Raw genomic sequence first — 54,742 nt, 5'->3', positions numbered from 1 at the left:
TCCCGATCGTCGGAGGCCACGTGGCAGAGCGATCCGGAAGCACCGTGGACATCCGGATCGGCCCGGTCACCCCAGCCAATCGCGCTTTGGTTATCGCATTGCAGCTGGCGCCGGAGCAGATGGACTTCGTCGCCAGCAACGCAGCCTCCCTGCGTGAGGCCAAATCCGATCGCGGCGCGCGGCCACGCGCGGTCATGGCAGGCGACCAGATCGTGGGGTTCCTGATGTACGAGGCGCCGCGGGACGATGACGAGGCGCGCATCTACCGCTTGATGATCGACCGCGCCTGGCAGGGCCGGGGCTACGGCAAGGCCGCATTGCGTGAAGTGCTGAAGGAAATCGGTGGGCTCGGCCACATCAGGCACGTGTCGATCTGCTACGAACCGGAGAATGAAGCGGCACGGCGGCTCTATCGCAGCGCCGGTTTCGTCGAACAGGGGCTCGACGAGGACGGCGAAATGATCGCGGATCTCATTCTGCCCACCGGCCACCGATGACGCCGCCCGCCGAGCCGTCCGAGGAAATCGCCCTGGCGCGCGCCATGGCCGCCATGGCTCCGGCCGGGGTCCGCACCGGTTGCCGGATCATCCGCGAAGGCGACGAGACCCATCTGTTGCCGGCGGAAGCACGCTCCATCCCCGCCCGCCAGCCGTCCATGCGGCGGGCCAGCGGCGCGGCGCGATTGATCGCGCACCGGCTGCTGACGGATGCCGGCTTCGACGGTTTCGCCCTCTTGCGCGGGCCGTCCGGTGCACCCGCCTGGCCGGAGGGGATAACGGGCTCGCTCGCGCATGACGACGACATGGCCGTGGCGGCGGTCGCGGCTGTTGCCGGCATCGGCTCGCTCGGCATCGACGTCGAGCCGGCGCTGGCCCTGCCCGATGAGATTTTCTCGCTCGTGGCAATTCCCGAGGACCGGATCGACGCCGCCGACCGGCAGCTCGCCGGCCGCATCCTTTTCGCCGCCAAGGAAGCGGTCTACAAGGCTGCCTATCCGCTGGATCGCGAGGTGCTGGGCTATGAGGATATCGGCGTGGACCTCAAGGCCGGCCGCGCGACGACAACGACAGGCCGCAGCGTCAGCCTGGTCTATTGTACTGCCCCGCGTGTCGTGGTGTTGGCGTTTGTCGAGGGTGATAGGGTTTAGCGAGGGCGGACGCGGTTATCCCGCTGCGCAGCGATCTCCGGCGTTGGCGCTGCCCCTCACTGTCCTGCCGGACATCTCTCCCCGTATAGTGACGGGGAGAGAGGACCAGCTGCAACGCCGTTGGTCTTCCCGCAACGCACGAGATTGGCGAAATCGGCGACGGCAGCGCCCCTCTCCCCGTCACTATACGGGGAGAGGGTGCCGGCAGGCAGGTGAGGGGCAGCGCAAACACTGGCCACTATGAATAGTCGCTATGACGCATGGCGTTATTTATCCAGTGGAAAGCATCATGGCGTCACGAACCGGCATTCGGTTTGCACGAAGACCCTTCGCCCACAATCTCGGTGTACTCTTTCACCTGCCCATCCAGCCCACGTATGCGCCAGCTCTGCCCGTCCTGTTCCTCGACATGGCAAGGTCCGAGCGGCACCTTGCCGCCCCCGTCGGGCAGGTCGAGCACATAGACAGGGTTGCAGATCCCCGACAGGCGCGCGCGCAGCGCTTCCACCAACGCCTGGCCCTGTGCGATCGTGGTGCGCCTGTGCGCCATGCCGCGTGCGAGATCGCCATGATGGAGGTAGTAGGGTTTTATCCCCAGCCGGTACATCAGCTCGCGGCAGAGCTCTTCCAGCGCGTCGACCGTATCGTTGACGCCCTTCAGCAGAACGCTCTGGTTGAGCATCACGAAGCCGGCCTGTCGCAAGGCGCGGCAGGCCACTTCAGTGGCGTCGGTGATCTCGCGCGCGTGGTTGAAGTGGGTGACCACCGTCACCATCAGCCGGCCCTGCAGCGCCGCGACAAGCCCTGGCGTGATGCGCGACGGCAGCGCCACCGGCACGCGCGTGTGGAGGCGCAGCAACCTCACATGGGCGATGTCCTCGATGCGCGCCCGGATTTCGGCCAGTGCCTTGTCGGGCAGCGACAGCGGATCGCCGCCGGTCAGGATCACTTCGCGGATTTCGGGATGGCCCGATATATAGGCCAGCGCCGGCTCCAGCGCCTCGCGCGTATAGCCACGGCCGATCGACGTCAGCGATTCCTTGCGGAAGCAGAACCGGCAATAGACCGCGCACTGATAGGTCGGGAACAACAGCACCCTATCGGCATGGCGATGCGTCAGGCGCGGCACCGGGCTGAATTCGTGATCGGCGATCGGGTCGCCAAGCTCGCCCTCCGCCTCGTCCAATTCCTCAGGCGACGGGATCACCTGCGCCCGGATCGGGTCGGCGGGATCGTTCCAGTCGATCAAGTCGAGATAGGCCTTTGGCGCGCGCACCTTGTGAAGCGCCGCGGCGGCTTGCGCGGCTTCGCGCTCGGCCGGCGAGAGCGGCAGGGAAGCGAGGTCGTGCACATGGCGCACGCCGGCGCGGACATCGTCTTGCCAGGCGATGTCGGCGGCGCGGGTCGCTTTGAGGTCGGTCATCGGTGTCTCGGCTGTTTGCGCGGACCTATCGACCGGATGGACAGCGCGGTCAACCGCTGTCGCAACGCCAACCATGTCCCCCGCCTTCACAACCTAGGCCCACCCGCGCCAGCCATCGCCACAAAAGCGCTTTCGATCGTCTCCAACCTCAGCTCCGGATAAAGCGTCCCGGCTTCCGGGGTGGCCGTCTCAAGCGCGGTTTCGCCGCGGATCCAGAATGCGCGCAGCAATCCAAGGCCGGGAACCGCCGCGATCAGCGCCTCCAGCTCCTCGGCGCTCATCTGCTTGACACGCGGCGAGCGGCCGCTCACTTGCCGCCACAGCTCGATCATCGCGCTCTGCGTAGTCTTGTTCTGCGCGATCCGTATCTCGCTGCGAACAGCATTGGGATCCTCCAGCGCGCGCATGGTGACCGCGGCGATATCCTTCTCGCTGACGAAGGTCGCCGGCACGTTGCCCTCGCCATAGAGCGTCACCTCGTCGGGCGGCAGCGGCGACGATCCGAAGCGCGTCAGGTCGCCCAGCGTCGCCACCCAGGTCGAGAAGAAGCCGTTGGTGTAGATCACCGTATAGGGCAGGTCTGCCTCCCGGACCGCGTCGAAGACGGCCCGCTTGATGTCGAGCGGTTCGATCGAGCCGGGCGCGGCGGCGGCAAAGTCGAGGCCGAAGCCGGCGGAGGGCACATAGCGGGAGACGCCGGCATCCCTGATCGCGCGCACCAGTGTCATCTCGCTGGCCGAGCCGACATGCACCGAACTGATGACGCGGTCGACCTTGCCGACGGCGCGCACAAGACTGTCATAGTCGTCGAGATCGCCGACATGCACGGTGGCGCCGAGCTCCTTCAGGGAGCGCATCCGCGCTTCATTGGCCGAAGTTGCCTGCCGGGCCAGGACATGGAGGCTGTCGCCATTGCGCGCGCTGGCCTTGGCCATCTCGCTGCCGAGCAGTCCGGTGGCGCCGATAATCAGGGTGCTGGTCATATCGCCCTCCCATTGGCCAGAATTTCGTTAGCAAGGATGGAACCATCCCAGTCGCGTTCAAGGCCGATGTCATGCAAACGGCGATCGGGAAGCCGGGAGATCCGGCGCAATGTGCGGCGGCGCTCGAACGCTGCCGCGCTTCGCATGGCAAGGCCGCTCATCGCGGCGCCGATGGGTCGAAGGGTCAAGGTCATGTTCGTCTCCTGTGTTTCACTGGGCGCAAGCCCGCCGATGTCGCCCGGGTGGGGCGAGCATGACGATTGCTCACACTTGTCTGGTCAATTCAGCGCATCGATGAACCGGAAGGCCGGTGTGGATGCTTGGTACGCCTGAATATTGGGCCGTTGAGGGCTGGACGACAAACGACTCTTTGTGCAGGATTTGTGAGCAACACTCACAGGTCGATCCGATGCCGCGCAGACTGCCACCCCTCACCGCTTTGCCCGCCTTCGACGCGGCCGCCAGGCATTTGAGTTTCTCCAAGGCCGCCGGAGAGCTCAACCTCACCCATGGCGCGGTCAGCCGCGCCATCCGCAACATCGAGGACAGGCTGGGCATCCAGCTCTTCGATCGCGGCACACGCTCCGTGCGTCTGACCGCTGTCGGCGCGGCCTATGCGGCGGAAGTCGGCAAGGCGCTCGACCAAATCGCCGCCGCCACCATCGCCGCCACGCCCGACCGCTCGACGCGCATCCTCAATGTCAGCACGTCCGACGGTTTCGCCGGCCGCTGGTTGGTGCCGAGGCTGCATCGTTTCCATCGCGCCAATCCCGACATCGACGTGCGGCTGGCGACTTCGGGCGTGCTGGCCGATTTCGTCAGCGACGGCATCGACATATCCATCCGCTACGGCCGCGGCGGCTATAGCGGGGTGACCGCGGAATTCCTCGCCGACGAGGAGGTCTTCCCCGTCTGCAGTCCGGAATTGCTGCAAGGCGAGCATCCGCTGCGGCAGCCGGACGATTTGAGGCACCACAAACTGATCCACGACGCCTTTCGGATCGACTGGGCGACATGGCTTGAGCAGGCCGGTGTCGAAGGCATCGACCCCACACGCGGCGTACGCTTCGATTCCGCCACCTTCGCCGTGGAGGCCGCCGTGCACGGCGAAGGCGTGCTGCTCGGCCGCAGCGCGCTGGTCTCGGCCGACCTCGCGGCAGGCCGGCTGGTCCGGCCCTTCGATCTCGCGCTGAAATCGGCGGCCAGCTACTACGTCGTCTATCCTGAAGGCGCGCTGCGCCAGAAAAAGATCAGGGCGTTCCGCGACTGGCTGTTCGCGGAAGTGGCCGCCGACTGGATTGATGCGAACAAGAGCGGCTGATCCGACGAACGCCCACCTGAATTCCCTCTCTTGCCGGCCAGATATCGCCGTTCGCTCCGGAGTTGCGCATCCAGTCAGTCCGACGGGCCGTCAGGCAGCTTGGGCATGACGATCCGTATGGGACGGCTGCCGATCGGCGCTCCGGTCCCGCGATCGATGCTGACTGGGTCGATCTCGGTTCCTGTCTCGGCGTCGAAGAACCGGGTGAAATTGCCACCGCCCCGGTGCTTGCTGCCCCAAGCGGCGAGCGAGAACAGCACCGGAAGCAAATCCCGACCGGCCTCGGTCAACAGATATTCATCCCGTGGCGGCCGCTCCGAATATCGCCGTTTCTCCAGCAGCCCTTCCTGCGTCAAGGTCGCCAACCGGCTCGTCAGCATCGTCGGAGCGATGCCGAGATTCTTGCGAAATTCGTCGAAACGGCTGAGCCCCGCATGGGCATCGCGCATGATCAACATGCTCCACGCGTCGCCCACCGTGCCGAGGCTGCGGGCGATCAAACAGGGCTGGCTGGAAAGATCCTTCACATCGATACCATTTTGATAGTGACTTACTACTAATTTGATAGTATCTTATCCCGCGAGGCCGTTCCACCGAAAAATGATGGTGACGGCCGCACATGGCGCCGCTGGAGTCCCAAATGAAGTTCTATCTGTGCAAGTACATCCCGCCCCGTGCCGACTTTCGTGCATCCATGACCGGCGACGAGCGGGAATGGATGAGGCAGCATGGCGCCTTCTTGGACGAGTTGCTCGACCGCGGACTGATCGTCGCCCATGGTCCGGTGATGGATCCAAGTGGCGGCTATGGCTTGTCGCTATTCCGGATCGGCGACGACCAGGACATCAAGGCGATAACCTCCCAAGACCCCATCGTGAGAAATGGCGCCGGCCATTACGAACATCACCCCATGCTTCATTTGAGCGTACACGGCTGACAAGTCCGACAGCACAAAGCGTCATGATCATGCATCTCGAAGGATATTGAAATGAGCAACAAAAATCGCGGCGTCGCCGTCGTCACCGGTGCAGCGGGCGGTATCGGCCTTGCGACAGCCAAAGCCCTTCTGTCGGCCGGCTACCGCGTCTTCGGCACGAGCCGGAAAGCCGCAACCGGGTCACCGCCGGGGATCACGATGCTGAGCTGCGACGTGACCGACGCGGACTCCGTCGCAAGCATGGTGTCGGAGGTCATAAGCCAGGCCGGGCGCATCGACCTGCTTATCAACAATGCCGGCAATGCCCTGATCGCGGGTGCGGAAGAATCGTCCATCGAACAGGCAAAGACCCTTTTCGACGTCAACGTCTTCGGTCTCATCCGCGTCACAAACGAGGTGCTGCCGATCATGCGACGTCAGGGCGGCGGCCGGATCATCAACATCAGCTCGGTTGTCGGCTTTGTCCCCAGCCCGTTCAGCGCGCTCTACACATCCACGAAACATGCCGTCGAGGGCTACTCCGAGTCGCTGGACCATGAGGTCCGCCCCTTCGGCATTCGCGTCCTGCTGGTCGAACCGGCCTTCACCCGTACGGCTCTCGATCACAATGCGACGAAGCCGGACAGGATGATGAGTGTCTATGACCAGGCGCGGGCAACGGCGACGGCGGTCTGGAACGGCGCGATCGAAAACGGCGATGCTCCCGAGGTCGTCGGACAGGCGGTCCTCACCGCGGCCACCGCGACATCGCCGAAGTTGCGCTATCCCGCCAGCAAGCAGGCGCGGCGCCTGTACCTGCTGCGACGGTTCGTTCCCGCGCATGCTTTCGACAAAAGCCTCCGAAAACAGATGAACCTGCCGTCGTGACAAAGGCGCGTAGCCGCTGTTCGGCGGGCCAGTTTTGAGACGCCAGACATCCGCTGCCGCGGCCGGACGATTTGAGGCACCACAACCCGATCCACGACGGTTCCGAGAGGGGGTCGGCGGAGTGGCGCCAAACCGCCTTGGGCATCCCTGCCCGCGTTCAGGTGGCGCTCGACACTTTCGCGATCGCCGCCAGCACCAGCAAAGCCAGACAGCCAACAAGCGCCATCAGGCCCAGCGACCAGGAAATGCCGATATGGGCCATGGCCAATGCCAGGGCGAACGGCGCGACCGCCGAGACGATCAGGCGGGCGGACATGGCGCGTCCCTGCAGCCGGCCATAGCCTTCGCTGCCGAACAGCGTCAGCGGCAGTGCCCCGGTGACGATGCTGAACAGCCCGTTGCCCATTCCGAAGATGACTGCGAACGCCATTGCGCCGGCGACCGAAGGCGCGGTGCCAAGCAGGATGACCACGCCCGCCGTCATCAGCACGGCTGAGATGATGGCGAGCCGCAGCGGCGGCAGGTTGATCCCGAAGACCATATTGACGAAACGGCTGAGCACCTGTGACGGCCCGAACAGCGTCCCAACGATGGCGGCGGCGGTACCCAGACCGAGCCCGGACAGCAGCGGCACCATGTGGACCAGCACTGCGCCGCTGACCAGGTTCTGGAGCGAAAAAGCGACAACCATCAAGGCAAAGCCGAGCGGCCGCGCCGGGGCCGGCAGCGATCCCGCGACGTGCCGGGGCGGCTCGATCGCCGCGCGCCTGCTCCTGGCCAGCCCCTGCGATAGCCAGGCGTGCAGCGGCAGGCAGACCAGCAGGTTCAGCCCGGCGAAGACGAGGTAGACTTCTCGCCAAGGCAAATGCGCATGCATGGCCGATGTGATCGGCCAGAAGACGGTCGATGCGAAACCGGCGATGAGGGTGAGATAGCTTATGCTGAGCTGCGCGGCACGCGGCCGGATCTGGACCAGCAGCGCGAAGGCCGCGCCGTATTGGACAAGGTTCGATGCGGCCTGCAGCGCAACCAGCGCGGCGACGAAGGCTGGACCGTTGGGCGCATAGGCACAGGCGGCAAGCGAAGCGGCAGCAAGTGCCGAGCCGGCGGTCATGATCCGTCCCCCGCCAAAGCGGTCGATCCAGCCGCCGAGCCAGGGTGCGGTCAGCCCGCCGGCCAGCAGCGCGGCCGACAGTGCGCCGAATATCCATTCGGTTGGCCAGCCCATATCCTTCGCCATGTCGCCGGAAAGGATGCTGAAACTGTAATAAAGCGTGCCGTAGCCGATAATCTGGGTGACCCCGAGCGCGGCGACAGCCGCTATCGGCGCACGCTCCGCGGTTTCGGCTTTTGCAAGGCTTCCGTCATTGCCCACCGCGGTCATGGCTCACCACCTCGCCGTCTTCCTTGGTGAACTGGCTCACCGGGTGGTCGAGCAGATCCAGCACAAGCTCGGACGGACGGCACAGCCGTGTCCCTCTCGGCGTTTCGACGATCGGCCGGTTGATCAGGATCGGATGTTCGAGCATGGCATCGAGCAGTTGGCCGTCCGACCATTTTGGATCGGCCAGGCCCAGTTCGGCATAGGGGGTGCCCTTTTCACGCAGCAAGGCGCGCACGGGAATTTCCAGCGTCGCTATCAATTGCTCCAGCCGCGCACGTGGCGGCGGATGTTTCAGATATTCGACGATGGTCGGCTCCTCGCCGCTGGCCCTGATCATGGCAAGCGTGTTGCGCGAGGTCCCGCAGTCCGGATTGTGGTAGATGGAGGTCGTCATGGCCTGACCTCGATGGGGAGCGGTTGAACGTGCGGCTGCAGCAGCCATGTCGTCAGCGCCAGGGCAATGCCCGCGCCGGCCAGTTCGGCGGCGATGAAGCCCGGCAGGCTTGCCGGACTGATTCCGGAAAAACTGTCCGTCAGTGACCGTGCGGCAGCGACCGCCGGGTTGGCGAACGATGTCGATGCGGTAAACCAGTAGGCGGCAGTGATATAGAGGCCGACCAGCCAGGGGATGGCCGAGCGCTCGAAGCGCAGGCCGGCGAGAATGACCGCCAGCAACCCAAAGGTCGCGATCCCTTCCGAAAGCCAGAGCGCGGGTCCCGTTCGGTCATGCGTCGACAAGGCCAGCGGCGCAAGCCCGAACATCAGGTGCGCGCCGACCGTGCCGGCGACGCCGCCGGAGAATTGGGCGAGCGCGTACCAGGCGCAGTCGCTCGCCGGCAGCCGGCGCGACAGCGCCATGGCCATCGAAACGGCCGGATTGAAATGGGCGCCCGAGACCGGCCCCAGTATCGTGATGAGAACCACGAGGATCGCGCCCGTCGGCAAGGTGTTGCCAAGCAGCGCCAGCGCACGATCGGGCGTCAGCGACTGCGCCATGATGCCGGAGCCGACCACCGTGGCCACCAGCAGGCTCGTGCCGAGAGCTTCCGCCGCGAGCCGGCGCGGCAAATCAAAGCCGGCCATGTCCCGGATGGAGGACGCGCCAGGCACAGGGTGGTCGCAAGTCATCGGGCAGGCTCCCGCGGGTCGGCCGCACAGCAGCCCGGCAACACCGCCGGCGCGCAGATTTCCGGCCGGCCGGAGCAACAATCCTCCATCAGGAAGCGGATAAGACCGCTCAGCATGTGGTACTCGGCGCTGTAGACCATGGAGCGGGAATCGCGGCGCACGCTCACCAGCCCCGCGCGTTCAAGCTCCTTGAGGTGGAAGCTGACATTGGACGCCGAAACCTCGACCTTTTCGGCTATCGCACCGGCGGCGATGCCGTCGGGGCCGGCAATCACCAGATGCCGCAACACGCGCAGCCGCGTTTCCTGCGACAGCGCCGCGAAGGCCGACAGGGCTTGACGTTCATTCATATTTCAACAATCCTATGAATATTGAAGCAAGGACTATCGCACATGCTCGCCTCTGACAATCGGGAATTTGGCCCCGTGATCATAGCCGACCCGCAAGACATCACCATGGCCGCCTTGCTGGGCTTTCTGACGGATCACAAGGACAGGCCGCTGGTGTTTTTCTACGAGGGCAGGCCGGTGCTGCCGGGCTACCATGTCACCGAGGTCAAGGCCGGCCGCTTCGACGCGCTCGACTGCGGCGGGAATCCGGAATCCTGGTCGGAGATCTTCGTGCAGCTATGGGACGTCAACGAGGACCGCACCCATATGCCGGCTGGAAGATACGCGGCGATCATCCGGAAAGTGACCGAGCATGTCGGTCTCAACGAGCCGGCCAAGCTGACCTTCGAGGTCAGCGACGGCGTGCGCCCGATGCAGCTCTACCGGGCCGCCCTGCCCCGGCTGACCGACGGCGCCGTGCATGTCGAGCTTGCGCCACGGCCAGCGAGTTGCAAGCCGCGCGACCGCTGGCTGGAGGAGGAAAAGAGTGCCAAGGCCTGCTGCGGGCCCTCCGCCGGACGACAACCATGCTGCGGCTAGCGAAGGGTCCTTTTGAGTATGCGAGCACCGGGGGCGCAGGCGCGAGCCCTTTCCAGGTCGGCCGAATACCGCCGATCTTAGTCCTTGGCGCGAAAAGCGTCCGGCACCACGAACACCTCGTCGGCGCGGCCATAGCCGCCATCGGCGACTTCCTCCACCAGCACCATCGTGTAGGGCCGCACGCCCTCGCCGAAAAAGTCGACGAACATGGCTGTCGTGCGATGGATGAGGTCTTCTTTCTGCGCCTTGGAGAGCGCCGCCCGCGGCATCTTGATGTTGGCGAATGGCATGATCTTTTCCTTGTCTTCTCAATTGTTGGGGTGAGTTTCAAAATGGGACAGGAGACAGGCCGCCACAGCAGCAGCGGCCAGCCTCCTTCAGATCACGCCGCCATTGGCGCGGATGATTTGCCCGTTGACCCAGGCACTGTCCGGCCCGGCTAGGAACGAGACCACGCCGGCAATGTCGTCGGGCTGGCCGAGCCTGCCGAGCGGGATCATTTTGGCCGTGGCCTCGATCTGCGCCGCGCTCTTGCCATCGGTGAACAGCGCCGTCTCGACTGGTCCGGGCGCCACCGCGTTGACGGTGATGCCGCGCGCGCCAAGCTCCTTGGCCAGGATGTGCGTCATCGCCTCGACCGCCGCCTTGGTGGCGGCATAGACGCCGTAACCCGGCTGATAGAGGCCGACCACGCTGCTCGAAAAATTGACGATGCGGCCACCATCGCGAAGGCGTTTTGCGCCTTCGCGCATGCCACGGAACACGCCGCCGAGATTGATCGCGACCTGGGTGTCGAAGAAGGCGTCATCGGCCTGCGCGATCGGCGAAAGCTTCATGATGCCGGCATTGTTGACTAGGATGTCGATGCCGCCGAACGCCTTCTCGCCCGCATCGAAAAGCTTGGCGATGCCGGCCGGATCCGAGATATCGGCCTGCATGGCGACCGCCTTGCCGCCATCGGCTTCGATGGCGCGCACCAGCGCCTCGGCCTCGGCCTGCCCCCGAGCATAATTGACAACGACGGCGATACCGTCACGGGCGAGGCGCCGCGCGATCGCCGCGCCGATGCCTTTGGAGGCGCCGGTCACGATCGCCGCTTTGGTTTGGTCCGTGCTCGTTTGGCCTGAAGTCATGGAAGTCTCTCCTTCTTGTTGGTGAGGTTGATATAGGTGGAGCCATCTTCCGGGATAATCAGCCCTGTCTTGACATCACTATTCGGAAACTGCGAACAAAGAGCATGGATCGTCTGGACACGATGCGGCTCTTCGTTCGCGTGCTGGAACGCCGTAGCTTCACCGCTGCCGCCGCCGATCTCGGCCTGCCGCGCTCGACCGCAACGGAAGCGATCCGGCGGCTGGAAGAACATCTCGGCGCAAGGCTGCTGGAGCGCACCACACGCCAGGTAAACGCCACGCAGGACGGCGAGGCCTATTACCGGCGCTGCCTGTCCATCCTGGCCGAGATCGAGGATGCAGAGGCCGCCTTCCACAATGCGGAACCCTTCGGCCTGCTGCGCATCGACGCCAGCACGCTGCTCACGCGCACCTTCCTGTTGCCGCGCCTGCCGGAATTCCTGGCCCGCTTTCCGCGCGTCGACCTGCAGATCGGCCAGAGCGACCGGCTGGTCGACCTCGTGCGCGAGGGTGTCGATTGCGTCATCCGCGTCGGCGAACCGCCCGACAGCGGCATGATCATGCGCCGGCTGGCCATGATCCGCGAAATGACCTGCGCCAGCCCCGCCTATCTCTCTCGGCATGGCACGCCCGCCTCCCCCGACGCGCTCGACGGCCACCAGGCTGTCGGCTTCGTCTCCTCCCGCAGCGGCGAAGTGCTGCCCTTCGAATTCACCGTCGGCGGCAAGACGCGCGAGGTGAGGCTGCCCGGCCGCGTCGCCGCCAACAATTCCGACACCGCCGCCGACCTCGCCCGGCTTGGCCTCGGCCTCATCCAGGCACCGCGCTACCGCTTCGAGAAGGATTTGGCGGAGGGAACACTGGTCGAGGTGCTGGCCGAGTATCCGCCCTCGCCGACACCGCTGTCGGCGCTCTATCCGCAAAACCGGCAGCTTTCGCCGCGCCTGCGCGTCTTCCTCGACTGGGCGGCACGCATTTTCGCCGAGGCGAACTTGTAAGAGCAATTCCAGTATTTGGCGGTTTTCTGTCCGGTATTGCGTCAACACAAAGGAACAGGCACTCGCCGTTGCCCATCGGCGCCATCTGATGTCAATGTCGCCGCGACAGCGCGCCATGGGGAGATGGCGCGCCGCCAGGGAGGATTTTCATGACCAAGACGCAAGCCGGCTTGCCGCGCTATGACGATGCCGTTGCAAGCTTTCGTATCGAGGACGAGATCACCAGACTGCAGGGCGACCCCGCGACCGGCATCAACGCATATGTCGAATGCTGCGGCCGGCATACCGGGCGAAACCGCCTGGCGCTACGCGCCATCTCGGCCGACGGCGAACTCAGCGAATTCAGCTTCGAGGATCTCGCCGACATGTCGGGCCGGGTCGGCACTCTGCTGAAGGAGTTGGGCGTCGGCCCGGGCGATGTCGTGGCCGGAATGCTGCCGCGCATCCCCGGACTGCTGGCGCTTATCCTCGGCACCTGGCGCATCGGCGCGGTCTACCAGCCGCTGTTCACCGCCTTCGGCCCGAAGGCGATCGAACACCGGCTCGGCTACAGCGGCGCAAAGCTGGTGGCGACCAATCCGGCCAATCGCGGCAAGCTCGACGAGGTCGCGAACCCTCCGCGAATAGCCATCATCCTCGGGGCGGGCGACGCCCTGCCCCCGGGCGACATCGATTTCCGCGTCGCCCTTGCCGCCGCTTCACCCAACTGCGCCCCGGTGATGTGCAAGGGCGAAGACCTGTTCATGATGATGTCGACCTCGGGCACCACCGGCCTGCCCAAGGGCGTGCCGGTACCGCTCAACGCGCTGCTCGCCTTCGGCGCCTATATGCGCGACGCGATCGGCCTGCGCCCAACCGACATCTTCTGGAACATAGCCGATCCCGGCTGGGCCTATGGCCTCTACTACGCCATCACGGGCCCCCTGCTGCTCGGCATCGCCACGACCTTCAACGAGGGCGCCTTCACCGCCAAAAACACCTATGATGTCATCGAGCGGCTCGGCGTCACCAGTCTCGCCGGCTCCCCCACGGCCTTCCGTCTGCTGCTCGCCGAAGGTCCCGACGCCGCCGCGCGTGCAAAAGGCCGGCTGCGCGTGGTGAGCAGCGCCGGCGAGCCGCTCAACCCGGAAGTGATCCGCTGGTTCGACACCCACCTCGCCGCCCCCATCCACGACCATTACGGCCAGACCGAGAACGGCATGATGGTCAACAATCACCATGGCCTGGCGCACCCTGTTCGCGCCGGCTCGGCTGGCTTTGCCATGCCGGGCTACCGCATGGTGGTGCTGGACGAGGCCGGCAACGAGCTCGGCCCCAACCAGCCCGGCATCCTTGCCGTCGACATCGCCAACTCGCCGCTGCGCTGGTTCGACGGCTACCACCAGGCCGAAACGCCGGCCATGTCGGGCGGCTACTACCGAACGGGCGACACGGTGGAATACGAGCCGGACGGCTCGGTCTCCTTCATCGGCCGCGCCGACGACGTCATCACCTCGTCCGGCTACCGCATCGGCCCCTTCGACGTCGAAAGCGCGCTGATCGAACATCCCGCCGTCAACGAGGCGGCGGTGGTCGGCGTGCCCGACCCCCAGCGCACCGAGATCGTCAAGGCCTTCGTCATCCTGGCGCCCGCCTACGAAGGCAGCCCGGAACTCGCCGAAGAACTGGCGCGACATGTCCGCAAACGCCTCTCGGCCCATGCCTATCCGCGCAAGATCGACTTCGTCGGGGAATTGCCGAAGACCCCGAGCGGCAAGATCCAACGGTTTTTGTTGCGCATGGCTGAGGTGGAGAAGAGGAAGGGTTGAAGGGCGGCGGGAAGATTGGAGTCGGTCCTGCGCCAATTGCTGAGACTTGCCGAGGAGGGGGTGGAAAAGCGACCTTTAAGAAAGGCATGACCTGCGCTGACACGCATAAATTTCCGCGGCAATCAATTTTTGAATTTGCCACGGGTTGCGATCGCGAATGCCATGTTATTCCAACTTGCTGATGGTGTTGGACGCATGCTGCGCAGCTGATCCCCAATGGCCTGCCGCTCGGGAGAGTACGCTGGCAACTTTGGAGAGAGGTCTCTTGCCAGGGTGCGCGCCACCACCGCGCAAAGCCGTAAAAAGCGAAGGCCTTCAGACGCCCGTCTGCCGTTCAACTGCGATCGTCGATACGGATCATCCCTATTGATGAAGGTGATAGAGCTTGCCGACGATCTTCCACTCTCCGGAGATCTTGAGCAGGGAAAGATAATCGGTGAACTTCATGCTCCCGAACTCGTTCTCGATCTTGACGATGGCTGCGTCGTTGGTGACGTCGATTAAGCTGATCGTCCAGCTTGGGCCGTGATTCGGCGGCAGGCCCGCACCCAGTACCTCGCCCACATAGGCATCCACGGATAGCCATTCGACCGCGTTTTGATAATTGCCGATCACCGATGCAGAGGGATGGAAGATAGATCGCAGCCCTTCCTCGTCAGCAACTGACATGGCTAGGGTATAACGTTCAACGGCAGCGCTTATCAGCCCTTCATCGGTCTGTGACATCAAGGCAGCTCCAATCCTTACCCAACGGCATACTGCAATTAAAAGCCATAAGCCACCTCATGGCGTCGCTTCGCGTCCCCCTGTCGAAGTTATAACCGCCGCCCAGGCGTAAGCGGGCGTGGTTCAAATGAGGAGTTTGGATTGGCTGAGCATTGATGAGTTTCAATGAGATGCGTCCCGAAAATCAAGTGTGAACCTGGCTTCGTTTGCGCCATCATCGATGCCCCGCATGGCAGACTTTGGAGCCGGAAGCTGCCGAACTTCTTTTGGTGCAAAAGTTGCCATGTCCGCGCGCTCCCTGTGGCTCCATATTGCTAGTGGCTGGCTGGACAGGCGCATTAAAGGCAAAGCTGGGTGCGGGCGATAGGCGCCACCGGTAAGGGCACGTCATGACGGAGCATCGAATCTATTCCACAAGCTTTGCTAGCGTCTATCCGCACTATGTCGCCAAGGCGCAAAGGAAAGGACGCACAGAGCCGAGGTCGATGAGATCATCCGCTGGCTGACGGGCTACACCGAGAAGGAACTCGACGCCGAACTGGAGAAGAAAACCAGCTTCGAGGATTTCTTCGGTCAGGCCCCTCGACTGAATCCTTTGCGGAATTTGATTACAGGGGTGGTCTGCGGCGTCCGCGTGGAAGATATTGAGGATCCACTGATGAAGGAAATTCGCTACCTCGACAAGCTGATCGACGAGCTTGCGAAGGGGAAAGCGATGGAGAAGATACTCCGAAAATGAGGCGAGAGGCTCGAGCGCGGGATATCATCGACCGAGCGCATGGGCGCAAGCGCTAATCACGTCTCCTCACACCGCGATCTGCAGCGTCCCGTGGCGCCTCACCTCAGCCTCTATCTCCCGCACCAGCGTCTCCAGCGCGGGATTGCGGACGTTGCGGGCGCGGCGAATGACGTAGGCGAGGTCCGGAGGCTTGGGGAACGACTTGTCGACGATCTCCATGCCGGGCCGCAGGTGGCGCTGGCTGAGCAGCGCGACGCCGAGGCCGGAGGTCACGCCGGCGATAATGCCGGCGGCGCTCGAACATTCGAACACGATCTCGAACACCGTTCCCTCGTCCTGGCCGAGATCGAGGCCCCAACGGCGATAGAAACAGTTCTCGTCGAAGGACAGGAACGGCACCGGGTCGCCTTTCGCCAGGGTCAGTTCGGGCGACTTCACCCAATGCAGGGTCTCGCGGAACAGCAGGACATCGGTGGGGCGGACGTCGTGCTGGAACACCTGGATGATGGCGGCGTCGAGCGCGCCCTCGCCCAACAGCTTCTGCAGGGCAAGGCTCATGCGCACTTGCGTGCGGACGCTCACCTCGGGGTACAGCCGGCGAAACCGGCCAAGGATGCGCGAAAGGTCCGTGCAGGTCGTGTCCTCGGTCATCCCCAATGCGATCTTGCCTTGCAGCGTGCTTTTCGACAGGCTCAGGATCGCCTCGTCGTGGATGCCCAGGATACGCCTGGCATAGCCCAGCAGATCCTGCCCTGAACTGGTGAACATCGGCGCATTCGCCTTGCGGCTGAGGATTTCGCAGTCGAGGCTCGCTTCAAGCCGCCTGATCTTGTGGCTGACGGCCGATTGCGACAGGCCCAGCATCTCGGCCGCCCGGGTAACGCCGCCATGTTTCTCGATCGCCACCAACGCGCGCAAGGCATCGACATCCAGGCGGCGGCTCATCACTCCAGCCATGACAATCCTCGTTTGAAACGCAAGCTGTGCTCCAAGGTCTCGGCGGAGAACGGGCTTTGCGGTCAATTGCGGTCAATCAGATATGCCGCATCTCGCTCCAATTTCATGGTTACATCGAAATTTGTCATGTGCAAAGGCGCTTGCGCGTCGCCATAAATCCCGCATCCGAGATCGGCCCTGATCCGCTGGCAAACCCGCTTCGACGAAGAGACCGCATGACGCTCCCGAAACCTCGGTCCCGTCGCCTGGCCTGGCCGCTTCTGGCGGCAGCGCTGGTCGTAAGCTGGAGTTCGGGCTTTGTCGGCATCCGTTACGCCAGCGAGAGCGCCGACGTCATGCTGGTGCTGTTCTGGCGAACCTTGATGTCAGGGCTGGTCCTTCTGCCCTTCGCGCTCTTGGTCGGGCCGCGCATCGGCGTCCGGGCGCTGATCCAGCAGATGGCGTTCGGCGTGGCGATGATGTTCCTCTATCTCGGCGGCTTTGCGCTTGCCATCGGCCAGCGCGTTCCGACCGGCCTTGTCGCGCTGATCTCGGACCTCGTTCCCCTCGCCATCGCGGCGCTGTCGCAGCCCGTTCTCGGCCACCGGCTGACATCGAGGCAATGGACCGGAACGGCGCTCGGCGTGTTTGGCGTGCTGATCGTCTCGCTGAACAGCCTCAGTCTCGGCACCGCGCCGGCCTGGGCGTACATGGTGACGATCGCTTCCATGATGGTCTTCGCGCTGGCGACCGTGCTGCAGAAGCGGATAGGGACGATCAACATGCCCATCCACCAGAGCCTGTGCATCCAATGCCTGACGGCGGCGCTGCTTTTTGCCGCTTGCGCCGAATGGAAGAGCGGGCTGATGCCGCCCCTTGATGGCCGGTTCGAGTTCGGTATCGCCTGGCTGGTGCTGTTTTCGACCTTCTTCTGCTACGGCGTCTATTATGCGAGCCTGCGCCTCCATAGCGCCGCGCAGGTCAGCAGCGTGATCTATCTCAGCCCGCCGGTGACGATGCTCTGGGCCTGGCTGCTCTTCGGCGAGCCGCTTTCGGCGGCGATGGTGCTCGGCCTCGCGGTGACGCTGTTCGGCGTCTGGCTGACATCCTCGCGCGGCACCGCATCGAAGGGCGAGGCAGGTCTGCGCCCGCCGGGCAGCCGGCCGATTGCTCGCCGATCCACGCAAACCCCAGCCAATTATCCACCTCAAGGGAGTGAACCATGAAGCTGACTGATTTCAAGGCCCTGACCTTCGACTGCTACGGCACGCTGATCGACTGGGAATCCGGCATGATCGACGCCCTGAAGCCGCTGACCGGGCGAGTTGGCAGCGGCCTTAGCCGCGACGAGATCCTGCAGGCGCATGCCAGGCACGAGTCCAGCCAGCAGAACTGGACGCCGCAAAAACGCTACAGCGACCTTCTGGCTGTCGTCTACAAGCGGCTCGCCGAGGAATGGAGCGTCGTGACCACGCCGGAGGAATGCATCGCCTATGGCCAAAGCGTCAAGGACTGGCCGGCCTTTGCCGATACCGCCGCCGCCCTGCAATACCTCAAGCAGCACTACAAGCTCGTCATCCTCTCCAACGTCGACAATACGAGCTTCTCCTTCAGCAACAGGAAACTTGGCGTCGATTTCGATGCGATCTACACGGCGGAGGACATCGGCTCCTACAAGCCGTCGCCTCGGAATTTCGACTATATGCTGGAAAAACTGGCGACGCTCGGGATTGGCGACAGGCAAGTCCTTCACACTGCCGAAAGCCTGTTCCATGATCATGCCGTGACCAACCGCCTGGGCCTTAAATCGTGCTGGATCCACCGCCGGCACGCCGATCAGGGTTTCGGCGCCACGATGCATCCCGGCGAGATGCCGAAGGTGGACTTCCGCTTCGACAGCATGGCCGACCTCGCCAAGGCGCATCGAGAGGAATTGCACGGCTGATGGAAGACCATCCCTCGAGCTGAAATCAGAACTCGCCTGAGCGCCATCAACTCTTTTTACGGGTGGTGCCGCGCTTTTCGGCGGAAGTGCCGGAACCCCACAAGGCGCGGCCGAGCAAGCCCCTGCGTTTGCGCGGGGCGAGGTCGATATCGCTGACCAGCTTGGCGCCGCCCTTGCGCCGCTCGAGCGTGATCTTGCGGCTGTGGAAGGCCTCCAGCTCGGCGCGGTGCGCCACGCTCAAGATGGTCACATTAGGCAATTCGTGGATGATGGTCTCCATCATCCTGTCCTGGCTCTTCTCGTCGAGTGCCGCCGTCGCCTCGTCCAGCACGATGATATCGGGCGCGTGCAGGAGCAGCCGCGCAAAGGCCAGCCGCTGCTTCTCGCCGCCCGACAGGGTCTGGTCCCACGGCGCGTCTTCGTCGATCCGGTCGCCGAGATGACCGAGCCCCACCTTGTCGAGGGCAGCCCTGATCTGCGGGATCGCCCAATCCTCGGCGGCGCCTGGATAGGCAGCGGCCCGGCGCAGCGTGCCCGAGGGGATGTAGGGGCGCTGCGGCAGCATGAACATGCGCTTGCCCGGGTGGAAATCGACGCTGCCGCCGCCCCACGGCCACAGGCCCGCTATCGCCCGCACCAGCGTACTCTTGCCCGAACCGGATTCGCCGGCCACCAGCAGCCGCTCGCCCGGCTGGATCACCACTTCGGTTTCCTTGACCACGGCGGTGCCGTCATCGAGCGACACCGACAGATTGTTGAGGCTGAGCATCGTGTCGTCCTTGGTCTCGCCGCGATTGATGCGTCCGAGCGCGTCGCTCTCTTCCGCGCGCTCGAGCCCGTCCAGCGACATCATCAGCGAGGCGATGCGCCGTGCCGAGGCGTTCCAGTCGGCCAGGCGCGGGTAGTTGTCGACCAGCCATCCGAACGCGCCCTGCACGATGGCAAAGGCGGATGCCGCCTGCATGACCTGCCCAAGCGACATCGAGCCGTCGAGGAATTTTGGCGCGCATAAAAGCACCGGCACCACGGGCGCGAACAGGCTTGATCCCTGCGATACCAGCGCCGTGCGCATGTGCTGGCCCGCAAGCATCGCCCACTTCCCCAGCACGCCGGCGAAGGTCCTGTCGATGCCGCTGCGCTCCTCCTCCTCGCCGCCGAGCAGGGCGATGCTCTCGCCGTTTTCGCGCACGCGCGTAAGCGTGTAGCGAAATTCCGCTTCCGCCTGGTTCTTCTGCTCGGAGAGTTCGACGAAATGCCGGCCGATGACCACCATCGAGGTGGAGGTGATGCCGGCATAGATGACCGCGGTGATGACGAGGAAGCCTGGAATGGTCACTGTCGAACCGGCGATCGGCAGTGTGAGCGCGCCGCCGATGGTCCACAAGACGACGATGAAGGTCGAGGCCGCCAGGAAGGCGTTGAGAACGCCGGAGACGAAATCGACAGGTGATTCGGTAGCGATCCGCAAATCGTCGGCGATGCGGGCTTCCGGGTTCTGGTGATCGCCGCTGACGAGATTGAGCTGGTAGTAGCGGCCGTTGGTGAGCCAGCGGCCGATGACGGATGTGGTGAGCCAGGAGCGCCAGCGGCGCTGGATCGTCATGCGCAGATAGACCTGCGCAACGACGAGGCTGGCGCTTCCAAGCACCAGCGGCACGAACACGGCGCTCAGGAAATAGACGGACGGCGCATTGCGCTGTTCGATGGCGTCGAAGATCGAGCGGTTCCAGACATTGATGCCGTACTGGAAGCCGACATTGACGCAGATCAGGATCAGGAGCGCGATCGTGCACGGCCAGGCGAGCTTGTCGCCGCGCCGGCTCCAATAGCCGCGCGCGCTGATCCAGAAGCGCTTCAGCAGGTATTTCTTGCGCGCCTGTTCGGCCTGTTCGGGGCTCAGCTGCGGATCGGGTTCCACCGCCGCAGGCGGCGGCGCCGCCTCGCCGACGACCTCGGATGCGGCCTCGACATCGGGTACCTTCTCCCGGCGGGGCTTCCTGGCATCGTTTGGCTTGGCGCCGCCGGCCGGCCTCTGTTTGGGTTTGATGTCTGCCACAACGGCCATAACGGCCTGGGTATCGGAAGGTTTCATGCCTGGGTATCGGAAGGTTTCATTATCAGGGGTTGCGACCGTGCCAGGGCTGTCCTGGTGCCCCGATATCCGCGACGCCTCGCCATGACTTCACCGCCGCACAATCGCCACCAAGCCACGCGAAGAGCTTGTAAAACGGAGGTTTTCACGATGCGTCTGGTCTGGACTTTGGTGTTCGCGCTGGCGAGCGGTGCGGTGTATGCGGCTTCGCCGGAGGACGACTACATCGCCGCGCGCGACAAGGCGATCGCGGCCATCGCCGCGATGGAAAGCGCGAACGCTCCCGTGGAAACGCTCGATGCGGCCAATGAGAAGGCCCGCGCCGATCTCGAACAGCGCCTTTCGACGCTTCTTGGACCTTTCACGGTCAAGGGTTTTCCGGCGGCCGGCAGGATCAATATCGAAAGCCTCAGTTCCTCCGATGTCGGCTTCGGCATGCTGGACGGGCTGCGTCACGGCACCGAGGATGGTCCCAGCATCGTGGCGTCGACACGCGGGCTGGTCGAGCGCTGGCTGCAATCGCGCGCGGCCGAGACGGACGCCGATCTCAAATTGCCCACCAGCTTCGACGCGGCGCTGAAGCTCGATGCGTTCTACACCCAGGCCATCGGCAGCGACGCCGCTTTCACCGGCACGCTCGACTTCACGCTGAAGACGCCCGATGGCGCCGACATGGCGATCGCCCGCCTCGGCGGCTGGGCACAGGATGTGGGACCCAACTACGACCAGGAAATCGTCGTCACGCTGGTCAAGGGCAACAGTGTCATGATCGCCGAGGCGCCCGCGACACCGCCCGTCCCAAGGATCGCGGCCTGCGACGCGGTCTGGACCGCAGCCGACGCCGCCGCGCAGAAACTGGTCAAGCAGGCAACCGACGACAGCGACGAAAGTACATCCGATGCCGCCGACGCCGCCTGGGCAAAAGGCGACAGCGACTTCCGCGCCTGCATGGGGGCACAATTGGCTAAAGACGCCGCCTACCCGGCGCTGCTTGCCCAGGCGCAAGCGCTGGCGGACAAGATGGCGGGGAAGTAAGAAATCAAGATGGAACGTCGGCGCCGCCCCTCACCTGCCTGCCGGCATCCTCTCCCCGCATAGTGACGGGGAGAGGGGCGCGCTTCGCCACTTTCGCCAATCGCCAATGTTGCCTAGAAGGCGTCGGCCATGCGGCCAGCCCCTTCTCCCCGTTACTATACGTCGAGAAGTGCCCGGCAGGGCGATGAGGGGCGGCGCCGAGATCCGTGATTGGCCCCCTCTTGTCGCCTTCGCACCCGCCACCATATCGTCATCACGCTGGCCTTGCTGAACACAGTTGCCAGCGCCATTAAAAATTGTTGAAAGGATAATCCCCGCACGCACCCCGGCGCGGCGGGCGGATGAACAGTGGGAACTTGAGATGACGACGGATACGAAAGCAACGGAAACCAAGGCATTCGAGGCGGATGTTTCGCGGCTGCTGCACATGATGGTGCATTCGGTCTATTCCGATAAGGACGTCTTCCTGCGCGAACTGATTTCCAACGCCGCCGACGCCTGTGAGAAGCTGCGCTTCGAGGCCGTCAGCCACCCCGAATTGCTGGCCGAGGACCCGAAGCCCCGCATCTTGATTTCAGCCGATGCCGACGGCAAGCTGATCACCGTCGAGGACAACGGCATCGGCATGAGCCGCGACGACATGACGGAGGCGCTGGGCACGATCGCGCGCTCGGGCACGCGCGCTTTCATCGAGCGCGTCGGCGCTGGCAATTCGAGCGAGGACACGCAGCTCATCGGCCAGTTCGGCGTCGGCTTCTACTCCGCCTTCATGGTCGCGACCCACGTCGACGTCATCAGCCGCCTGGCGGGAAGCGAAGAAGCCTGGCGCTGGTCGTCCGACGGCAAGGGTTCCTACGAGATCGCGCCCGCCCCGCTCGAAGCAGCACCCAAACGCGGTACCCGCGTCGTGCTGCATCTGATGGACGACGCCGCGTCCTACACCGGATCCTATCGGCTTGAGCAACTGGCCAAGTCGCGGTCGGGCCATGTGCCGGTGCCAATCACGCTCATCGAGAAGCCCGGTGCCGAGGCGCGCGACATTGCCGATGGCACGGCTCTTTGGGTTAGGCCGAAAAGCGAGATCAAGCCCGAGGAATACACCGATTTTTACCGCGGCGTCTCCGGTCAGTATGACGAGCCGGCCGCCACCATCCATTTCCGAGCCGAAGGCCGGCAGGAATATAGCGTGCTGGCCTTCGTGCCCGGCTCGCGTCCGTTCGATCTGTTCGACCAGGACCGCAAGGGCCGCATGAAGCTCTATGTGCGCCGCGTCTTCATCACCGACGATGCCGATTTGTTGCCGCGCTACCTGCGCTTCATGCGCGGGCTGGTCGATTCCGCCGACCTGCCGCTCAACGTCTCGCGCGAGATGATCCAGGAAAGCCCGCTGCTTGCCGCGATCCGCAAGGGCCTGACCAACCGCGTGCTTGGCGATCTCGCCAAGCTGGCGGAGAACGAGACCGAGTCCTATGCGAAAATCTGGGAAAACTTCGGCGTCGTCCTCAAGGAAGGGCTCTACGAGGACCATGAGCGGCGCGAGCAGCTCTTGAAGCTCGCCCGCTTCCGCTCAACCGCCTCCGGCGAAGGCTGGCGCGGCCTTGCCGACTACGTCTCGGCGATGAAGGAAGGCCAGAAGGCGATCTTCTTCATGGCCGGCGACGACCGTGCACGGCTCGAAGCCTCGCCGCAGCTCGAAGGTTTCAAGGCACGCGGCATCGAGGTCTTGCTGCTCACCGACCCGGTGGACAGTTTCTGGACGTCGATGGCGCCCGAATTCGACGGCAAGCCGTTCAAGTCGGTGACGCAGGGCGTGGCCGAACTTTCCGAAATCCCGCTGCTCGACGAGGCGAACAAGCCGGATGCGGCGGCGACGCCCGAAGTGGATGGCTTCCTGGCCTTCGTCAAGGCGGCGCTTGGCGATGCCGTGTCGGATGTGAAGCCTTCCGACCGCCTGACCGAAAGCGCGGTCTGCCTGGTGGCGCCCGAACACGGTCCCGACCGCCAGTTCGAGCGGCTGCTCAACGCCGCCGGACGCCTCGACAAGACGGCCAAACCTATCCTCGAGATCAACCCCCGCCACGAGCGCGTCCTGGCGCTCGCCAGCCTCGGCGACGATGAACAGGCCTTCAAGGACGATGCCGCCCATCTCCTCTATGATGAGGCGCGCGTCCTCGACGGGGACAAGCCGGCCGACGCCAGGGCGTTTTCCGAGCGCCTGGCCCGGCTGATCGCGCGCGGTATTTCGAAAGGCTGAGTCTACGCCGGCCAGCCGTCCTCGACGTGTGGTCGAGCGGGGTTGCGTGGCGATCCCGTCCGCCGACGAATTCGGCATCTCTCGCAGCCGGCGAGGCGCTGAACTCCGCTGGCTCAATCGCCGACTGTGGACATCGCGCCTTCGATCCCTCAATCTTGGCCCGGGAACAAAACAGACGCTTCAAAGAAGGCGTGGACGTCCGGGTGCTCATGAAACGACGATGGACATTGTATGATCCACGGCTGGCCTGGACGCTCGTCGCGCCGGTGCTCTTGCTGCTGATCTTTTTCCTGGTGCTGCCGATCGCGGTGATGGCCGGTTATACCTTCTTCACCTTTGTCACCGCCGGCGTGGAAACGAGCGCGTTGACGACCGCGAACTGGCACGAATTCTTCACCGACAACTACTATCACGGCTTCCTTCTGAAGACCTTGAGGGTCGGAGCCATGACGGCGCTGCTGTGCGGCGTCCTCGGATACTTCCCCGCCTATTTCATCTGGGCGACGACCTTCAAGCACAAATGGCTGCTGCTGCTTTTGCTGATCGTGCCGTTCTGGATCAGCTTCACCATCCGCACCTTCTCATGGATCAATATCCTGGGCGAACAAGGCGTCATCAACGTCGCGCTGCTCAAGATGGGCATCATCCATGAGCCGCTGCAGATGCTCTACAATGAAGGCGCGGTCATCCTCGGCATGCTGCACTTCCTGCTGCCCTACATGATCCTCAACGTCTATGTCAGCCTGGAGAGCATTGATCGCACGCTGATTTCGGCGGCCCGCTCGATGGGCTGCACAAGCGCGCAGGCGTTCCGCGAGGTCACGCTGCCGCTGTCGCTGCCCGGCCTGGCGGCGGGCCTGCTGCTCTGTTTCGTGCTGGCCGCCGGCAGCTATGTCACGCCGCAGCTTCTCGGTTCGGGTCGTGACGCGCTGTTTGGCAACCTGATCTACGACACCATCATGGGCGAGCTGAACTGGCCTATGGGCGCCACGCTTTCGATCGTGCTGTTCATCGTGCTCGGCTTCTTCGCCGCCGTCTACACACGCTACATGGGCATGTCGCAGATCGTCAAAGGGCTTGGTGGATGACGGGATTTGGAGGATGAGAGGAACACGGCGCAGGCAGGAAGGCAGATGGGCCTGGCGGCTGACCGGCTTCGTCACGGTCTGCGTCTACATCTTCATGTTCGCGCCAATCGTGGCGACAGTGGTCCTGTCGTTCAACGCCTCGATGTTCGGCGGCTTCCCGATGACCGGCTTCAGCCTGCAATGGTACGGCAAGCTGATGGCCAACGAGGCGGTGCTGGCTGCCTTTCGAACATCCTTGTGGATCGCATTGGTCACCGCGATCGTCACCACCGCCATCGGCGTCACCACGGCGTTTGCCCTGGTCCGCTTCGAATTTCGCGGCAAGCAGGCGCTGAGCACGCTGGTGATCCTGCCGGCATTGGTGCCTGAAACCATCCTCGGCGTCGGCCTGCTGGTGCTGATCAAGGCCGTCGACCAGCCTAGGACCATGCTGCTCCTGGTGCTCGGCCACATCCTGCTTGCCGTGCCCTATGTGGTGCTGATCGCCCAGGCGCGCATGATCGGGATCCGGCGCGTCTACGAGGAGGCGGCATTGTCGCTGGGCGCCTCGCGCTTCTCGTCCTTCCGCGAGATCACGCTGCCGCTGCTCATCCCGGCCGTGGTCGGCGGTGCCCTGCTCGCCTTCACCATCTCGTTCGACAACACCTCGGCCAGCCTGTTCTGGCGGCCGGCCGGCGTCGAGACCATGCCGACCCAGATCCTTTCCATGCTCAAGATTTCGATCAGTCCGGAGATCAACGCGCTCGGCACCGTGATGATCCTGGTGACCGTCGGCATCCCGCTGATCGGCGGCCTGGTCCTGCAAAGCCTGACAAAACTGAGAAGACGTGGCGAACCAAAGGAGGAACTACAATGAAACTCACCACCACCAAGCGGCTGGAACGGCTGCACGATCGATACGCCAATGGCGACCTGAGCCGCCGCGCGTTCCTGACGCTGACCGCCGCCGCGGCAGCATCGGCGGGCCTTTCCATGCCCTGGATGGGCCGGGCGCTCGCCGCGGTGCAGGAGGTTCGCTTCGACGGTTGGGGCGGCACGGTGCAGGACGCGATCGACAAGTTCGCCTTCCAGCCCTACACGACCAAGACCAAGATCAAGGTGGTCCAGGGCACGTTCGGCGACGAGGACGAGATCATCACCAAGATCAAGACCGCCAAGCCCGGCGACTATCAGGTCATCCATTCCTCCGGCGTCAACTACTACATCAAGTATGTGAACGCCGGCCTGACCTCGGAAATCAACGAGGCCAACATTCCCAACATGGCGAACGTGCTGCAGCCGATGATCGAGCCGTTCCGCAAGCTGACGCCGAAGCTATCGGCCGTGCCCTACGATTACGGCACGACGGGCATCGCCTACAACACCAAGGTGATCTCGCCGGAGGAAGCCAAGGAAAAGGGCGCCGGGCTCCTGCTCGACAAGAAATATGCCGGCAAGGTCGGCGGCTATTCCGACATGACGACGCGCGTCTGGTACGCGGCGCTCGCCACCGGGCAGGACCCTAACAACCTGAAGGACATGGACGCCATCTGGGCCAAGGTGCGCGAAACGCGTGACCTCGCCAAGAAGTTCTGGAGTTCCGGCGCGGAGCTGATGGACCTGCTTTCCAAGGGTGAGATCGTGGTGACCGATGCCTGGTCGGGCCGCGTCGCGGCGCTGCAGGACCAGGGCCATCCGATCGGCTATCTCGACCCGGCTGGCTCCTATGCCTGGATGGAGGACATGCTGATCCTCAAGGGCTCGCCCATGGCCGAGTGCGAGGAACTCATCAACTTCATGCTCCACCCGGCGACCTCGATCGCGGTGGCCGAGGGCCAGAGCTATCCGCCGTCGCTCGATCCGAACAAGGTCAAGCTGACCGAGAAAATCGAGAAGCTGCCGGCGTTCGACAAGACGGGCACGATGAAGTCGCTGACCTTTGCCGATCCAACCTACTGGGCGACCAACGAGGACGCCTGGACCAAGCAGTGGAACAGGATCTCGAAGGGTGCCTGACAGCCAGGACACGACACTCCATCCCCGGCCTCTCCAGGCCGGGGCAGCCGGCGCGAGCGCGTCCGCCGGGGCGAACAGCCCGGCGGTCGAGTTCCGCGACATCGACATCGCCTACGGCAAGTTCGTCGCGGTGCGCGATTTCTCGCTTTCGATCCGCAAGGGCAGCTTCGTCACCCTGCTCGGGCCCTCGGGTTGCGGCAAGACCACGATCCTGCGCTCCATCGCCGGCCTGGTCGACATTTCGGGCGGCCAGATCATGATCGATGGGCGGCGCGTCGACGACGTGCCGATCTACAAGCGCAACATCGGCCTGGTCTTCCAGAGCTACGCGCTGTTCCCGCACAAGAACGTGTTCGACAACGTCGCCTTCGGCCTGAAGTACCGCAACGTGCCGAAGCCCGAGATCGTGCGCAAGGTCGGCAAGGCGCTCGATATGGTGCGGCTGCCGGGCAGCGAGAAGAAGCTGCCGTCGCAACTGTCGGGCGGGCAGCAGCAGCGCATCGCGCTTGCCCGCGCCATCGTCTTCGAGCCGCGGGTGCTGCTGCTGGATGAGCCGTTGTCGGCGCTGGACGCCAACATGCGCGAGGAGATGCGCGTCGAGATCAAGAAGATCCAGAAGGAAACCGGCATCACCGCCATCTTCGTCACGCACGACCAGGAAGAAGCCCTTTCCATGTCGGATCGCATCGTGGTGATGAACGCGGGCGCGGTGGAGCAGATCGGCACTCCGGAGGAGGTCTATGAGACGCCGGCGACAGCCTTCGTCGCCGACTTCCTCGGCAAGGCCAACATGCTTGCAGGAGCCGTGAGCAGGTCCGGCCAAGGAACTGCAATGGTGGTGCTTGGCACCGGCCAGACGGTCAGCGTGGCCTGTCCAAGGCCGCTTGCCGACGGCAGCAGGGTCACCGTCGTGGCGCGGCCGCAGAAATTTTCGGTCGGTGCTGGAACGAGCGCCAACCGGCTGTCCGGCCGCGTGATCTCGGCCTCCTATCTGGGCGGCAGCGCAATCTACGAGATTGACATCGGCGGCAAGACCCTCCGCGCCAATACACCGATCAGTGGCCGTGTGCTTGGCGAAGGCGAGACGATCGAACTGGGTTTCGCCCCGGACGACTGCGTGCTGCTGGACGCGGCCGGCAAGCGGATTTCCTGAAGGTGGCGGCCGCCTGGTGCGGTTCAGCCACCATTTGACGCACCCGTGCCGTCTCGCGCGCCAGCCCAGATCCCAGCCGCCTGAAGGCGTGGGGTCTGCGGATCCCCATCGGGGGCTCTAGATGCTTGTTGTGCGCAATTCCGGCAGCGCCCGGTCTGGCTTCAACTCGCACCAGTCAGTGATCGACTTTGCGGATGTCGCGCTCGGCCGTGGGTGCAAGGCTCTCGGCGCCGGGCACTGAAGCCGGCGCGCCTTGAAGAACCCAGTCCGCCGCGATCTGCCCGATCACCGGCGCCAGCTGGATGCCATAGCCGCCGGCGCCGGCGGCGGTGACCAATGCCGGTTCCGACGCATCGATCGGTCCGACAAGCGGTCGATGATCGGCCGTGACAGGATAAAGGCCGGCCCAGCCACGGCCAAGCCGCGCGCCCGGCAGATCGGGCACCCGTTCCAGCAGCAGTTCGGCCAGCTGGACCTTCGATTGCTCCTCGCACTGATCGTTGTAATTGTCCGGATCCTCGGGAGCGACGGACGTCACCTTGTGGATCTCGGCAATCAGCTCGCCTGGCTTGTCGTGGCGGAAGTTAAGGCCGCTGCCCTCGCCGTCCACGAGGTCCATGACCATCGGCATCGTATAGTCGAGCGGCCTGTCCAGATGGATGACGACCGCCTCATGGCGCTCAGGCCATATGTGCAGGCGCTGGCCGAAGAGTTCGGCGACCCCCGGCGCCCAGGCGCCGCCTGCGTTGACCATGGCATCGCATTCGAGCGGATCGCCATTGGTCTCCAGCCTGTAGCCGCCCGGCCGCCTTCCCACCCCAAGCACCTTGCGGTACTGGCGGATGTCGCCGCCCTTTTCACGGACGATCCGCGCCACGAAATTGCACATGTCATATGGATCGAGAAAGCCGTTGTCGGGTCCGAACAAACCCCCTTCCAGCCCGTCGGGACTGAGATGGGGAACAAGGTCCCTGAGTTCGTTCGCATGGATCAGGCGCGACATCAGGCCGGCCCCGGCCTGAATCTCGACTGATTTCGCGAACAGCTCCATCTGCGCGGGCGTGCGCGCGAGCCGAAGATAGCCGATGGGGTTGAATTGAAGCCCCTGCCCCTCCCACTGGCGAAACCGGCGGAACGAATGAACGCGAAGCATGATCTCGAACGGATCGGTAAATTGCGACCCGACAACCCCGACCGACCTGCCGCTCGAGCCCGAAGCGATCGACTGCGCTTCCAGCACCGTCACGCGCGCGCCCTGTTCGAGGAGGTTGAGCGCCGTGCATAGGCCGAGCGTGCCCGCACCGATCACCGCGACATGAGGGGAAGCTGTCATATAGGGTCACCTGCTTTCAGGCATGATCCGAGAAGTGGGAACCGGTTTTCTCGGACTAACGGTTTCCGTTTGTCCAGAGATCATGCTTCGACAAAGGGATAGGGAGGTGAATCGACGGCACGTCATCCTGATCCTCGATGCGCGGCGATCTCGCCCAGGGTCTCGTCGATCGCATGCAGAATGCTGCGCGCGTCCGCTTGTGTCATTGGCGTCGAGAGCGCGAACAGGCCGTAGCTGGCGGACAGGACCCCGCAGCCGAGCAAGCCCTTGTGGAACGTATCGACCCTCCTTTGCTCGGCCTGCCCCGTATAGACGGATCTATAGTCCGTAACCGGATGCGAGGTGAAATGAACCTTGAACAGCGAACCGAGGCCCACGCATTGGCCGGCAAGGCCATGCCTGTCGAACGAGGCGGAGATCCCTTCGCGCAGGAATGCGCCCAGCGTATCGAGATGGGCAAAGCTCTCCTTCGTCAGCGCCCGCATCGAGGCGAGCCCGGCCCGCATGGTCACCGGATTGGCGGTGAACGTGCCGCCATGGGGAAGAGCGGGCTTGCCCCTGGTCGGATCGAACACCGCCATTACATCGGCGCGCCCGCCAACGGCGCCCACAGGGAAGCCGCCGCCGATAATCTTTCCGAGCGCGGTCAGGTCGGGCTCGATGCCCCACAACCCCTGCGCGCCCGACCAGCCAAGGCGAAACGAGATGACTTCGTCGAAGATGACCAGGGTCCCGGCCGCGCGGGCGATCTCGACCATTGCCCGCAGATAGTCCTGGCGTGCAGGGATGAGGCCGGCTCGATTGGGCATCGGATCGATCAGCACGCCTGCTATGCTGTCGCTCTGAGCGGCGAAGACGGCGCGAAGCGCCTCGATATCGTTGAAGGGCACGGCAATCACATCGTCCAGCACCCCGCGCGGCGTTCCCTTTGCGTAAGGCGTCGATCTTGGCATGTCGCCCCAATTGGCCGGGGAACTGTCCAGGCTCACCTCGGCGAAATCATAAGACCCGTGGTAGGCGCCTTCGATCTTGACGATCTTCGGCCGCCCGGTGAAGGCGCGCGCGGCCTTGATGGCCATCATCACCGCCTCCGTGCCGGAGTTGGTGAAGCGGATCCGGTCGACCGAGGGCAGCCGGTGGACGAGAAGCTCGGCAAGCTCGATCTCGCTGAGCGTCGGGGCGCCGAAGGCCGTGCCGAACGGCAGTTGCTCGACCACGGCGGCAGCGACATCGGGATGCGTGTAGCCATGGATCATCGCGGTGAAATTGTTGATGCAGTCATAGTAGACGTTGCCGTCGACATCCCAGACCCTGCACCCCTCGCCTCGCGCGGCATAAATCGGAAACGGATCGAGAAAGACAGTGGTGCGCGTATTGCCGCCCGGCATCACTTTCTTGGCGCGCTCGAAGAGGCTCTTTGATCCAGGCATGGCGTCGGGATAATGCGGCATGGCTCTCGCTGGCGAATTTGACCGTCAAGGCAGCGGCGGCACCACCGCTCGTCGCAATGCTATGGCCAGCTTCCGCACCGACGCAATCGGCCAGGCGGGGTATGCGACACGACCAAGGCCGTCGCCTACCATTATCCTCCCGCCGCCACTGCCCGGTTCGGATGCCTGAGGTGGGTTGGCGTGATGCCGGTCTGCTGGCGGAACACACGGCTGAAATGGCCGGCATTGGTGAAGCCGCAGCGGTAGGCGATATCGCCGATCTGCAAGTCGCTGCCTTCCAGCAGCGACTTCGCATTATGCACCCTGAGCGCCAGATATGCCGCCATCGGGCCGATGCCCAGTTCCAACCCGAAGAGCCGTTCGAGCTGGCGCCGCGAGCAGTTCAGGCGGCTTGCGATCTCGGCCACCGACAGCGTCTCCTGCAGGTTGCTCTCCATCAACAGCAAGGCCCGCTTCACCGCCCGGCTCGACGCCGCCGGAAACAGGTCGCCGACGGGCTGCACGTCGCGGCTGCTCCTGATCCGGTCGAGCACCAGGATCTTGGCGGCCTTCTCCGCCGCCTTCTGGCCGATGAACTGGGACACGAAATGGCCCGCGAGGTCGGCGGCACCCGTGCCGCCCGCGCATGTCGCGCGGCCCCGGTCGACGGTAAAAAGGCTGTCGGCATGGGCGTTGACCTCCGGGAACCGGCTGCGGAAATCCTTGATGTGGAACCAGCTGACGGCGGCGCTGTAGCCATCGAGCAACCCATAGCGCGCCAGCACGAAGCTTCCCGTGCAGAGCGCCGTCAGCGGCACGCCCTTGCCCGCGGCACGCAAAAGGAACGCCTCCTTCTCGGAACTCAGGCTGCGGTTGGTGTCGAGCAGCCCGCCGACCACGACCACGTTGTCGAAATCCTCGGGGTTTCCGATCCCCCCGGTCGGCAGCAATTCGACGCCGCAACTTGCCCGGATCGGCAGGCCGCGTTCGCCGACGATCTCCCAGTCGAACTCTATCCTGCGGCTGCGGTCGCCCTCATCGCCCGCCAGCCGCAGCGTGTCGATGAACAGCGACAGCGGCGACAGCGTGAAGTCGCGAACGAGGAGAAACGCAAAACGCCTGGCCATTATTGTTCAAAACCGTACTCGTGCACTCTGTTGCGCATCAGTCGCCACCCCCTTATACAGCCCGTGTCGGAAAAGGCAGAGTTGGTTTGGTAAGCCCAACTCCTTTCGCCAGCGAATTCCTTTCGCCGGGAAAGTTCTGGTCTTTGGCTTCGTGCACGAGATCCCCGCGACGAACATCGGACGCTGCTCAAGCGCCCAATCGTTCGTCCGTGTGGGTCTCAACGCGAGGAACGCTCCGGTCGAACATCGACCAAGGAGTAGTTCATGCACAACCCCAATTCATATGATGTCGTGATTGCCGGTGCCGGCCCCGTCGGCCTGTTTCTCGCCTGTGAGCTGCGCTTGGCGGGCCTCGCCGTGCTGGTGCTGGAGCAGGCCGAGCATCCCAGCTCGCCTCTCAAGCGGCTGCCCTTCGGCATGCGCGGTCTTTCAGCGCCCACCATCGAAGCTTTTCACCGTCGCGGCCTGCTCGGCGACATCGCCGCGCCGCAACAGGCGGGCAGCGGCGTTGCGGATGCCGCGCACTGGATGCAGCAGGCGCGCCGGCCCGGCGGCCATTTCGCCGGCATCCAGTTCTACCTCGACACCGTCGACAGCTCGAAATGGCCTTATCGGCTGCCGGACGCGGCCGGCACCCACATGGCGTCCGACATGGAGGCCATCGAAACCTTCTGGCCGCGCGGGCAAGCGCGATCGGCGCCGAGATCAGGCGCGGCCTCCGCGTCGAGGACGTCAAGCAGTCGGATGAGGACGTGACCATCCGCGCCGGCGGCGAGACGTTTCGCGCGCGCTGGCTCGTCGCCTGCGATGGCGGCCGCAGCGCGGTTCGCAAGGCCGGCGGCTTCGAATTCGCCGGCACCGATCCCGAATTCACCGGCTATTCCGTCGAGGTCGAGTTGGCCGATCCCGACAAACTTCAAGTGGGCCGCCGCTACACGGCGACGGGCATGTATACTTACGCGCGGCCGGGCACGATCGCGATGGTCGAGTTCGACGGCGGCGCTTTCCATCGCACCCGGCCGGTCACACCAGAGCACGTGCAGGCGGTGTTGCGCCGCGTTTCAGGCACGGATGTCACCCTGACGGAACTCCGGCTTGCCACCACCTGGACGGACCGCGCCCACCAGGCGACGGCCTACCGCAGGGGCCGCGTGCTGCTCGCCGGTGATGCCGCGCACATCCATTCCCCGCTCGGCGGCCAGGGGCACAGCCTTGGACTTGGCGACGCGATGAACCTTGGCTGGAAGCTTGCCGCGACCATCCGCGGCGACGCGCCGGCGGGCCTGCTCGACAGCTATTTCAACGAGCGGCACCCCGTCGGCGCGCAGGTTCTCGACTGGTCGCGCGCCCAGGTCGCGTTGATGCGGCCGAGCCGCGGCGCGCGCGCACTCGAAGCCATCATTCGCGACCTCATCGGCACGCGCGACGGCGCGACATACTTCGCCGGGCGCGTCTGGGGCGTGTCCCTGCGCTACGAACTCGGCAGCGCCCATCCCCTGGTCGGCCGTAGCGCGCCCGACTTCGAACTGGCCGACGGGACAAGGCTCGGCGAGCTTCTGAGGTCCGGGCGCGGCTTCCTTCTGGACTTCGACGGCCATGCCCCGCTTCAGGCGCTTGCCAGCCGCTGGAGGAACCGGATTACCTATGTTGCCGGCAATGCCGGGGAGCGGCTGGGCTTGACTGCCCTGCTCGTGCGCCCCGATGGCTTCGTCGCCTGGGCCACCGACGCTGATCCAGACCTCGAGGGAGTTGCCAAGGCCGCGGCGCGGTGGTTTGGCGAACCCGAATGAAGCGTGTCCATCGGGCAGCGAATCAAAGTGCCCCGCCTATGAATCCGAACACCCGCCAGGTCCCCTGCTAGGGGGAACTGATCGAGCCTGATTTCGGTTGTCTGTTGTGCGAACGATCGTTGCACGGCAGGCACCTGACGAGCGAAGATGAGACATGAAACCTGCAGCCAAGCAGCGCGGTTCCCTGCGGAAGATCCTAGGTGGCATCGCAGCGGCGATCGCGACCACCCCTGATCGGACGGCCGAGCAAGGCGCGAGCGCCGCGTCAATGGTTGCCGAATGGCCGCTGCCGCCATCGGCGACGCTTGGCTCCTCCTTGCGCCTGAAAGGGATCGAACGCGAAGTACGAGCCAGGCTGCCCTGGACAGCGAGGAAATTTGCCAAGGCCGAGACCGGCCGCATCGTCTTGCGCATGCCGCAAGCCGACGCGGATGCGTTCCGGGCCGCCTCGGCGACCATCTCCAGGACGCTGGAAGGGATCGAAGCGCTGGCCGTGCTTCCGCGAGAAGCGGAGGACATTCTTACCATCTCGTCGCGCGAGCGGCACAAGTGGCTCAGGGATGGTCGCCTGAAAAGCATCGGCACGCGCACCGTGAAGATGCGCGGGCGATCCAAGGCCGTGACCTTCCATGTCTTCGATCCACGCCACATCGAGGACGCTCTTGATCGTGACTTGGCGACCGCCTGGCGGGAAGAGGACGCGAGGGAAACATCCGAAAACAGGCGGCGCGGAGCCGGCAAGGCCGCACTGACGCGAGCAGGCAAGCGGACGGGCAACGCCCGCAGGACCAGGAATTCGAGAAAAGACGATTCGCCAACGCTCGAGGGCTGGGACACGTTCGAGGCGGAGGGATTGCTGCGGTAAAGCAACAACTCCAGCAAAACTGTAAAGATTTTCCGGCGAGGGATCGCGCTCGCGCCGCATTCCCGTCTATGGATATCTGGCCTTACCGGGGCCAGCAGCGCCGAGATCGCCCTGCAATTCCTTGGGCAAGGGAAGGCTCGAACATTGCAGATGGACGTCGCGTGCGAGCAGCTTTCGCTGCTTCTGCTCGTGCTCCTTGGTGGCCGCTATGATCCCCAAGCCATACGGGCCAAGTGCGACGAATTCCCAACCCGGATGCGTTTTTTCGCGGACCGCGTAGTCCGAGGCCGCCGCTCGAGCTTGCTGGCATTGCGGCGTTGCCCATTTCTGGTCCTGCTGCGAAAGCGAGGCTCCGTAGTCGACCGGAGAGGTCGCGCATCCGGTCATCGTCGCCGCCAATGCGGACATTGCAAGCCCCACGGCAATTTTCATCCAGAATCCCCTTGCCAACCACCGTGGAGAGTACACGGACGCCGTCATCTCACAAGACGACCGTTGCGACCAGAGCCGGCCTCGTTTCGGGGCGGCCCGCCCATCGCCAGGATTTGGACCGCGGCTTGGAACCAATGATGGGCGAGACTGTTCAGTTGTAACTTGATACGACCCCGACATTCTTGCCGGCGGGCAAGGCGGCCATCTTCAGGAGTTCCCATCATGACCATTTCGTCCGGATTTCGTTCAATCGCCGTTGCCGCGATCGCCGCTGCGGGCGTCAGCCTGGCCAGCGCCGCGCATGCCGACAGCGGTAAAATCCGCTTCTCCGTCTACAAGGCGGCCTTCTTTGTCGGCGGCTCAGGTGGCGAGGGCACGCTGACTTTCCATGGTCGCAAATACCCGATCTCGATCGGCGGCGTCTCGGGCGGCCTCGCCTTCGGGGTCTCCAAGACCTATTTCCAGGGCACCGTGCGCCACATCAAGCGCGTCCGGGACGTGACTGGCGTATACGGCGCCGCCGGCGGCGGCGGCACGCTCGGCAAAGGCGCCCAGGTGATCGTGATGACCAACGACAAGGGCGCCCAGCTTGAACTCACGGGCCGACAGGTGGGCCTGCAGGTCAACGCCGATCTGAGCGGGCTCGCCATCTCGCTGAGATAAGCCTCGTGGCATGAAGCGCGTCGCCATGACCGTGCGACGCGCTCCGGCACACATGTTGAACTGGAAATCAGCTCCTCAGCCCGGGTGCTTCCTGTCCAGTGCGCTCGACATATTCCGTATAGCCGCCACCATAGGTGTGGATGCCTTCCGGCGTCAGTTCGAGCACGCGGTTCGACAGCGCGGCCAGGAAATGCCGGTCGTGCGAGACGAACAGCATCGTGCCCTCATACTGCGACAACGCCTCGATCAGCATCTGCTTGGTTGTGATGTCCAGATGGTTGGTCGGTTCGTCCAGCACCAGAAGGTTGGGCGGATCGAACAGCATCAGCGCCATCACCAGCCTTGCCTTCTCGCCGCCTGACAGCACCCGGCATTTCTTCTCGATCTCGTCGCCGGAAAAGCCGAAACAGCCGGCAAGTGCCCGAAGCGGCGCCTGGCCGGCCTGCGGAAAATTATCCTCCAGCGTCTGGAACACGGTGCGCTCGCCTTCGAGCAACTCCATGGCGTGCTGGGCGAAATAGCCCATTTTCACACTCGGTCCCCGCGCCACCGTGCCGGTATCGGGATCGGAAGCGCCGGCCACCAGCTTCAGCAGCGTCGATTTCCCCGCGCCATTGACGCCCATGATGCACCAGCGCTCGCGGCGGCGGACCTGGAAGTCGAGCCCTTCATAGATGGTGCGGCTTCCATAGGCCTTGTGCACGTTCTTCAAGGTGACGACGTCCTCGCCGCAGCGCGGCGCCGGCTGGAACTCGAAATTCACCACCTGGCGGCGCTTTGGCGGCTCGACGCGGTCGATTTTGTCTAGCTTCTTCACCCGGCTCTGCACCTGCGCGGCATGCGAGGCACGCGCCTTGAAGCGCTCGATGAAGGCGATCTCCTTGGCCAGCATCGCCTGCTGACGCTCGAACTGCGCCTGCTGCTGCTTGTCGGCGATCGCCCGCTGCTGCTGGTAGAATTCGTAATTGCCGGAATAGGCGGTGAGCGATCCCGCATCGATCTCGACGATCTTGTTGACGATGCGGTTCATGAACTCGCGGTCGTGCGAGGTCATCAGCAGCGCGCCGTCATAGCCTTTCAGGAACTGCTCAAGCCAGATCAGGCTCTCAAGGTCGAGATGGTTCGACGGTTCGTCGAGCAGCATGGCGTCTGGCCGCATCAGCAGGATGCGGGCCAGCGCCACGCGCATCTTCCAGCCGCCCGAGAGCTTGCCGACATCGCCGTCCATCATCTCCTGGCTGAAGCCCAGACCATCAAGCACTTCGCGCGCGCGGCCGTCCAGCGCATAGCCGTCGAGTTCCTCGAAGCGATGCTGCGCCTCGCCATACTTTTCGATGATCTCATCCATCCGGTCGGCCTGGTCGGGGTCGGCCATCGCAGCCTCGAGTTGCGCCATTTCGGCCGCCACCTCGCTCACCGGCCCAGCACCGTTCATCACTTCCGCGACCGCGCTGTGGCCCGCCATGTCGCCGACATCCTGGCTGAAATAGCCGATGGTGACGCCACGATCGACCTGCACCTGGCCCTCGTCAGGCTGCTCCTGGCCCGTGATCATGCGAAACAAGGTCGTCTTGCCGGCGCCGTTCGGCCCGACGAGGCCGATCTTCTCGCCCTTCTGCAGCGTGGCCGACGCCTCGATGAAGACAAGCTGACGGCCGTTCTGCTTGCCGATGTTTTCAAGTCTGATCATGGTGGTCCGGGGGAGGCTCGAAGGAGATTGGAGGATTTGCCCGCGCCCTTACGCGAATGAAGATGCCAGGGGAAGAGGCAGAAGCGCCGCGGATGCCTTGGCGGAGCACGAAGCGCCGATCTCCTCGGCCGGGGGACCGGTTGTTTGCATGGCTGCTCCTGCCTGCCGGCGCACATAAAAATCGACGGCCGTCGAAATCCGCGATTGTCGAACGACTTCGGTTTGGCGGCCTTTACAGGCTGACCATCGACATCAACAGGACAGGACCATGGCAATGGCCAAGATGCTCGTGATCTACAAAACCCCGGCCGATCCGGCCGCGTTCGACCGGCACTATTTCGACGTTCATATACCGCTTGCCAAGAAGCTTCCCGGGCTGCGGCGCTACGATGTCAGCAGGCGACCCATCGTCAAGCTGTCGGCGGGCGAGATGCCTTATCTGGTGGGAACATTGTATTTCGACAGCCTCGACGACATCCGCACCGCCTTCGCCTCGGTAGTCGGCGTCGCCTGCGCCGCCGACCGGCGGATACTGGCTCCGGGCGACGACGATCTGACGATGCTGTTGTTCGACGCCGACGAGGTGTGATCCCGGCCGCCAGAAACACTCCAGAAACAAGATTCAACATCCGGGAAAAACTGAGGAAAACATCGTCGGGCATAACATGCTCGTGGCAACCGGACAGCGGTCGCCACCAATGCAAGGGATGCTGCCCGCGATGCAACGACATTCGACCGGATGGATGAGTGCCCTCGCAGGCATTTCGCTGGCCATGCTCGCGGTCGCACAGTCGGGTGCGGAGGCTGCGGTCACCCGAAGCGAATATTGCAGCCGGCTCGGTCTTCAACTCGACGGCGCCATCCGGACCAAGGCCGAACCCGGTGCCAGTGCGAGCCAGATCGCGCAGGCAACGGCACTGCAGGACAAGGCGAACCGGTTCTGTGCCGAGAGCAAGCAGGCGCAAGGCATCCGGACCTACGCCAACGCCCTGAAGCTCCTCGGTGTGACACCGGTCGACCTCAACCAGTGACGAGCAATCATCCCCCTTGAAGACCTGTCACGAAAAAGGGCGGCTTTTTCCTGCGGGCAATTGCGCGAGCGGTCCGCCCCTCGCCCGCTCTCGTGCCGATAGCTTACTTCTCGCCCGGATGCTGGAAGCCCCCCTGCTTCCATCGGCCGCTTTCCATGGTCTGCAGCCGGGCCACGTGCTGGCGCGCCGCGTATGGAAGAGATGATGCACGGTTAGCCGGCGAGATTGATGGAAAAAACAACCAGTTGGCAGAACTTCCCGATTCAGATGCTGAACGCCGTTAGGCAATGCCAAGCGCCGCCGGAATTCCAATCCTCATCTTCGCCTCCTCTTCAACGACCGCCATCACCATGGCAGTCCCGCCGTCACCACGGCAATCTCTTGCCATCGCGAAAAAAGCCACCGGTCGGGCCGTCGTCCGGCAAGGTCGCGGCCCAGACGATGCCGGCCGCTCCTTGCGCGACCGGGCGTCCGCCCGGTCCGCCCATGTCGGTGGCGACCCAGCCAGGGCAGACGGCATTGACCAGTACGCCGGAGCCGCGCAGCTCCGCCGCCAGCACGCGCGTCAATGCGTTGAGCGTCGCCTTCGAGGTCGAATAGGCCGGCGCCCCCGGCCCCATCGAGGCCAGCGAACCGCCTTCGGACGACACATTGACCAGTCGGCCGTGGCCGCCCGCCCCGAGCAGCGGCGCGAAGGCGGCGGCCGCCCGCCAGGCGCCGAAGACGTTGGTCTCGAACGCCTCGCGGATGACGGTCCAGTCGGGCCGCGAGGCGCGCGAGCCGGTGTCGTAATGGACGGCGGCATTGTTGATCAGCACGTCGAGCCGGCCGAACCGCCGCTGGACCCCTTCGGCTGCCGTCCGAGCCGCGTCAGGCGCGGCGACATCGAGCGCGATGACCTCGACATGGCCATCGAGCGCCTTGGCCGCCGCCTCGCCTTTGGCGACATCGCGCACGCCGAGCAGTACGGTAAAGCCGAGCTTGGCTAATTGACGGCCGGTTTCCTGACCGATGCCGCGATTGGCGCCTGTGACGAGGGCGACTTTGCCGGAATGGATGCTCATCTGTCATGCCTTTGTGGATGTCGACCATCGAAGCGAAGATGGCACGGACGGAATTGATTTATTAGGCGGCGGAGACCGCAGTCATTGTGCGATCGGTTGCATGAGTTGCGTGGGCAGGAATCGGGTGTCGGCAGGCGCCGCGCCATGCGATCGGTGATCCATCACGACGACCGGTCATGCTCACGCTTCACGATTATCCGCCATCGCGGAACGGCTGGAAAGTCCGGGTCCTGCTCGGATTGCTTGAGATTCCCCACGACAGCCACCCCGTCTCGATTTTCGAGGGCGAGAGCCATACGGACGCCTTCCAGGCGGGCTCAACCCGGCAGGCGCTGTTCCCGTACTTCAACTCCAAGACGGCAGCGCAATTGCCGAATCCAATGCGATCCTCACCTACCTCGCCGAAGGCACGCCCTTCCTGCCGCCGGACCGCTATCGGCGTGCCAAGGTCATGCAATGGCTGTTCTTCGAACAACACAATGTCGAGCCCATCATCGGCTCGCTGCGCTTCTGGACCTCGACCGGACGGCTTGAGCGCAACCAGGCCATGGTTGCCGGAAAACGCGAAGCCGGAGCCCGCACGCTCGCCACCCTGGACCGCAGCCTTGGCGAGACGCCGTTGATCGCCGGCAGCGACTTCACCATCGCCGACGTCGCCGTCTATGCCTACAGCCACCGCGCCGGCGATTGCGGCTTTTCGCTGCCTGACTATCCGGCGTTCGCCGCATGGACGGACCGCGTGCGCGATGCCATCGCACCCGGCTACCCCGTCCATCCCTACGGTATCGATCCGCATTCCGGAGCCTGAGCGCATGCGCCGACAGGCCCGGGCTACAGCGGATCATGGCTCCCCGCCAGAATCCGTCTCTGTTTACACCGCGGTGGAATAGGGATACTTTTTATCCTTAATAGGTCGGTCGGTACCGACCCCGGAACCCGTGGATGATCCTGAAAAGCCAAGTCGAATGGGCACTGCACTGCTGCGCCATTCTCGCCGGTCTGCCCGAGGGACGGTATCTCTCGACAAAAGCGCTTGCCGAGTTCCACGGCCTTCCCAAGGAATATCTCTCCAAGGCACTGCAAAGCCTGTCGCAGGCGGGACTGGTGCACACCACGCTGGGGCCGTCGGGTGGATACCGGTTGGCGCGGACGCCGGCAGAGCTGACCTTCCTCGACATCGTGGAGGCGGTTGAGGGCAAGGCGCGGACGTTTGTTTGCAACAATATCCGCGAGAACAATCCGTGTCGTCCCCAAGGCTATTGCGAAAGCAACCCTTGCCCGGTGGCGCGCATCATGTGGGAGGCCGATGAGGCCTGGCGCGCAAAATTGCGCGCCGTCAGGCTTTCCGACCTCACCGAAGCGTTGGCGCTCGACATCCCCGCGGAGCTTTGGAAAAACAGCTTCGAATGGGTGCTAGAGCGCGCCGGATGAACGTGGCCGCATGACCGTCGCGGGCGGCTGGTCTCCCGTCGCCGGCAATAGGACGGCGTAGCTCTGAGGCGACATCGCAAGGCGCAGACCATTCGTCTCGCAATGGCGGTGGATGAGGTCGATCACCTCATTCCTCGCCAGCAACCGGTCGCCTGGACCGGCCACGCAAAAGAGCAGGTCCATGCCGATCGCCACCGCGTCGATCTCCTTGAGCGCGACGAGCGGTGGCGGCTCCTTGACGATCCGTTTGCAGCTCTGGAGGACCGCGAACATCGCCTCTTGGATGACGTGCGGCGCGTGCGTGGCGGCGATCCGAATGGTCAGGGTCATCTGCTGCGTCGCGTCGGGACGGCTGAGATTGGTCAGGCTGAGCTTCGCCAAGACGCTGTTGGGAAGGACGACGATATTATACGCACCGGTAAGCAGATGCGTGGAGCGCCAGGTCGTTTCAACGACACGTCCTTCCGTGCCGTCGCTCAGCATGATCCAGTCGCCGAGCGTGTAGGGTCGGCCCAGCGTCAGCGCGATGCCGGAGAAGACGTCACCAAGCGTGTTCTGCAGCGCAAGTCCGACCATGATCGCGACCACGCCCGACGTTGCCGCCAGCGTTCCGATGGGAGCACCGAAGACGAAGCCCGTTATCGACAGCGCCACGCCGAGATAGATCGCGGCGACCACCAGGTCCTGGAGCAGGCGCGCTTCTCGCGGCCTGTGCTCCAGAACGACGTAGAGGCGCACGAAGCCGACGAGCGTCCAGGCAAGATGCGTCCACCAGAGGATCCGCGCGGACTTCGCCAGATACGCGCCCGTTCCCTGGAGGTCCGCCTGGTCGACCCAATGCGGCAGGATGCCGCCGAAGCCGAGCACGGCCGTCATGACGGCGAAGAACAGGATCTGGACGATCAGGCGTGCCATGGGACGCCCACGGCCCTGGAAATACCAGACGACGATGCCGGCAAGCCCGAGAAGGTTGATCAAGACCAGAGTCAGGAAATGATGATCGCCGAACATGGGCTCACCGACAGTATTGGCTGGCGGCAGGGCCGGACGCGAGGAAGGGCGACCGGCCTCGCGCCCCTATTTCTTGGCCGGATAGGTTAATTCCTTCTGGGCGCTATCGACCACGAACACCGCCAGCAGCTTCGCGGGCTTCGTCTCGCTGCCGTTTTCGCTCACGCTGTGGCGATCACCCGGCATCTCCGAAAAGCTCTCACCGGCTTTGTAGACCTTGACCGGGTCGTCGTTGACCTGGCTGCGGATGGAGCCTTCCAGAACGGTGGCATAGATGAAGGCGGAGCTTGGATGCGTATGCGCCTCCGAGTAGCCGCCGGGGCCATATTCGACGAGGATGCCCTTGATGCTTTTGCCCGGGGCATTCGGCAGTTCATGCTCATAGACGAGGGTGACCTTGGCGGCCTTCTCGCCGGCGTGATGGGCCTCCTTGGCGCCAACCTGGCCGGCCAGTGCCGCTGTCACGGCGAGCGCGATGGCGATTGACTTGATCATTCGAAAACTCCTTTGTGTGTTGAGCTACGGCTCATCCCCTGGCGGTCATTTCCGCGCCGCGGTGGCGAACCATTGTTCGAAGGTGGTGCGGCCAAGGCGCGGATTGTTGTCGGAGACGAGCGAAGTGTCGTTCAGCCTCGCGCCGAAGTAGAGCGCCTCCGGATCAGCCACGACCTCGCGGGGATCGCCGACAGCCTTGAGGTAGCGGGCGACGAGTTCGCTCATCCGCGCACGCTCCGGACCGGAAATCTCGATCATGCCGTTGATCGGCGCGCCGAGCGCGATCCCCGCCATCACATCGGCGACGTCGTCCGATGCGATGGGCTGCACATAGGCCGGCGACAGGTGCACGGCCTCGCCGACCGCGCCGGACTTGGCGATGCTGGCCAGGAATTCCATGAACTGCGTCGAATGCACGATGGTGTAGGGGATGCCGGAGGCCCTGATAAGCTCTTCCTGGACGAGCTTGGCACGAAAATAGCCGCAGTCCTGCAGGCGTTCGGTTCCGACAACCGAGAGTGCGATGTGGTGCCTGACCCCGGCAATTTTGCCCGCGGAGAGCAGGTTGCGGCCTGAAGTGGTGAAGAAATCCATGGCGGGCTGGTCCTCGAACGAAGGTGAATTGGCGAGGTCGATGACGACCTCGGCGCCAGCGAGCGCCGCCTCCAGGCCTTCGCCCGTGATGGTGTTGACGCCGGTATTCGGGGCGGCGGCAACCACCTCACAGCCCTGCTTGCGCAGCCGTTCGACCGTCTTGGAGCCGATAAGCCCGGTGCCCCCGATGATGACGATTTTCATGATAGTCTCCGTTCGCGGTCGCGCCGCGCCGTTGATGGTTTCGTTGAGGGAGAGGTCAGTTCAGGCCGGCCTTGTCGAGGCCGTAGAGCTTGTCCGCGGAGCCGGGCACGGCCTTGAAGGCGACGCTGACACGGTTCCAGGCGTTGATGGCCATGATCGAGAAGGTGAGGTCGGAGATTTCCTTCTCCGAAAGCTGCCCGCGCACGCGTTCATAGAGCTCGTCCGGGATACCGCCTTCGGGGAGTTTGGTGACGGCTTCGGTCCAGGCAAGGGCGGCACGTTCGCGGGGAATGAAAAGGATCGATTCGCGCCAGACGGGGAGATGGTACAGCCGCAACTCGCTCTCACCGTGGATCTTTGCTTCCTTGACGTGCATGTCGAGGCAGAAGGCGCAGCCATTGATCTGGGATGCCCTGACGTGGACCAGATCGCGGAGCTTCTCTTCGATCGCGCCATGTGTCTCGGCCATGCTGAAATCGAGGAGCTTCTTGAAGAGTTCAGGCGATTGCTGGGCGGCGTTCAGGCGCTGCGTCATGGCTTTTCCTTTATGGATATCTAATATCCTTAAGGACAATTAATATCCATAATTACTGGACAGTAAAGCGCCACCCGCTTAGGATGCGGACATAAGGCTTATGTCGAAAAGTATGAGGGCGAGGATGGACGTCGTATCGGCGTTGCGAACGTTCCTGCGGGTGGCGCAGACAAAATCCTTCTCAGCGGCCGCCATCGACCTCAATCTGACGCAGCCGGCTGTATCCCGCCAGGTCTCCGCGCTGGAATCGCATCTCAAGACGCGCCTCTTGCACCGCACGACGAGCGCGCTCGCTTTGACGGCGGAGGGTGAACGGATGCTGCCGATGGCGCTGCGCGTCATCGAAGCGGTCGAAGCGCTCGGCGAGGCCAGCGGCGCCGAAGCGGCAGCCATATCCGGAAAGGTGAGGCTCAGCCTGCCGACGCCCCTCGGCGTCTTCCTCAGCGACCGTCTGGGAGAGCTGCTGGAGCGCCATCCGGCACTTCAGGTCGAGTTGCTCCTTCGGGATGAACCGTCGGACGTGGTCGCGAATGCGATCGATCTCGAGGTACGCCTCGGGCCGGCCTGTGACAGCAGCCTGATCTGCCGCCGGATCGGCTGGACAACTGCCTTTCTCGTGGCCTCCCCAGCCTATCTCGAGGGACGCAGCACACCGCGGACGCCGCAAGACATCAAGGATCACTCCTGCATTTGCTACAGCCGTGGCGGCGACGGCCGGTCATGGTCGTTCTCCAGTGGAGCAGAGGAAGTCGTTCTGCGGATTGAGCCCCGCCTCGTCGCCAACAATTCGATGGCCGTCCATCGCGCGACCCTGGCGGGAGCCGGGCTTGCGGTGCTTTCCCACATCCTCGCCGGATCGGACATCGAAGCGGGGAGTCTGGTCAAGCTGATGCCGGATTTTCCGCCGACTCGCCTGCCGATCAATGTCGTCTACCCGTCCCGCCGGAATATCCCGCTGCGTGTGACAACGGTCCTCGACTTTCTTGTCCAGGCCGTCCGCGGCGATGTCTTGATGGCTTCGTCGGCGCCCACGTGCACAATTCCCGAACCCTTGACCCACATTCCCGCGTCTTAAGGCTCCTATTTCTTTCCCTGCGGATAGATCGTCTCGCCGCGCTTCAGCATCGCCACGAAGGTTTCGATCTTCTTCTTGCGCCCGGCTTCGGTCTTCATGTTGTGGGTGCGGAAGGCGAGCGAGAAGCGGTTCTGCGCGCTGAGCTTTTCCAGCATCGCCTTGGCAGCCGGCTCGGCATCGATCGCCGCTTGCAGATCATCGGGGATTTTCATTTCCTTGCCGCTGCCATAGGCACGTGCCCAGCGCCCGTCGGCCTTGGCCGCCTCGACCTGTTTCAACCCGTGCTCGGTCATGCGGCCCTCCTCGATGAGCCGCGCGACATTGTCGATGTTGAGCTTGCTCCAGATGCTTTTTTTGCCGCGCGGCGTGTAGCGCTGCAGGAAACTGTTCTCGTCCAGCCCCTTGCGCACGGCGTCGATCCAGCCGAAGCACAGCGCGACGTCGATGGCTTCCTTCGGTGTGATCGACTTCAGTCCCGACCCCACCTTGTGCACCTTGATCCACACTTCGGTTTCCGTGGCGTGGTGCTGGCCAAGCCAGGCGTAGAAGCTCGCCGCATCGGGGAATTCCCGGACCTTGTCGGGGTCGACCTTGACCGGCGCCATCAGCCGGCATGTCCGTTCAGGATTGTCGTCATCGGTATTACCTTCATCATCGTGCGATTGCCGCCATCACGGCATGACCCATTGTCAGTTTTCGTCAGCAATGGAGCACGCGGTCAGGAAGCACCGGAACGTGCCATCCAGCACCGCGTTGCGGCAAGAGTGCACCGTTCGATGGAGGTTTCCTAATGGCAATCGAAACCATTTTCGCCCATGTCAGTTGCTCCGACCTCGAGGCCAGCATCGGCTGGTACGGAAAACTCTTCGGCAAGCCGCCGCTGCGCCGGCCGATGCCGAGGCTGGCCGAATGGCAATTCACCGACAGTGCCGAAGTGCAGCTGTTCGAGGACAAGGAGAAAGCCGGCACCTCGACACTGACGCTCGGCGTGCTGCCGCTGGCGCCCGAGAGACAGCGGCTTGCCGATGCCGGTCTCGAACCCGGCCCGATCGAGGAGGCCGACCATTTCTGGATCATGCGCATGCGCGATCCCGACGGGAACCTGGTGGTGTTCGCGAGCGCGGAACGCGAATAGGAGCGCCAAACTGCCCGCGCAGGACGGCATTTCCCTCCTGCGCCCCAGGACGGGGAGATAGGCCGCCTAGGCTGGCGGCGGGACTGCCGGCGTCAGCCCATGGCGGCGCATGATCTCCATCATCCCGGCTTTGTCAGGCGGACCGCCGGCGGCGGCGTGGAACATGGCGAAAATCTCGCGAAAATAGTCCGGGCCGATCGCCGCCGGGGTGACAACGCACAACACCTTCGCCCCTTGGCTGCCATTGTTGTCGAACCGGTGGACGGCACCGCGCGGAATACACAGCGCGTCTCCCGGTCCGACCTCGATCGGCTTGCCGTCGACGGTCCAGGTCAGCACCCCGTCAACACCATAGATCGTCTCCTCGTAGTGATCATGGCTGTGCGCCGGCGCCAGCAGGCGCAGTCCGCTGGCTACCTTCAACTCGAAGGCGGCGACGCTGCCATTCGAACCGTCGCCCGTCACCAGGAAGCGAATCGCTAGCCCCTTGTCACCGTCGCCAATCGTTTCGTCGGCTGGATTGACCTGAAGCTGCATGGCTGACATTGCGCAAATCCTCCCGGTAAATTACATTTACTAGCTATCAGTAAACTCAATTTACCGGATCGTCAATGGCCACCTCCACCGAAGTTCTGCGGACCAAGACCGAGGACCTTTTGATCGGCGCCCTGCTGCGCGTGCCAGCCCAGGCCATCCAGCGCCGGCTGATCAGGGAGCTCAACGCCGCCGGCTTCGACGAACTGCGTCTGCCGCATATGGCCGTGCTGCAGTTTCCCGGCCCGGACGGCGCGCGGCCCGGAACGATCGCCGAGCGTGCCGGCATGAGCAAGCAGGCCATCAACCAGTTGCTCACCAGTCTGGAAGGGTACGGTTATCTCGTCCGCTCCGACGGCGAAGGCAGCGCGCGCGTAGTGCGGTCCACCGAGCGCGGCCACGCCGCTTTCTGGAAAATGGTCGACATATTGCGCGACATCGAGGAGGACTGGCGCACCGAACTTGGGCCGAAGCGCTTCGCCGAACTTAAGGTGCTCTTGTTCGCGGTCTGGGATAGCCCGCTGGCCCGTTGAGCAAGCTCCGGCTATCGAGGCAATCGGGTTTCCAAACCGCACCGCGCCGGGACCAATCGGCATCTCCGATAGCACCATCGGTTTCTTCCGTTTCCCCTCACCGCATCGAGCTGTCAATTCCCTGCCCTTGTCCAACCAAACGAAGGCAGAGCGGAAATGAGCATTTCGAACCAGAAAATCCTGATCGTCGGCGGCGGGTCCGGCATGGGCCTCGCGCTTGCAAGGCGCTGCCTCGCAGCCGGGGCCGAAGTTATCATCGCCGGGCGCGGCGAGGACAGGCTTCGGCAAGCGCGTGAGGCGCTGGGTAATCCCGCAGGGCTGGGGCTGGCCACTGTCGACATCATCCGGGAAGACCAGGTCGGGGCGTTGTTCGCCGGGATCGGCGGCCTCGACCATATCGTCAGCACCGCCGCCGACATCGAAGGCGCCTACCGGCTGCTGCCGGAGCTCGATCTCGAGGCGGCGCAACGCGTGGTCGACAGCAAGCTCTTCGGCCCGCTGCTGCTTGCCAAGCATGGTGCGCCACGGCTGGCAGTGGCTGGCTCGATGACCTTCGTCTCCGGCATCGCCGCCTACCGGCCGGCCGCGCGCGGCTCGGTCGTCGCCGCCGTCAATGCCGCGCTCGAAGGGCTGGTGCGGGCGTTGGCGATAGAACTCGCGCCGCTCCGCGTCAACGCGGTGTCGCCCGGCTGGGTCGATACCGAGATTTGGGCGCAGGTTGTCGGCAAGAGGAAGGCAGAGACGCTTGCGGCCATGGCCGAGCGCCTGCCCGTCGGCAGGATCGGCCAGCCCGAGGACATCGCCGACGCGATTGCCTTCCTCATCGGCAATGGCTTTACCACCGGCACGACGCTCCACGTCGAGGGCGGACATCGTCTCGTCTAAAACAGACGGCTCTGCGAAATGCTTTCAAAGCAAGACCTTGGAGCGGCTTGAGGACTCAGCGTCTGAACTGGCTTTCGAGGATGCCGGCGCCTGCATGTCTCGCACGGCGGTGAGCAGTCGGCGCAATGCCGGCGGCTGGACGCGCCGGCGCCGCCAGATCATCATCAGCGGCGCCGCCTGTTTCGGGCCGGGCCAAGGCAGTTCGATCAGCTCACGACGCTTGAGCGCGTCGCTGACGGCCAGACGTGGAACGAGCCCCAGCCCCGCGCCGGCCGCCACCAGCCGGGCAATGGCACCGATGCTGCCGACTTCCGCTGCAAGTTCAGGCGCACCAGTGCCCGCCTCGGCAAAGGCGGTGTCGAACATGTGCCGGTAGATGCACCCAGGCTCAGTCGTCACAAAGCGCAGCGCCGCAAGGGCGGCAAGGTCGCACGGAGCCAGCTTCTGCCCCGGCGCGGTGACCAGCACCAACGGTTCGGCCAAAATCGTGCGCCTGGCGAAGCGCTGATCAGCGCCGCCGTCGGATATGTCGCGGCGCTCGAAACAGAAGGCGACATCGATGTCGCCCTCCTCCAGCAGGCGCAGCAGCGTGCCGCTATCAGTGACTTTCATCCGCACGGCGATATCAGGATAACTGGCCTGGAACCCCGGCAGCCAGGGCGCCAGCCGGGCCGAGGCGATCGTCTCAAGGGCGCCGATGGTCAGCGCTCCGCTGGTCTGTCCCGCCACCGCGAGCACCGCCGCCCGCGCTTCGGCATCGAGCCGCAGCAGTTCCTCGGCGATGGGCTTCAACGCCAGTCCCGCCGGGGTCAGTTCCAGGCCCGACTTCGCGCGCGTGAACAAGACAGCGCCAAGCTCGGCCTCCAGCGTCTGGATCTGGTCGCTCACACTCGACTGGGCGAGATGAACCGTCTCGGCGGCGCGCGTGACGGTGCGGCAGCGCGCCACCGCGAGGAAGGTCTTGAGCAGTCTTGGATGCATCACCTGGCCGAAATCGCCCGGCCTACTGCAGTTGTGGCTTTTTCAGGAAACTGCCGCGGTCGGCGGATTTCACGCGCAGCCACGTTTCGCGGCCGTCGCGCACCACCCGCATCGGGATCTCGGCACCGGCCGAACCGCTTTCCCACAGCTTGCGATAGAAATCGGCGAGCCCGTCGACCGCGCCGTCGCGAACCTCGGAGATGACATCGCCTTCGCGCAGGCCGGCCTTGGCGGCCGGGCCGCCCTCGGTCACGCTCATCACCACCACCTTGCCATCGCTTTCGGCCGACAGCGCCCCGAGCCACGGGCGCGGCGGCTTGGCCACCTGGCCACGCGTCAGCAAATCGTCGAGGATCGGCGGCAACAGGTCGATCGGCACCACCATGTTGATATCGGCCACCTCGCCGGCGCGGCTCATCTGCAGGCGCAGCGAACCGATGCCGAGCAGTGCGCCCTCGGCGCTGAACAAGGGCGCGCCGCCCCAGGACGGATGCGCCGGCGCGATGAAAATCGCCTCGTCGAGCAGATACTCCCAATAGCCGGCGAATTCCTGCTTGGTGACGATCTTGGCCTCGACTGCCCGGCCGATACCGTCGGCAAGCACCACCGCGTCGCCGATCCTGGCCTTGCCGGCATCGCCCAGCGCCACGGCCGGCAGGCCGGTCGGCGCCAGCGCCTGGACGAGGCCAAAGCCCGATTCCTGGTCGTAGGCCAGCGCATGCGCGGGAATGACACGGCCGTCATGCGAGGTCAGCCAGACCTCTTCCGCCTCGGTGATGAGATAGCCGATGGTCAGCACCAGCCCGTCATCGCGGATGACGACGCCGCTGCCCTCCCTGAGCGTGCCGAGGGCCCCGGCCGTGAAGGCATCCTCCGGAACGGTCGCCCGCACGGCAACCACGGAGCGCGGATTGGGATTGATGGTCATGATTTTGTCCTGCGATGCGAATGCCTGGCGGCTTGCTGTATAGGTATGCCACGCGGGAGAAGGCGCAAGGGGTGTGAACGGTGGCCATGGACCACGAAGCCAATCACTTGGCCTTTCGAGGTTCGAACGCCCGGCAGGACAATGCGGCGGCCCAAGATTAACATAGTTCAACACAAGTTGAACTTCCCCCTCCACGGCCCTACCTATAAGCGCCTATCCATCCTTCCCACGACAAGAGGCCGTGCAATGACCGAATATACCCCGCCGAAAGTATGGACCTGGAACAAGGCCAATGGCGGCAGCTTTGCCAACATCAACCGGCCGATCGCCGGTTCGACGCATGACAAGGACCTGCCCGTCGGCAAGCACCCGCTGCAGCTTTATTCGCTGGCGACGCCGAACGGCGTCAAGGTGACGGTGATGCTGGAGGAGCTTCTGGCGCTTGGCCACAAGGGCGCCGAATACGACGCCTGGCTGATCCGGATCAACGATGGCGACCAGTTCGGCAGCGGCTTTGTCGAGGTCAATCCCAATTCCAAGATCCCCGCCCTGATGGATCGCAGCGGCAAGACCCCGCTGCGCGTCTTCGAATCCGGCTCGATCCTGGTCTATCTTGCCGAAAAATTCGGTGAATTCCTGCCCACCGAACAGCCGGCCCGGGCGGAAGTGCTGTCCTGGCTGTTCTGGCAGATGGGTTCTGCGCCCTATCTCGGCGGCGGGTTTGGCCATTTCTACGCCTATGCGCCGGAGAAGTTCGAATACGCCATCGACCGCTTCTCGATGGAGGTGAAGCGGCAGATGGACGTACTCGACCGCCGGCTAGCCGAGGTCGAGTATCTCGGTGGCAAGGATTATTCGGTCGCCGACATGGCGGTCTGGCCCTGGTATGGCGGGCTGGCGCTCGGCCGGATGTACAATGATTCCGCCGAATTCCTGTCGGTTCAGGATTACAAGCACGTTCAGCGCTGGGCAAAAGCGATCGACGAACGGCCCGCTGTCCAGCGTGGCCGCATGGTCAACCGCGCCTTTGGCGAGCCGTCCATGCAGTTGCACGAACGCCATGACGCAAGCGACTTCGACACCAGGACGCAGGACAAGCTGGCCGCCGAGTAAATTCTCGAGAACTGGCGGGCGGCAAAATAAAAGCCCATCACCGGATCAAATCGGTGATGGGCTTTTTGCTTGATGCACGAGACGGATCAGTGAAGAACTTCCACGATCTGACGGGTGTCCGGGTCGACCAGCACTGTCTGATCGTTGATCACAGCAACGCGATACTTGACATTGGGGACTTCGCGCAGTTCGACCTTGTCCGGTACTGACGAGCCGAGCTTGAGCTCGACGCCCAGAAGGTTCACCGACGCCAGCGGCTCCTTCTTGACGTATTCGCGAACCACCGTCTCCTGTTCCGGCTGGACCACGATCGTGTCCGCCAGGGTCGCTCCGACGCCGCCCAGCAGGACGACAGCAGCCGCGACGCTCGTAAGATAATGTTTCATAATAACCTCCATGATTGGATATTTTCGCTCCGCCTCAGGGAAAACTCTCACGTAACTGGGAGGTTCCGTCCCTGCTTGTGAAATAAATGTGGCGCGCATCCAGAAACATGCCACATTTCGTTTTGCGTACTGGTAAGGATAAGCACTGGTATGCTTTGCTTTTCGGAAGAAACTTCTTCTAATTTGCGGGAATAGCAAAGCATCGCGCTTTGCAGCGCAAGCAATGTCGCCTCTTTCTCGGATTACCCGCTCCTTAGCAACAACTAACGTATAGCGAGGAGTGTCGTTCCAAATGCTCTCCCGGCATCCAAAAAAGGCCCGCCCTGCCGGGAGCAGAACGGGCCTTCAACGGACCGGTGGAGGTGGCGCCTCGCCGATCGCGACAGGAAAAACGCACGCATCGCAGCTTCGTTCCACCATGCGCCGTAGCGATTTGGCGGAAGGTCCGCAACGCTCGATAGGCTGGCAGGAGCGGGAGCTCTTCGTTAGAATCGGACGCCGTCCCGATGGAGCGGCGGCACCGGGTTGACTGCATCCGGGCTCATCGCGGCGTCTTGCGCGCGCCTGTGGATCAACCCCAGGACGAGCACGAAGTAGCCGACCTGCAGGACGATCAGGACCACCGCTGTCCAGGCAAGTGCCACCCAGAACGAACCGGTAGCAATATAGGTCCACACCGCGACAAGGATCGTGGTCGCCGACATCCCGACGAGAAATTGCCCAAAATACATCGACCTTCAAGATCGCCGGACCGGTTCCGGTCTCGGCGACTCCCTGCCCCTCTTCACACCCGCGTGCAGGCTTTCATTATTTTAGCGACTACGCAAGTATGGCGCCTGCCTGGGCATCCATGTAGAAGTTTGTTGCGCGGCGGCCCCAGCAGGAGCAGTTTAATGCTCACGGACCGCGCTATTCGGGAAAAGACGTCCGGGGGGATTGGAAATGACGCTCAAGCTTATCGGCGCCGGTTTCGGCCGCACCGGCACATGGTCGACCTTTGCAGCGCTGAACAGGCTCGGCCTGCCCTGCTATCACATGCAGGAAGTGATTATAAACAAGGCCAATAAGGGCCATCTTGATTTCTGGCGCGCGGTGGCCAACAGCCCGCCCGGCACCCAGCACGACTGGAACCGCGTGTTCGCAAACTATACGGCCACCGTCGACAATCCAGGCTGCTGCGTCTGGAAGGAATTGATGGCTGCCTACCCCGAGGCCAAGGTGCTGTTGACGCTACACCCACGCGGCGCCGAGGCCTGGTATGAAAGCACCATTGATACGATCTACTTCACCGAGAACTTGTGGCAGTTCAAGATCCTGGAATGGCTCACACCGTTCGGCCGCAAGTTCGGCGACATGTCGCGCAAGCTCATCTGGGGCCGCACATTGGCCGGCGTCATGGGTGACCGCGACAAGGCGGTTGCCCGCTACGTGAGCTATGTCGACGAAGTGAAAGCAGCCGTGCCGCCGGAAAAGCTGCTGGTGTTCAACGTCAGCGAAGGCTGGGGGCCGCTCTGCCATTTCCTCGACGTCGCCCAGCCAAACGAAACCTTCCCCAACCTGAACGACCGCGAAACGATCAAGAAGATCATCCGCGACATCATCAAAGGCTCCTACATCATGCTGGGGCTGACGATGGCCGCCATCGCGGCGGTGATCGCGGCATTGTGGTGGTGGCTGGGGTAACGGCAAGCCCAGGGAGCTCGATCCCTTGCCTGCATGGAGCGGTCAAGTTTTTCGCTCCGAAACAGACGACCTCAAAAGCTACCCGCTTTCATGCGGGCAAGCTGGCTGGCAGCGGCTTTCGCCGGACTTTTGCGCTTGTCTTCCCCTGCCGGGCGGCCACCAGCCCATGCCTGTCCGAGCAGGCTACCGTTCTTGAACCTGGCGGCGACGCCGTGTGACCATATCTCAATTGGATAAAATAGCGGAACGTCCAATGGACATAGCCTGAACCGAACGGGGCCTCTCGGACCTTCGGGCGCACGAAGCAAGACCTTGGTCCTACAAGGAAAACCGATCAGTTCGATCCGCAGGCGCGCAGCCTATCGAGTCAGATAGCAACGCAACGCCCCCGGTCAATCCCTGGATCAGCACTTTGCCATACTGCGTCACCGCCTCGCCAAGCCGTCTGGGGGTTGGTCGAACATGCCGGCTAGAATGCCGGGTCTTGCAGCCCCTGCCTATTCCGCTTTCGCGTAAGTTTCCCACGTATGGGCGATGTGCGATGGTGTTGTTGCGGCGGTACGAGCCGCCCTGGTTGGCGCGGGCGCCGAGCACACCCCAACAATGCGCCCCCCCGTCCGCGTCGACCATGGCAAGCGCCCGGTTACTTGACTAGCGTCCATGCCCCAGCCCAGCCTCTCCAGGCATTCACCCCGGCGCCCCTGCGAACAGCACGACGCCGTCACCACCGGCCGCCGGCCAATCCCTGATGGTGCGGTCGGAGCCCCCGGTCAGCACCGTGCCATCGGCGGCGAAGGCGACGGCGTAGATCGGTCCGCTCTGGCTGTCGAACATGGCGATCTGATTGCCGCTCGCCATGTCCCANGGCGAAGGCGACGGCGTAGATCGGTCCGCTCTGGCTGTCGAACATGGCGATCTGATTGCCGCTCGCCATGTCCCACAGCCTTGCGGTGCCGTCGAGCGATCCCGACAGCAGGCGTTTGCCGTCGGCCGACAGCACCAGAGCGTAGACCGTGCCCTCGTGGCCCTCGAAGCGCTTCACCTCGCGGCCGCTGTCGACGTCCCAGACCTTGATCGTCAGGTCGCCGCTGCCGGTGATCAGATGATGCCCGTCAGCGGTGAACACGGCGCCATAGGTGCCTTGCTCATGGCCGTGCCAGCTGCGCAACTGCTTGCCGCTTTCGATGTCCCAGAGCTTCAGCGTCCCGTCAATGCTGCCTGAAAGGGCCTGCTTGCCATCGGGCGAGACCGCGACCGCGCTGATCGACCAGTCGTGGCCGGTCAGCACATGCAGCACGGCCCCGTTGACGAGGTCCCAAATGATGACGTTGCCGGTGTCGTGCCCGCTGACGGCGCGTCTGCCGTCCGGACTGATCGCCAGCTTGTTGACGCCACCGTTCTGGCCGGATTGGAAGACGTGCAGCACCGCGCCGTCGGAGAGTTTTCGCTGCACGATCTCGCCGTCGTCGCCCGCCGTCAGCGCACTGATGCCGTCGGGCATGTAGAGCGCGGTGCGCGCCATGTCCTTGTGAACGCCGAGATTGCGCATCAGGTGCTTGCCGCTGATGTCCCAGAGCTTGATCGTATGGTCGGTGCTGGCGCTCATGATCGAACGCCCATCCGGCGCCACCGCCAACCAGACGACCGCATCGCGATGGCCGTCGGGCTGCGTTGGTGCCGCCGGCGGCGACGGTGGCAACGGCGCCACCGTCGGCGGCGGAATGACCGCGACCTCCGGTCGGATCGGGGCGGCTGGCGTCGGCGGAACAGCAG

At 64.0% G+C, this 54,742-nt stretch carries 59 protein-coding genes and 3 pseudogenes; 32 read left to right on the top strand and 30 right to left on the bottom strand.

Annotated features, from left to right (window positions below; all coding sequences use genetic code 11):
• Window positions 1–50: 50 nt before the first annotated feature.
• Together X739_RS142240 and X739_RS142245 are read left to right on the top strand one after the other, a co-directional pair.
• Window positions 51–497, top strand: coding sequence for a GNAT family N-acetyltransferase (locus X739_RS142240; RefSeq protein WP_245273934.1), 447 nt, complete (start codon window positions 51–53; stop codon window positions 495–497).
• Entirely contained in the window at window positions 494–1,147 is a 654-nt protein-coding gene (locus tag X739_RS142245; protein ID WP_023774826.1) for a 4'-phosphopantetheinyl transferase superfamily protein, read from the top strand. Before X739_RS142240 ends, X739_RS142245 begins: the two co-directional genes overlap by 4 nt.
• 295 nt (window positions 1,148–1,442) lie before the next feature.
• Here the strand turns inward: X739_RS142245 and X739_RS142250 are convergent, their stop codons facing one another.
• The 3 genes from X739_RS142250 to X739_RS142260 form a co-directional block, all read right to left on the bottom strand.
• A complete protein-coding gene (locus X739_RS142250) occupies window positions 1,443–2,570 on the bottom strand; it encodes a KamA family radical SAM protein (RefSeq protein WP_031248512.1) in 1,128 nt (375 codons plus the stop codon).
• Window positions 2,571–2,656: 86 nt separating this feature from the next.
• Window positions 2,657–3,553, bottom strand: coding sequence for an NmrA family NAD(P)-binding protein (locus X739_RS142255; protein ID WP_023774824.1), 897 nt, complete (start codon window positions 3,551–3,553; stop codon window positions 2,657–2,659).
• A complete protein-coding gene (locus X739_RS142260; protein WP_023774823.1) occupies window positions 3,550–3,747 on the bottom strand; it encodes a DUF1127 domain-containing protein in 198 nt (65 codons plus the stop codon). Before X739_RS142260 ends, X739_RS142255 begins: the two co-directional genes overlap by 4 nt.
• A gap of 215 nt (window positions 3,748–3,962) precedes the next feature.
• On the opposite strand from X739_RS142260, the gene X739_RS142265 reads away from it, so the two are divergent.
• A complete protein-coding gene (locus X739_RS142265) occupies window positions 3,963–4,874 on the top strand; it encodes a transcriptional regulator GcvA (protein ID WP_023774822.1) in 912 nt (303 codons plus the stop codon).
• 74 nt (window positions 4,875–4,948) lie between these two features.
• On the opposite strand, the gene X739_RS142270 is transcribed toward X739_RS142265, so the two are convergent.
• Window positions 4,949–5,401 (bottom strand): helix-turn-helix domain-containing protein, encoded by a 453-nt coding sequence (locus X739_RS142270; protein ID WP_023774821.1) that lies wholly within the window; start codon window positions 5,399–5,401, stop codon window positions 4,949–4,951.
• 113 nt (window positions 5,402–5,514) lie between these two features.
• On the opposite strand from X739_RS142270, the gene X739_RS142275 reads away from it, so the two are divergent.
• Window positions 5,515–5,811 (top strand): YciI family protein, encoded by a 297-nt coding sequence (locus X739_RS142275; protein ID WP_031241442.1) that lies wholly within the window; start codon window positions 5,515–5,517, stop codon window positions 5,809–5,811.
• Window positions 5,812–5,862: 51 nt separating this feature from the next.
• Entirely contained in the window at window positions 5,863–6,678 is an 816-nt protein-coding gene (locus X739_RS142280) for an oxidoreductase (protein ID WP_023774819.1), read from the top strand.
• Window positions 6,679–6,835: 157 nt separating this feature from the next.
• Here the strand turns inward: X739_RS142280 and arsK are convergent, their stop codons facing one another.
• Genes arsK through X739_RS142300 form a run of 4 tightly spaced genes read right to left on the bottom strand, consistent with a single transcriptional unit; the run spans window position 6,836 to window position 9,540 of the window.
• On the bottom strand, window positions 6,836–8,062 hold the full coding sequence (gene arsK, locus X739_RS142285; protein ID WP_023795622.1) for an arsenite efflux MFS transporter ArsK: 1,227 nt from the start codon (window positions 8,060–8,062) through the stop codon (window positions 6,836–6,838).
• Window positions 8,043–8,456, bottom strand: coding sequence for an arsenate reductase (glutaredoxin) (gene arsC, locus X739_RS142290; protein ID WP_023795621.1), 414 nt, complete (start codon window positions 8,454–8,456; stop codon window positions 8,043–8,045). Before arsC ends, arsK begins: the two co-directional genes overlap by 20 nt.
• Window positions 8,453–9,145 (bottom strand): MIP/aquaporin family protein, encoded by a 693-nt coding sequence (locus tag X739_RS142295; RefSeq protein ID WP_023795620.1) that lies wholly within the window; start codon window positions 9,143–9,145, stop codon window positions 8,453–8,455. Before X739_RS142295 ends, arsC begins: the two co-directional genes overlap by 4 nt.
• 41 nt (window positions 9,146–9,186) lie before the next feature.
• Window positions 9,187–9,540, bottom strand: a complete 354-nt coding sequence (locus X739_RS142300; RefSeq protein WP_023795619.1) for a metalloregulator ArsR/SmtB family transcription factor — start codon at window positions 9,538–9,540, stop codon at window positions 9,187–9,189.
• A gap of 105 nt (window positions 9,541–9,645) precedes the next feature.
• On the opposite strand from X739_RS142300, the gene X739_RS142305 reads away from it, so the two are divergent.
• A complete protein-coding gene (locus X739_RS142305) occupies window positions 9,646–10,119 on the top strand; it encodes a DUF6428 family protein (protein ID WP_245273933.1) in 474 nt (157 codons plus the stop codon).
• A gap of 77 nt (window positions 10,120–10,196) precedes the next feature.
• Here the strand turns inward: X739_RS142305 and X739_RS142310 are convergent, their stop codons facing one another.
• Window positions 10,197–10,409 carry a 4-oxalocrotonate tautomerase family protein gene (locus X739_RS142310; RefSeq protein ID WP_023774813.1) on the bottom strand — a complete coding sequence of 71 codons (213 nt, stop codon included), beginning with the start codon at window positions 10,407–10,409 and terminating at the stop codon, window positions 10,197–10,199.
• 87 nt (window positions 10,410–10,496) lie between these two features.
• A complete protein-coding gene (locus X739_RS142315; RefSeq protein WP_023795617.1) occupies window positions 10,497–11,252 on the bottom strand; it encodes an SDR family oxidoreductase in 756 nt (251 codons plus the stop codon).
• Window positions 11,253–11,356: 104 nt separating this feature from the next.
• On the opposite strand from X739_RS142315, the gene X739_RS142320 reads away from it, so the two are divergent.
• Together X739_RS142320 and X739_RS142325 are read left to right on the top strand one after the other, a co-directional pair.
• Window positions 11,357–12,250 carry a LysR family transcriptional regulator gene (locus X739_RS142320; RefSeq protein WP_023795616.1) on the top strand — a complete coding sequence of 298 codons (894 nt, stop codon included), beginning with the start codon at window positions 11,357–11,359 and terminating at the stop codon, window positions 12,248–12,250.
• A gap of 149 nt (window positions 12,251–12,399) precedes the next feature.
• Window positions 12,400–14,058 carry an acyl-CoA synthetase gene (locus X739_RS142325; RefSeq protein ID WP_023795615.1) on the top strand — a complete coding sequence of 553 codons (1,659 nt, stop codon included), beginning with the start codon at window positions 12,400–12,402 and terminating at the stop codon, window positions 14,056–14,058.
• Between the two features lie 363 nt (window positions 14,059–14,421).
• Here X739_RS142325 and X739_RS0135180 read toward each other — a convergent pair whose 3' ends face one another.
• On the bottom strand, window positions 14,422–14,784 hold the full coding sequence (locus X739_RS0135180; RefSeq protein WP_023774809.1) for a nuclear transport factor 2 family protein: 363 nt from the start codon (window positions 14,782–14,784) through the stop codon (window positions 14,422–14,424).
• A gap of 389 nt (window positions 14,785–15,173) precedes the next feature.
• On the opposite strand from X739_RS0135180, the pseudogene X739_RS01000000166465 reads away from it, so the two are divergent.
• Window positions 15,174–15,523 (top strand): annotated as a pseudogene (locus X739_RS01000000166465) (DUF2200 domain-containing protein).
• 66 nt (window positions 15,524–15,589) lie between these two features.
• Here the strand turns inward: X739_RS01000000166465 and X739_RS142330 are convergent.
• The gene (locus X739_RS142330; protein WP_031241435.1) at window positions 15,590–16,480 is read right to left on the bottom strand and encodes a LysR family transcriptional regulator; all 891 of its coding nucleotides are present in this window, start codon (window positions 16,478–16,480) and stop codon (window positions 15,590–15,592) included.
• A gap of 215 nt (window positions 16,481–16,695) precedes the next feature.
• Between X739_RS142330 and X739_RS0135170 the strand changes: the two genes are divergently transcribed.
• Together X739_RS0135170 and X739_RS142335 are read left to right on the top strand one after the other, a co-directional pair.
• Window positions 16,696–17,685: a DMT family transporter gene (locus tag X739_RS0135170; protein ID WP_051410621.1), complete on the top strand. Its 990-nt coding sequence runs from the start codon at window positions 16,696–16,698 to the stop codon at window positions 17,683–17,685.
• The gene (locus X739_RS142335) at window positions 17,682–18,404 is read left to right on the top strand and encodes a haloacid dehalogenase type II (protein WP_023775097.1); all 723 of its coding nucleotides are present in this window, start codon (window positions 17,682–17,684) and stop codon (window positions 18,402–18,404) included. The genes X739_RS0135170 and X739_RS142335 overlap by 4 nt, the downstream gene beginning before the upstream one ends.
• Window positions 18,405–18,450: 46 nt before the next feature.
• Here the strand turns inward: X739_RS142335 and X739_RS142340 are convergent, their stop codons facing one another.
• Complete coding sequence (locus X739_RS142340; protein ID WP_032922585.1) at window positions 18,451–20,460, bottom strand: ABC transporter ATP-binding protein/permease; 2,010 nt, start codon at window positions 20,458–20,460, stop codon at window positions 18,451–18,453.
• A gap of 186 nt (window positions 20,461–20,646) precedes the next feature.
• On the opposite strand from X739_RS142340, the gene X739_RS142345 reads away from it, so the two are divergent.
• The 6 genes from X739_RS142345 to X739_RS142370 all read left to right on the top strand — a co-directional run bounded on the left by X739_RS142345 (window position 20,647) and on the right by X739_RS142370 (window position 28,021).
• Window positions 20,647–21,531, top strand: a complete 885-nt coding sequence (locus X739_RS142345) for a hypothetical protein (protein WP_023775095.1) — start codon at window positions 20,647–20,649, stop codon at window positions 21,529–21,531.
• A 361-nt stretch (window positions 21,532–21,892) separates the two neighbouring features.
• Window positions 21,893–23,785 (top strand): molecular chaperone HtpG, encoded by a 1,893-nt coding sequence (htpG, locus tag X739_RS142350; RefSeq protein WP_023795612.1) that lies wholly within the window; start codon window positions 21,893–21,895, stop codon window positions 23,783–23,785.
• A 209-nt stretch (window positions 23,786–23,994) separates the two neighbouring features.
• The gene (locus tag X739_RS142355) at window positions 23,995–24,873 is read left to right on the top strand and encodes an ABC transporter permease (protein WP_031252289.1); all 879 of its coding nucleotides are present in this window, start codon (window positions 23,995–23,997) and stop codon (window positions 24,871–24,873) included.
• Between the two features lie 13 nt (window positions 24,874–24,886).
• Complete coding sequence (locus tag X739_RS142360; protein ID WP_023775092.1) at window positions 24,887–25,729, top strand: ABC transporter permease; 843 nt, start codon at window positions 24,887–24,889, stop codon at window positions 25,727–25,729.
• On the top strand, window positions 25,726–26,868 hold the full coding sequence (locus X739_RS142365) for an ABC transporter substrate-binding protein (protein ID WP_023775091.1): 1,143 nt from the start codon (window positions 25,726–25,728) through the stop codon (window positions 26,866–26,868). Before X739_RS142360 ends, X739_RS142365 begins: the two co-directional genes overlap by 4 nt.
• Complete coding sequence (locus tag X739_RS142370) at window positions 26,861–28,021, top strand: ABC transporter ATP-binding protein (RefSeq protein ID WP_023775090.1); 1,161 nt, start codon at window positions 26,861–26,863, stop codon at window positions 28,019–28,021. The genes X739_RS142365 and X739_RS142370 overlap by 8 nt, the downstream gene beginning before the upstream one ends.
• A gap of 175 nt (window positions 28,022–28,196) precedes the next feature.
• Here X739_RS142370 and X739_RS142375 read toward each other — a convergent pair whose 3' ends face one another.
• The 3 genes from X739_RS142375 to X739_RS142385 all read right to left on the bottom strand — a co-directional run bounded on the left by X739_RS142375 (window position 28,197) and on the right by X739_RS142385 (window position 31,911).
• Entirely contained in the window at window positions 28,197–29,354 is a 1,158-nt protein-coding gene (locus X739_RS142375; RefSeq protein WP_023795610.1) for an FAD-dependent oxidoreductase, read from the bottom strand.
• Between the two features lie 122 nt (window positions 29,355–29,476).
• Window positions 29,477–30,805 (bottom strand): aspartate aminotransferase family protein, encoded by a 1,329-nt coding sequence (locus X739_RS142380; protein WP_023795609.1) that lies wholly within the window; start codon window positions 30,803–30,805, stop codon window positions 29,477–29,479.
• Between the two features lie 131 nt (window positions 30,806–30,936).
• Complete coding sequence (locus X739_RS142385; RefSeq protein ID WP_023775087.1) at window positions 30,937–31,911, bottom strand: GlxA family transcriptional regulator; 975 nt, start codon at window positions 31,909–31,911, stop codon at window positions 30,937–30,939.
• 264 nt (window positions 31,912–32,175) lie between these two features.
• Here X739_RS142385 and X739_RS1000000171390 point away from each other — a divergent pair, with 264 nt between their 5' ends.
• The 4 genes and pseudogenes from X739_RS1000000171390 to X739_RS142390 all read left to right on the top strand — a co-directional run bounded on the left by X739_RS1000000171390 (window position 32,176) and on the right by X739_RS142390 (window position 34,566).
• A complete protein-coding gene (locus X739_RS1000000171390; protein ID WP_023775086.1) occupies window positions 32,176–32,667 on the top strand; it encodes an FAD-dependent monooxygenase in 492 nt (163 codons plus the stop codon).
• A pseudogene (locus tag X739_RS1000000171385) lies at window positions 32,577–33,194 on the top strand (FAD-dependent monooxygenase); the annotation flags it as partial. The gene X739_RS1000000171390 and the pseudogene X739_RS1000000171385, both read left to right, overlap by 91 nt.
• Before the next feature lie 78 nt (window positions 33,195–33,272).
• A complete protein-coding gene (locus X739_RS1000000171380; protein WP_348524195.1) occupies window positions 33,273–33,701 on the top strand; it encodes a hypothetical protein in 429 nt (142 codons plus the stop codon).
• Window positions 33,702–33,855: 154 nt separating this feature from the next.
• Entirely contained in the window at window positions 33,856–34,566 is a 711-nt protein-coding gene (locus tag X739_RS142390; RefSeq protein WP_023775084.1) for a hypothetical protein, read from the top strand.
• A gap of 66 nt (window positions 34,567–34,632) precedes the next feature.
• Here the strand turns inward: X739_RS142390 and X739_RS142395 are convergent, their stop codons facing one another.
• On the bottom strand, window positions 34,633–34,998 hold the full coding sequence (locus X739_RS142395) for a hypothetical protein (protein ID WP_031248614.1): 366 nt from the start codon (window positions 34,996–34,998) through the stop codon (window positions 34,633–34,635).
• 222 nt (window positions 34,999–35,220) lie between these two features.
• Between X739_RS142395 and X739_RS142400 the strand changes: the two genes are divergently transcribed.
• Window positions 35,221–35,661, top strand: a complete 441-nt coding sequence (locus X739_RS142400) for a hypothetical protein (RefSeq protein WP_023775082.1) — start codon at window positions 35,221–35,223, stop codon at window positions 35,659–35,661.
• A gap of 67 nt (window positions 35,662–35,728) precedes the next feature.
• Here X739_RS142400 and X739_RS142405 read toward each other — a convergent pair whose 3' ends face one another.
• Entirely contained in the window at window positions 35,729–37,351 is a 1,623-nt protein-coding gene (locus X739_RS142405) for an ABC-F family ATP-binding cassette domain-containing protein (protein WP_023795608.1), read from the bottom strand.
• A gap of 274 nt (window positions 37,352–37,625) precedes the next feature.
• On the opposite strand from X739_RS142405, the gene X739_RS142410 reads away from it, so the two are divergent.
• Window positions 37,626–37,940 (top strand): EthD family reductase, encoded by a 315-nt coding sequence (locus X739_RS142410; protein ID WP_031252287.1) that lies wholly within the window; start codon window positions 37,626–37,628, stop codon window positions 37,938–37,940.
• Between the two features lie 154 nt (window positions 37,941–38,094).
• The gene (locus X739_RS142415) at window positions 38,095–38,382 is read left to right on the top strand and encodes a hypothetical protein (RefSeq protein ID WP_023775079.1); all 288 of its coding nucleotides are present in this window, start codon (window positions 38,095–38,097) and stop codon (window positions 38,380–38,382) included.
• Between the two features lie 365 nt (window positions 38,383–38,747).
• Here X739_RS142415 and X739_RS142420 read toward each other — a convergent pair whose 3' ends face one another.
• Window positions 38,748–39,446 (bottom strand): SDR family NAD(P)-dependent oxidoreductase, encoded by a 699-nt coding sequence (locus X739_RS142420; RefSeq protein ID WP_023795606.1) that lies wholly within the window; start codon window positions 39,444–39,446, stop codon window positions 38,748–38,750.
• A 176-nt stretch (window positions 39,447–39,622) separates the two neighbouring features.
• Here X739_RS142420 and X739_RS01000000166455 point away from each other — a divergent pair.
• Both X739_RS01000000166455 and X739_RS142425 read left to right on the top strand, forming a co-directional pair.
• A pseudogene (locus X739_RS01000000166455) lies at window positions 39,623–40,254 on the top strand (glutathione S-transferase family protein).
• Window positions 40,255–40,388: 134 nt separating this feature from the next.
• Entirely contained in the window at window positions 40,389–40,877 is a 489-nt protein-coding gene (locus X739_RS142425; protein ID WP_015316869.1) for an Rrf2 family transcriptional regulator, read from the top strand.
• Here X739_RS142425 and X739_RS142430 read toward each other — a convergent pair.
• From X739_RS142430 to X739_RS142445, 4 genes are all read right to left on the bottom strand, one after another.
• Window positions 40,860–41,888, bottom strand: coding sequence for a mechanosensitive ion channel family protein (locus X739_RS142430; protein ID WP_023795605.1), 1,029 nt, complete (start codon window positions 41,886–41,888; stop codon window positions 40,860–40,862). The two genes, X739_RS142425 and X739_RS142430, sit on opposite strands and share 18 nt — an antisense overlap.
• A 66-nt stretch (window positions 41,889–41,954) precedes the next feature.
• Complete coding sequence (locus X739_RS142435; RefSeq protein ID WP_023795604.1) at window positions 41,955–42,383, bottom strand: cupin domain-containing protein; 429 nt, start codon at window positions 42,381–42,383, stop codon at window positions 41,955–41,957.
• A gap of 45 nt (window positions 42,384–42,428) precedes the next feature.
• Window positions 42,429–43,181, bottom strand: coding sequence for an SDR family oxidoreductase (locus X739_RS142440; protein WP_023795603.1), 753 nt, complete (start codon window positions 43,179–43,181; stop codon window positions 42,429–42,431).
• A gap of 55 nt (window positions 43,182–43,236) precedes the next feature.
• A complete protein-coding gene (locus X739_RS142445) occupies window positions 43,237–43,716 on the bottom strand; it encodes a carboxymuconolactone decarboxylase family protein (protein ID WP_023775072.1) in 480 nt (159 codons plus the stop codon).
• Window positions 43,717–43,840: 124 nt separating this feature from the next.
• On the opposite strand from X739_RS142445, the gene X739_RS142450 reads away from it, so the two are divergent.
• Entirely contained in the window at window positions 43,841–44,791 is a 951-nt protein-coding gene (locus tag X739_RS142450; RefSeq protein WP_023784377.1) for a LysR family transcriptional regulator, read from the top strand.
• A gap of 5 nt (window positions 44,792–44,796) precedes the next feature.
• On the opposite strand, the gene X739_RS142455 is transcribed toward X739_RS142450, so the two are convergent.
• Window positions 44,797–45,396 (bottom strand): YdeI family protein, encoded by a 600-nt coding sequence (locus tag X739_RS142455; protein ID WP_023784376.1) that lies wholly within the window; start codon window positions 45,394–45,396, stop codon window positions 44,797–44,799.
• A gap of 185 nt (window positions 45,397–45,581) precedes the next feature.
• Here X739_RS142455 and X739_RS142460 point away from each other — a divergent pair, with 185 nt between their 5' ends.
• A complete protein-coding gene (locus tag X739_RS142460; RefSeq protein ID WP_023784375.1) occupies window positions 45,582–45,926 on the top strand; it encodes a VOC family protein in 345 nt (114 codons plus the stop codon).
• A gap of 66 nt (window positions 45,927–45,992) precedes the next feature.
• On the opposite strand, the gene X739_RS142465 is transcribed toward X739_RS142460, so the two are convergent.
• The gene (locus X739_RS142465) at window positions 45,993–46,472 is read right to left on the bottom strand and encodes a cupin domain-containing protein (RefSeq protein WP_023784374.1); all 480 of its coding nucleotides are present in this window, start codon (window positions 46,470–46,472) and stop codon (window positions 45,993–45,995) included.
• A gap of 65 nt (window positions 46,473–46,537) precedes the next feature.
• Here X739_RS142465 and X739_RS142470 point away from each other — a divergent pair, with 65 nt between their 5' ends.
• Both X739_RS142470 and X739_RS142475 read left to right on the top strand, forming a co-directional pair.
• Complete coding sequence (locus tag X739_RS142470; protein ID WP_023795602.1) at window positions 46,538–46,993, top strand: MarR family transcriptional regulator; 456 nt, start codon at window positions 46,538–46,540, stop codon at window positions 46,991–46,993.
• A 156-nt stretch (window positions 46,994–47,149) separates the two neighbouring features.
• Window positions 47,150–47,878 (top strand): SDR family oxidoreductase, encoded by a 729-nt coding sequence (locus tag X739_RS142475; RefSeq protein ID WP_023795601.1) that lies wholly within the window; start codon window positions 47,150–47,152, stop codon window positions 47,876–47,878.
• A gap of 24 nt (window positions 47,879–47,902) precedes the next feature.
• On the opposite strand, the gene X739_RS142480 is transcribed toward X739_RS142475, so the two are convergent.
• Both X739_RS142480 and X739_RS142485 read right to left on the bottom strand, forming a co-directional pair.
• Window positions 47,903–48,859, bottom strand: coding sequence for a LysR family transcriptional regulator (locus X739_RS142480; protein WP_023795600.1), 957 nt, complete (start codon window positions 48,857–48,859; stop codon window positions 47,903–47,905).
• Window positions 48,860–48,881: 22 nt separating this feature from the next.
• A complete protein-coding gene (locus X739_RS142485) occupies window positions 48,882–49,787 on the bottom strand; it encodes a S1C family serine protease (protein WP_023775064.1) in 906 nt (301 codons plus the stop codon).
• Between the two features lie 246 nt (window positions 49,788–50,033).
• Between X739_RS142485 and yghU the strand changes: the two genes are divergently transcribed.
• Complete coding sequence (yghU, locus tag X739_RS142490; RefSeq protein ID WP_023784370.1) at window positions 50,034–50,900, top strand: glutathione-dependent disulfide-bond oxidoreductase; 867 nt, start codon at window positions 50,034–50,036, stop codon at window positions 50,898–50,900.
• 86 nt (window positions 50,901–50,986) lie between these two features.
• Here the strand turns inward: yghU and X739_RS142495 are convergent, their stop codons facing one another.
• Window positions 50,987–51,286 (bottom strand): DUF1236 domain-containing protein, encoded by a 300-nt coding sequence (locus X739_RS142495; protein ID WP_023795599.1) that lies wholly within the window; start codon window positions 51,284–51,286, stop codon window positions 50,987–50,989.
• A 485-nt stretch (window positions 51,287–51,771) separates the two neighbouring features.
• On the bottom strand, window positions 51,772–52,017 hold the full coding sequence (locus tag X739_RS142500; RefSeq protein ID WP_023784368.1) for an exopolysaccharide production repressor protein: 246 nt from the start codon (window positions 52,015–52,017) through the stop codon (window positions 51,772–51,774).
• 211 nt (window positions 52,018–52,228) lie between these two features.
• Here X739_RS142500 and X739_RS142505 point away from each other — a divergent pair, with 211 nt between their 5' ends.
• Window positions 52,229–52,969 carry a sulfotransferase family protein gene (locus X739_RS142505; RefSeq protein WP_023795598.1) on the top strand — a complete coding sequence of 247 codons (741 nt, stop codon included), beginning with the start codon at window positions 52,229–52,231 and terminating at the stop codon, window positions 52,967–52,969.
• Between the two features lie 721 nt (window positions 52,970–53,690).
• On the opposite strand, the gene X739_RS06090 is transcribed toward X739_RS142505, so the two are convergent.
• On the bottom strand, window positions 53,691–54,742 hold a 1,052-nt coding region (locus X739_RS06090; protein WP_023795597.1), incomplete at its 5' end, for a WD40 repeat domain-containing protein.

This window comes from Mesorhizobium sp. LNHC209A00, assembly GCF_000502915.1.
Classification (GTDB): Bacteria; Pseudomonadota; Alphaproteobacteria; order Rhizobiales; family Rhizobiaceae; genus Mesorhizobium.
This window is presented reverse-complemented; position numbering and strand designations above follow the sequence as displayed.

Coding starts and splice junctions, on each gene's coding strand:
- htpG (WP_023795612.1), top strand. CDS start 21,893: ATGACGACGGATACGAAAGCAACGGAAACCAAGGCATTCGAGGCGGAT.
- X739_RS142280 (WP_023774819.1), top strand. CDS start 5,863: ATGAGCAACAAAAATCGCGGCGTCGCCGTCGTCACCGGTGCAGCGGGC.
- X739_RS142330 (WP_031241435.1), bottom strand. CDS start 16,480: ATGGCTGGAGTGATGAGCCGCCGCCTGGATGTCGATGCCTTGCGCGCG.
- X739_RS142495 (WP_023795599.1), bottom strand. CDS start 51,286: ATGAAACATTATCTTACGAGCGTCGCGGCTGCTGTCGTCCTGCTGGGC.
- X739_RS1000000171390 (WP_023775086.1), top strand. CDS start 32,176: ATGCACAACCCCAATTCATATGATGTCGTGATTGCCGGTGCCGGCCCC.
- X739_RS142320 (WP_023795616.1), top strand. CDS start 11,357: ATGGATCGTCTGGACACGATGCGGCTCTTCGTTCGCGTGCTGGAACGC.
- X739_RS0135180 (WP_023774809.1), bottom strand. CDS start 14,784: ATGTCACAGACCGATGAAGGGCTGATAAGCGCTGCCGTTGAACGTTAT.
- X739_RS142475 (WP_023795601.1), top strand. CDS start 47,150: ATGAGCATTTCGAACCAGAAAATCCTGATCGTCGGCGGCGGGTCCGGC.
- X739_RS142400 (WP_023775082.1), top strand. CDS start 35,221: ATGACCATTTCGTCCGGATTTCGTTCAATCGCCGTTGCCGCGATCGCC.
- X739_RS142500 (WP_023784368.1), bottom strand. CDS start 52,017: ATGTATTTTGGGCAATTTCTCGTCGGGATGTCGGCGACCACGATCCTT.
- X739_RS142470 (WP_023795602.1), top strand. CDS start 46,538: ATGGCCACCTCCACCGAAGTTCTGCGGACCAAGACCGAGGACCTTTTG.
- X739_RS142255 (WP_023774824.1), bottom strand. CDS start 3,553: ATGACCAGCACCCTGATTATCGGCGCCACCGGACTGCTCGGCAGCGAG.
- X739_RS142300 (WP_023795619.1), bottom strand. CDS start 9,540: ATGAATGAACGTCAAGCCCTGTCGGCCTTCGCGGCGCTGTCGCAGGAA.
- X739_RS142445 (WP_023775072.1), bottom strand. CDS start 43,716: ATGACGCAGCGCCTGAACGCCGCCCAGCAATCGCCTGAACTCTTCAAG.
- X739_RS142250 (WP_031248512.1), bottom strand. CDS start 2,570: ATGACCGACCTCAAAGCGACCCGCGCCGCCGACATCGCCTGGCAAGAC.
- X739_RS1000000171380 (WP_348524195.1), top strand. CDS start 33,273: ATGCGGCCGAGCCGCGGCGCGCGCGCACTCGAAGCCATCATTCGCGAC.
- X739_RS142310 (WP_023774813.1), bottom strand. CDS start 10,409: ATGCCATTCGCCAACATCAAGATGCCGCGGGCGGCGCTCTCCAAGGCG.
- X739_RS142450 (WP_023784377.1), top strand. CDS start 43,841: ATGGACGTCGTATCGGCGTTGCGAACGTTCCTGCGGGTGGCGCAGACA.
- arsC (WP_023795621.1), bottom strand. CDS start 8,456: ATGACGACCTCCATCTACCACAATCCGGACTGCGGGACCTCGCGCAAC.
- X739_RS142315 (WP_023795617.1), bottom strand. CDS start 11,252: ATGACTTCAGGCCAAACGAGCACGGACCAAACCAAAGCGGCGATCGTG.
- X739_RS142465 (WP_023784374.1), bottom strand. CDS start 46,472: ATGTCAGCCATGCAGCTTCAGGTCAATCCAGCCGACGAAACGATTGGC.
- yghU (WP_023784370.1), top strand. CDS start 50,034: ATGACCGAATATACCCCGCCGAAAGTATGGACCTGGAACAAGGCCAAT.
- X739_RS142395 (WP_031248614.1), bottom strand. CDS start 34,998: ATGAAAATTGCCGTGGGGCTTGCAATGTCCGCATTGGCGGCGACGATG.
- X739_RS142440 (WP_023795603.1), bottom strand. CDS start 43,181: ATGAAAATCGTCATCATCGGGGGCACCGGGCTTATCGGCTCCAAGACG.
- X739_RS142325 (WP_023795615.1), top strand. CDS start 12,400: ATGACCAAGACGCAAGCCGGCTTGCCGCGCTATGACGATGCCGTTGCA.
- X739_RS142345 (WP_023775095.1), top strand. CDS start 20,647: ATGCGTCTGGTCTGGACTTTGGTGTTCGCGCTGGCGAGCGGTGCGGTG.
- X739_RS142455 (WP_023784376.1), bottom strand. CDS start 45,396: ATGGCGCCGGTCAAGGTCGACCCCGACAAGGTCCGGGAATTCCCCGAT.
- X739_RS142305 (WP_245273933.1), top strand. CDS start 9,646: ATGGCCGCCTTGCTGGGCTTTCTGACGGATCACAAGGACAGGCCGCTG.
- X739_RS142360 (WP_023775092.1), top strand. CDS start 24,887: ATGAGAGGAACACGGCGCAGGCAGGAAGGCAGATGGGCCTGGCGGCTG.
- X739_RS142480 (WP_023795600.1), bottom strand. CDS start 48,859: ATGCATCCAAGACTGCTCAAGACCTTCCTCGCGGTGGCGCGCTGCCGC.
- X739_RS142485 (WP_023775064.1), bottom strand. CDS start 49,787: ATGACCATCAATCCCAATCCGCGCTCCGTGGTTGCCGTGCGGGCGACC.
- X739_RS142355 (WP_031252289.1), top strand. CDS start 23,995: ATGAAACGACGATGGACATTGTATGATCCACGGCTGGCCTGGACGCTC.
- X739_RS142245 (WP_023774826.1), top strand. CDS start 494: ATGACGCCGCCCGCCGAGCCGTCCGAGGAAATCGCCCTGGCGCGCGCC.
- X739_RS142295 (WP_023795620.1), bottom strand. CDS start 9,145: ATGGCCGGCTTTGATTTGCCGCGCCGGCTCGCGGCGGAAGCTCTCGGC.
- X739_RS142265 (WP_023774822.1), top strand. CDS start 3,963: ATGCCGCGCAGACTGCCACCCCTCACCGCTTTGCCCGCCTTCGACGCG.
- X739_RS142365 (WP_023775091.1), top strand. CDS start 25,726: ATGAAACTCACCACCACCAAGCGGCTGGAACGGCTGCACGATCGATAC.
- arsK (WP_023795622.1), bottom strand. CDS start 8,062: ATGACCGCGGTGGGCAATGACGGAAGCCTTGCAAAAGCCGAAACCGCG.
- X739_RS142390 (WP_023775084.1), top strand. CDS start 33,856: ATGAAACCTGCAGCCAAGCAGCGCGGTTCCCTGCGGAAGATCCTAGGT.
- X739_RS142385 (WP_023775087.1), bottom strand. CDS start 31,911: ATGGCCAGGCGTTTTGCGTTTCTCCTCGTTCGCGACTTCACGCTGTCG.
- X739_RS142420 (WP_023795606.1), bottom strand. CDS start 39,446: ATGAGCATCCATTCCGGCAAAGTCGCCCTCGTCACAGGCGCCAATCGC.
- X739_RS142260 (WP_023774823.1), bottom strand. CDS start 3,747: ATGACCTTGACCCTTCGACCCATCGGCGCCGCGATGAGCGGCCTTGCC.
- X739_RS142410 (WP_031252287.1), top strand. CDS start 37,626: ATGGCCAAGATGCTCGTGATCTACAAAACCCCGGCCGATCCGGCCGCG.
- X739_RS142275 (WP_031241442.1), top strand. CDS start 5,515: ATGAAGTTCTATCTGTGCAAGTACATCCCGCCCCGTGCCGACTTTCGT.
- X739_RS142335 (WP_023775097.1), top strand. CDS start 17,682: ATGAAGCTGACTGATTTCAAGGCCCTGACCTTCGACTGCTACGGCACG.
- X739_RS142425 (WP_015316869.1), top strand. CDS start 40,389: ATGATCCTGAAAAGCCAAGTCGAATGGGCACTGCACTGCTGCGCCATT.
- X739_RS142435 (WP_023795604.1), bottom strand. CDS start 42,383: ATGATCAAGTCAATCGCCATCGCGCTCGCCGTGACAGCGGCACTGGCC.
- X739_RS142380 (WP_023795609.1), bottom strand. CDS start 30,805: ATGCCGCATTATCCCGACGCCATGCCTGGATCAAAGAGCCTCTTCGAG.
- X739_RS142415 (WP_023775079.1), top strand. CDS start 38,095: ATGAGTGCCCTCGCAGGCATTTCGCTGGCCATGCTCGCGGTCGCACAG.
- X739_RS142375 (WP_023795610.1), bottom strand. CDS start 29,354: ATGACAGCTTCCCCTCATGTCGCGGTGATCGGTGCGGGCACGCTCGGC.
- X739_RS142460 (WP_023784375.1), top strand. CDS start 45,582: ATGGCAATCGAAACCATTTTCGCCCATGTCAGTTGCTCCGACCTCGAG.
- X739_RS0135170 (WP_051410621.1), top strand. CDS start 16,696: ATGACGCTCCCGAAACCTCGGTCCCGTCGCCTGGCCTGGCCGCTTCTG.
- X739_RS142430 (WP_023795605.1), bottom strand. CDS start 41,888: ATGTTCGGCGATCATCATTTCCTGACTCTGGTCTTGATCAACCTTCTC.
- X739_RS142405 (WP_023795608.1), bottom strand. CDS start 37,351: ATGATCAGACTTGAAAACATCGGCAAGCAGAACGGCCGTCAGCTTGTC.
- X739_RS142505 (WP_023795598.1), top strand. CDS start 52,229: ATGACGCTCAAGCTTATCGGCGCCGGTTTCGGCCGCACCGGCACATGG.